The 57671-nt window shown below is 57.7% G+C and carries 43 protein-coding genes, 12 pseudogenes and 2 other annotated features (1 of these 57 only partly in view); of the genes and pseudogenes, 42 read left to right on the forward strand and 13 right to left on the reverse strand.

The window, feature by feature from the left end; all coding sequences use genetic code 11:
* Window positions 1-445: 445 nt before the first annotated feature.
* Window positions 446-955 (reverse strand): hypothetical protein, encoded by a 510-nt coding sequence (locus NMA58_RS29790; protein ID WP_416068592.1) that lies wholly within the window; start codon window positions 953-955, stop codon window positions 446-448.
* A gap of 1665 nt (window positions 956-2620) precedes the next feature.
* Here NMA58_RS29790 and NMA58_RS29795 point away from each other — a divergent pair.
* The 13 genes from NMA58_RS29795 (at window position 2621) to NMA58_RS29855 (ending at window position 13750) form a co-directional block, all read left to right on the forward strand.
* Window positions 2621-2941 (forward strand): iron-sulfur cluster assembly accessory protein, encoded by a 321-nt coding sequence (locus tag NMA58_RS29795; protein ID WP_416068590.1) that lies wholly within the window; start codon window positions 2621-2623, stop codon window positions 2939-2941.
* 112 nt (window positions 2942-3053) lie between these two features.
* Window positions 3054-4253, forward strand: a complete 1200-nt coding sequence (gene nifS / locus NMA58_RS29800; RefSeq protein WP_416068589.1) for a cysteine desulfurase NifS — start codon at window positions 3054-3056, stop codon at window positions 4251-4253.
* A gap of 101 nt (window positions 4254-4354) precedes the next feature.
* The gene (gene nifW, locus NMA58_RS29805; RefSeq protein ID WP_416068588.1) at window positions 4355-4717 is read left to right on the forward strand and encodes a nitrogenase stabilizing/protective protein NifW; all 363 of its coding nucleotides are present in this window, start codon (window positions 4355-4357) and stop codon (window positions 4715-4717) included.
* A 180-nt stretch (window positions 4718-4897) separates the two neighbouring features.
* Window positions 4898-5749 (forward strand): electron transfer flavoprotein subunit beta/FixA family protein, encoded by an 852-nt coding sequence (locus NMA58_RS29810; protein WP_416068587.1) that lies wholly within the window; start codon window positions 4898-4900, stop codon window positions 5747-5749.
* A gap of 17 nt (window positions 5750-5766) precedes the next feature.
* Window positions 5767-6879: an electron transfer flavoprotein subunit alpha/FixB family protein gene (locus NMA58_RS29815; RefSeq protein WP_416068586.1), complete on the forward strand. Its 1113-nt coding sequence runs from the start codon at window positions 5767-5769 to the stop codon at window positions 6877-6879.
* 11 nt (window positions 6880-6890) lie between these two features.
* Complete coding sequence (locus NMA58_RS29820; protein ID WP_416068585.1) at window positions 6891-8198, forward strand: FAD-dependent oxidoreductase; 1308 nt, start codon at window positions 6891-6893, stop codon at window positions 8196-8198.
* 13 nt (window positions 8199-8211) lie between these two features.
* On the forward strand, window positions 8212-8505 hold the full coding sequence (locus NMA58_RS29825; RefSeq protein ID WP_416068584.1) for a ferredoxin family protein: 294 nt from the start codon (window positions 8212-8214) through the stop codon (window positions 8503-8505).
* A gap of 195 nt (window positions 8506-8700) precedes the next feature.
* Entirely contained in the window at window positions 8701-10347 is a 1647-nt protein-coding gene (nifA, locus tag NMA58_RS29830; protein ID WP_416068583.1) for a nif-specific transcriptional activator NifA, read from the forward strand.
* Between the two features lie 223 nt (window positions 10348-10570).
* On the forward strand, window positions 10571-12052 hold the full coding sequence (gene nifB / locus NMA58_RS29835; RefSeq protein ID WP_416068582.1) for a nitrogenase cofactor biosynthesis protein NifB: 1482 nt from the start codon (window positions 10571-10573) through the stop codon (window positions 12050-12052).
* 34 nt (window positions 12053-12086) lie between these two features.
* On the forward strand, window positions 12087-12281 hold the full coding sequence (locus NMA58_RS29840; protein ID WP_069456679.1) for a 4Fe-4S binding protein: 195 nt from the start codon (window positions 12087-12089) through the stop codon (window positions 12279-12281).
* A gap of 82 nt (window positions 12282-12363) precedes the next feature.
* Window positions 12364-12690 (forward strand): nitrogen fixation protein NifZ, encoded by a 327-nt coding sequence (locus NMA58_RS29845; RefSeq protein WP_416068581.1) that lies wholly within the window; start codon window positions 12364-12366, stop codon window positions 12688-12690.
* Entirely contained in the window at window positions 12687-12929 is a 243-nt protein-coding gene (gene nifT, locus NMA58_RS29850; RefSeq protein ID WP_416068580.1) for a putative nitrogen fixation protein NifT, read from the forward strand. Before NMA58_RS29845 ends, nifT begins: the two co-directional genes overlap by 4 nt.
* Window positions 12930-13492: 563 nt before the next feature.
* Window positions 13493-13750: an AbrB family transcriptional regulator gene (locus NMA58_RS29855; protein WP_416068578.1), complete on the forward strand. Its 258-nt coding sequence runs from the start codon at window positions 13493-13495 to the stop codon at window positions 13748-13750.
* Between the two features lie 46 nt (window positions 13751-13796).
* Here NMA58_RS29855 and NMA58_RS29860 read toward each other — a convergent pair whose 3' ends face one another.
* Window positions 13797-14012, reverse strand: a complete 216-nt coding sequence (locus tag NMA58_RS29860) for a hypothetical protein (RefSeq protein WP_416068577.1) — start codon at window positions 14010-14012, stop codon at window positions 13797-13799.
* Between the two features lie 19 nt (window positions 14013-14031).
* A pseudogene (locus tag NMA58_RS29865) lies at window positions 14032-14136 on the reverse strand (transposase domain-containing protein); the annotation flags it as partial.
* Between the two features lie 115 nt (window positions 14137-14251).
* Between NMA58_RS29865 and istA (NMA58_RS29870) the strand changes: the two are divergent.
* Window positions 14252-15040, forward strand: a pseudogene (gene istA / locus NMA58_RS29870) (IS21 family transposase); the annotation flags it as partial.
* A gap of 149 nt (window positions 15041-15189) precedes the next feature.
* On the opposite strand, the gene istB (NMA58_RS29875) reads toward istA (NMA58_RS29870), so the two are convergent.
* A complete protein-coding gene (gene istB / locus NMA58_RS29875) occupies window positions 15190-15945 on the reverse strand; it encodes an IS21-like element helper ATPase IstB (RefSeq protein ID WP_416068576.1) in 756 nt (251 codons plus the stop codon).
* A gap of 12 nt (window positions 15946-15957) precedes the next feature.
* Window positions 15958-17469: an IS21 family transposase gene (gene istA, locus NMA58_RS29880; RefSeq protein ID WP_434714930.1), complete on the reverse strand. Its 1512-nt coding sequence runs from the start codon at window positions 17467-17469 to the stop codon at window positions 15958-15960.
* A 187-nt stretch (window positions 17470-17656) separates the two neighbouring features.
* Here istA (NMA58_RS29880) and NMA58_RS29885 point away from each other — a divergent pair.
* The 3 genes and pseudogenes from NMA58_RS29885 to NMA58_RS29895 all read left to right on the forward strand — a co-directional run.
* A pseudogene (locus NMA58_RS29885) lies at window positions 17657-17971 on the forward strand (Mu transposase domain-containing protein); the annotation flags it as partial.
* Entirely contained in the window at window positions 17928-18662 is a 735-nt protein-coding gene (istB, locus tag NMA58_RS29890) for an IS21-like element helper ATPase IstB (RefSeq protein ID WP_416068548.1), read from the forward strand. The pseudogene NMA58_RS29885 and the gene istB (NMA58_RS29890), both read left to right, overlap by 44 nt.
* A 142-nt stretch (window positions 18663-18804) precedes the next feature.
* Window positions 18805-19638: pseudogene (locus NMA58_RS29895) on the forward strand (Tn3 family transposase); the annotation flags it as partial.
* Window positions 19639-19892: 254 nt separating this feature from the next.
* On the opposite strand, the gene NMA58_RS29900 reads toward NMA58_RS29895, so the two are convergent.
* Window positions 19893-20915: an IS110 family transposase gene (locus NMA58_RS29900; protein ID WP_416068574.1), complete on the reverse strand. Its 1023-nt coding sequence runs from the start codon at window positions 20913-20915 to the stop codon at window positions 19893-19895.
* Between the two features lie 370 nt (window positions 20916-21285).
* A complete protein-coding gene (locus tag NMA58_RS29905) occupies window positions 21286-21825 on the reverse strand; it encodes a peroxiredoxin (protein WP_416068782.1) in 540 nt (179 codons plus the stop codon).
* Between the two features lie 553 nt (window positions 21826-22378).
* On the opposite strand from NMA58_RS29905, the gene NMA58_RS29910 reads away from it, so the two are divergent.
* The 17 genes and pseudogenes from NMA58_RS29910 (at window position 22379) to NMA58_RS29990 (ending at window position 43433) form a co-directional block, all read left to right on the forward strand.
* Window positions 22379-23053, forward strand: a complete 675-nt coding sequence (locus tag NMA58_RS29910) for a nitrogen fixation protein NifQ (protein WP_416068573.1) — start codon at window positions 22379-22381, stop codon at window positions 23051-23053.
* A gap of 109 nt (window positions 23054-23162) precedes the next feature.
* Window positions 23163-24491 (forward strand): dicarboxylate/amino acid:cation symporter, encoded by a 1329-nt coding sequence (locus tag NMA58_RS29915; RefSeq protein WP_416068572.1) that lies wholly within the window; start codon window positions 23163-23165, stop codon window positions 24489-24491.
* 244 nt (window positions 24492-24735) lie between these two features.
* Window positions 24736-25946, forward strand: a pseudogene (locus NMA58_RS29920) (cytochrome P450).
* Window positions 25947-26502: 556 nt separating this feature from the next.
* Entirely contained in the window at window positions 26503-27078 is a 576-nt protein-coding gene (locus NMA58_RS29925; RefSeq protein ID WP_416068571.1) for a nuclear transport factor 2 family protein, read from the forward strand.
* Window positions 27078-28709 carry an SDR family oxidoreductase gene (locus NMA58_RS29930; RefSeq protein WP_416068570.1) on the forward strand — a complete coding sequence of 544 codons (1632 nt, stop codon included), beginning with the start codon at window positions 27078-27080 and terminating at the stop codon, window positions 28707-28709. The genes NMA58_RS29925 and NMA58_RS29930 overlap by 1 nt, the downstream gene beginning before the upstream one ends.
* Window positions 28710-28880: 171 nt before the next feature.
* Complete coding sequence (locus NMA58_RS29935; RefSeq protein ID WP_416068569.1) at window positions 28881-29936, forward strand: LLM class flavin-dependent oxidoreductase; 1056 nt, start codon at window positions 28881-28883, stop codon at window positions 29934-29936.
* 401 nt (window positions 29937-30337) lie between these two features.
* Window positions 30338-31565: pseudogene (locus NMA58_RS29940) on the forward strand (IS3 family transposase).
* Window positions 30619-30735 (forward strand) — a sequence feature (AL1L pseudoknot). (Overlaps the previous pseudogene by 117 nt.)
* 276 nt (window positions 31566-31841) lie before the next feature.
* Window positions 31842-32735, forward strand: a complete 894-nt coding sequence (gene nifH / locus NMA58_RS29945; RefSeq protein WP_416068568.1) for a nitrogenase iron protein — start codon at window positions 31842-31844, stop codon at window positions 32733-32735.
* A gap of 99 nt (window positions 32736-32834) precedes the next feature.
* Window positions 32835-34337: a nitrogenase molybdenum-iron protein alpha chain gene (gene nifD, locus NMA58_RS29950; protein WP_416068567.1), complete on the forward strand. Its 1503-nt coding sequence runs from the start codon at window positions 32835-32837 to the stop codon at window positions 34335-34337.
* A 102-nt stretch (window positions 34338-34439) separates the two neighbouring features.
* On the forward strand, window positions 34440-35981 hold the full coding sequence (nifK, locus tag NMA58_RS29955; RefSeq protein WP_416068566.1) for a nitrogenase molybdenum-iron protein subunit beta: 1542 nt from the start codon (window positions 34440-34442) through the stop codon (window positions 35979-35981).
* A 59-nt stretch (window positions 35982-36040) separates the two neighbouring features.
* Window positions 36041-37531 carry a nitrogenase iron-molybdenum cofactor biosynthesis protein NifE gene (nifE, locus tag NMA58_RS29960; protein WP_416068565.1) on the forward strand — a complete coding sequence of 497 codons (1491 nt, stop codon included), beginning with the start codon at window positions 36041-36043 and terminating at the stop codon, window positions 37529-37531.
* Between the two features lie 10 nt (window positions 37532-37541).
* Window positions 37542-38948 carry a nitrogenase iron-molybdenum cofactor biosynthesis protein NifN gene (nifN, locus tag NMA58_RS29965; RefSeq protein ID WP_416068564.1) on the forward strand — a complete coding sequence of 469 codons (1407 nt, stop codon included), beginning with the start codon at window positions 37542-37544 and terminating at the stop codon, window positions 38946-38948.
* Window positions 38945-39427 (forward strand): nitrogen fixation protein NifX, encoded by a 483-nt coding sequence (gene nifX / locus NMA58_RS29970; protein WP_416068563.1) that lies wholly within the window; start codon window positions 38945-38947, stop codon window positions 39425-39427. Before nifN ends, nifX begins: the two co-directional genes overlap by 4 nt.
* 4 nt (window positions 39428-39431) lie before the next feature.
* Complete coding sequence (locus tag NMA58_RS29975; protein ID WP_416068562.1) at window positions 39432-39920, forward strand: NifX-associated nitrogen fixation protein; 489 nt, start codon at window positions 39432-39434, stop codon at window positions 39918-39920.
* A 1073-nt stretch (window positions 39921-40993) separates the two neighbouring features.
* Window positions 40994-41311, forward strand: coding sequence for a ferredoxin III, nif-specific (gene fdxB, locus NMA58_RS29980; RefSeq protein WP_416068561.1), 318 nt, complete (start codon window positions 40994-40996; stop codon window positions 41309-41311).
* 340 nt (window positions 41312-41651) lie between these two features.
* Window positions 41652-42117: pseudogene (locus NMA58_RS29985) on the forward strand (NifX-associated nitrogen fixation protein).
* 88 nt (window positions 42118-42205) lie between these two features.
* Window positions 42206-43433, forward strand: a pseudogene (locus NMA58_RS29990) (IS3 family transposase).
* Window positions 42487-42603: a sequence feature (AL1L pseudoknot), on the forward strand. (Overlaps the previous pseudogene by 117 nt.)
* Window positions 43434-43469: 36 nt before the next feature.
* Here the strand turns inward: NMA58_RS29990 and NMA58_RS29995 are convergent.
* Window positions 43470-44447: a nodulation protein NodZ gene (locus tag NMA58_RS29995; protein ID WP_416068781.1), complete on the reverse strand. Its 978-nt coding sequence runs from the start codon at window positions 44445-44447 to the stop codon at window positions 43470-43472.
* Window positions 44448-44888: 441 nt separating this feature from the next.
* Here NMA58_RS29995 and NMA58_RS30000 point away from each other — a divergent pair.
* Window positions 44889-45647 (forward strand): annotated as a pseudogene (locus tag NMA58_RS30000) (IS256 family transposase); the annotation flags it as partial.
* A gap of 19 nt (window positions 45648-45666) precedes the next feature.
* Here NMA58_RS30000 and NMA58_RS30005 read toward each other — a convergent pair.
* Window positions 45667-47061, reverse strand: a complete 1395-nt coding sequence (locus tag NMA58_RS30005; protein ID WP_416068560.1) for a transposase — start codon at window positions 47059-47061, stop codon at window positions 45667-45669.
* A 68-nt stretch (window positions 47062-47129) separates the two neighbouring features.
* Here NMA58_RS30005 and NMA58_RS30010 point away from each other — a divergent pair.
* Window positions 47130-47630: pseudogene (locus NMA58_RS30010) on the forward strand (transposase); the annotation flags it as partial.
* A 227-nt stretch (window positions 47631-47857) separates the two neighbouring features.
* Here the strand turns inward: NMA58_RS30010 and NMA58_RS30015 are convergent.
* Window positions 47858-48806, reverse strand: a protein-coding gene (locus tag NMA58_RS30015; protein WP_416068559.1) for an IS630-like element ISRel6 family transposase whose coding sequence is annotated in 2 segments (ribosomal slippage) — window positions 47858-48469 and window positions 48471-48806 — 948 coding nt in all. Because the reading frame shifts where the segments join, the coding sequence is not laid out codon by codon here.
* 134 nt (window positions 48807-48940) lie between these two features.
* Here NMA58_RS30015 and NMA58_RS30020 point away from each other — a divergent pair.
* Together NMA58_RS30020 and NMA58_RS30025 are read left to right on the forward strand one after the other, a co-directional pair.
* The gene (locus NMA58_RS30020; protein WP_416068558.1) at window positions 48941-49975 is read left to right on the forward strand and encodes an IS110 family transposase; all 1035 of its coding nucleotides are present in this window, start codon (window positions 48941-48943) and stop codon (window positions 49973-49975) included.
* Between the two features lie 594 nt (window positions 49976-50569).
* Window positions 50570-51565, forward strand: coding sequence for an IS30 family transposase (locus NMA58_RS30025; protein WP_210633345.1), 996 nt, complete (start codon window positions 50570-50572; stop codon window positions 51563-51565).
* Between the two features lie 99 nt (window positions 51566-51664).
* Here NMA58_RS30025 and NMA58_RS30030 read toward each other — a convergent pair whose 3' ends face one another.
* Entirely contained in the window at window positions 51665-52402 is a 738-nt protein-coding gene (locus NMA58_RS30030) for a hypothetical protein (protein WP_416068508.1), read from the reverse strand.
* Between the two features lie 293 nt (window positions 52403-52695).
* On the opposite strand from NMA58_RS30030, the pseudogene NMA58_RS30035 reads away from it, so the two are divergent.
* Window positions 52696-54069: pseudogene (locus NMA58_RS30035) on the forward strand (ISNCY family transposase).
* Window positions 54070-54086: 17 nt separating this feature from the next.
* Here NMA58_RS30035 and NMA58_RS30040 read toward each other — a convergent pair.
* Window positions 54087-54827: a hypothetical protein gene (locus NMA58_RS30040; protein WP_416068557.1), complete on the reverse strand. Its 741-nt coding sequence runs from the start codon at window positions 54825-54827 to the stop codon at window positions 54087-54089.
* A 311-nt stretch (window positions 54828-55138) separates the two neighbouring features.
* Here NMA58_RS30040 and NMA58_RS30045 point away from each other — a divergent pair, with 311 nt between their 5' ends.
* On the forward strand, window positions 55139-56140 hold the full coding sequence (locus NMA58_RS30045; protein ID WP_431324651.1) for an IS30 family transposase: 1002 nt from the start codon (window positions 55139-55141) through the stop codon (window positions 56138-56140).
* A 184-nt stretch (window positions 56141-56324) separates the two neighbouring features.
* The gene (locus NMA58_RS30050) at window positions 56325-56858 is read left to right on the forward strand and encodes a UPF0262 family protein (protein ID WP_416068556.1); all 534 of its coding nucleotides are present in this window, start codon (window positions 56325-56327) and stop codon (window positions 56856-56858) included.
* Window positions 56859-57291: 433 nt separating this feature from the next.
* Here the strand turns inward: NMA58_RS30050 and NMA58_RS30055 are convergent, their stop codons facing one another.
* On the reverse strand, window positions 57292-57510 hold the full coding sequence (locus NMA58_RS30055; protein WP_416068555.1) for a hypothetical protein: 219 nt from the start codon (window positions 57508-57510) through the stop codon (window positions 57292-57294).
* A 130-nt stretch (window positions 57511-57640) separates the two neighbouring features.
* Here NMA58_RS30055 and NMA58_RS30060 point away from each other — a divergent pair.
* Window positions 57641-57671 (forward strand): annotated as a pseudogene (locus tag NMA58_RS30060) (MFS transporter); it runs 789 nt beyond the window's last position.

Here is a 57671-nt window from a genome sequence, read left to right on the forward strand (position 1 = left end):
CGTCGATATCCACCGACGCACCGTGAATGGCCTGCGCCCACGAAACGCTGTCAGCGTAGGTAGACTTCGACGTTTCGATCGGGTCTGAGAGGCTAAGGCCCCATGCCTTCAAGTCGGACGCAAAAAGGCTTGCCAGCAGCAGATTGGGTTACGGACAATGATAGTGATCGTCCGCTGTTCGACAGCGGAAAGGCGAACGGATCTCGATTTCATGAAAAATCGATTCAAATACCGTCGCCTCTCTGCTTCTTGCGGCATAGAGCGTCGCCATGCAGTTTCCGCCGCCGTCGTTAACCGGTGCTAAACGCGTAGGTTGCCCCATGCAGAGATTGAATTGTGCTGTGCCAAACGAGGAAAGGTGGTGGGGATGAAGTTTGGTTCCACCTTGAGCGTCCACCTGTTGATGTTCGGAAAAGGCGAAGGTGGCTCGGCCTAACTCGGGATATCAACCGACGACCTCTTGCTGTTCACGGTCGGCCGCAGAAGCAATTTCTTCGGGATGATCCAGGATGTCGACCGGTGTCTTATCATCAAGCCAGCCGTTGGCAGATACGAACCAGAAGGCGCGTTGCCAGGCGGAGAAGGATTGCGGCAGCGGTGCAAGCACCGGATGCGGCCGACCATAATGGAACTGGAACGCTAGGAGATTTTCTGTGCCGCGACGCTGAACCGAAAAGCTGTCTAGCGCCTTTTTCCCGCGCGCCGCTGTTGCATAGGGATTTTTGGCGGAGGATCCTGCCAGGCTTGAGACTTCGGCACTGGTCAACTGCGCGACTTCTCGTATGAACCGGTCGCGAAGCTCGAGGTTGTCCTCGGCAAGAGCGCGTCGCGCCTCCCCAAGTTCATCAGGCAGGATGAGATCGACAAAATTGTTGATGGCCTCCTCCAACGAGGCCCTGGCCCGAATCAATGTCTTCAGAAATGTCTCGAGAGTGGTCCGATAGTTCTTGGGCATCGCCGGTCGCAATGTCGGTCATGGCACCGGCAAGCCCAGCAAGCTCGGCGTCGTCTTTACCACCTGGTACCGCATTGAGTTTGAAAAGCGTTCGCAGAAAGGCGTTCATGAACGTTTCATGAATTGCCGGCCGATCTCGCGAACGTCTGGCACGCCCCCAGCACGACGGCGTGGGACCGCAAGGCGCTCTTTTGCACACTCATCGGGGAGATCACCCTCCATGTCTCCCGAGACGAGGCGTTGGCACGTCTCGTCCTGCCCTGGAACGGCGGTAAGGCCGCGCTCGCGGCCGGCGACGGTTCGCACCGACGAGTATACGCTGGCGCTGCGGCGGCTGGCACCGCAGTACTCCGGTGCCGTCATCGCTTGCATTCTCAACCGCCAGACCGTCACATCAACGACGGCCTCATTAAGGGCGAACAGATCACCTCAGGTGCCACCTGGCGCATTCGCCTGACGGCGGAACTCAACGCCCGTTTCATCTCCACATGCGGTGACGGCTTCGAACCAACTGCGACGCCACGGAGACCCTCAGCCTGTCGCGCCAAAGTCTGTTGCAGTCGATCAAGTGCGGCGACCTGCAAGCCATCCACGGCGCCCTCGAACAAAGAAAAGGTCTACAGAACATCCGCCACGAGTTAGGGGGCATTATGGCATCGATCGAAAAATTTTTTCGACGTAGGGTTCCGCGCTCACAACGCAGCGAGGCAGCTGCTAAACGAACTGTAGAAGCTGCAGGCAGACGCATGGCACAAATGGGCGATCGTCGTTATTCGACGACCAGTTGTGTGTTCATCTTTTTCCGGTTCCAGGCGTCGGTGTTCGTAACTCAAGTATTCCAGTGCGAAACACATGCCTTGTCCCTTTCTGGGACAACCTCCTCCTTGGCACCCAGATTGTGAGGGACTCCGTTAGACGATCGCGGTCTCGCCCGGCCGAGGAGGTTTAAAGGAAACTTGCTCAAACGAACCGAATAGACACTGCACAGTTGAGCGGTCCTGCCACAAAAGCATTGCTCGTCTGTCACGGCTGCCGCTGTCACTCCCTCAGCGGCGACCTTGGTTCTTTCCTCGCCTGACGGGCGGTGGCGAGATCCGCCACATTCAAATGGGGCTCAGGCTTCGCGGCAAGTTTGACGATACGACCCAGAAAGCTTTTATTGGCGCGGTTCACTGTCCTCGTCGACTGGGATATCGACAAGCCTCCGGCGATCTTGATCATTGAGAAGCTTGCGCTTTGCCATCGCCCGACTCCATTCATGACCAATCTGCGTGAAGCGTTGTCGAGTCGGGCCGAACAGAGAAATCAAAACTGGCGCATGTCGATGGCAATCCACAGAGATCGGATGTTGCACATCCGAACTACGACATCGTTCCTGTTCCGTTCGGCCTTAGCGTACGATTTCGGACTGCTCTTGTTCTGACCCCCTTCTGCATCGCGGCGCTCATCTGATTGCGGGTGGCAGAGGATAGCCTCCTTTGCCCAGGCCCGGCAAAACCTAACTCGAACTCGGTGTGATCAACTCGGCAATGTCGGATTTTCAACGGTGTCATACATGCGACACCTCTGTGTTAAGATGGGGTGTTGTTTTCGAACAGTTTTTCTGTTGGCACGCCAAGTGCATCGCTTTTCGCAAGTGCAACTTGGAAACGGGGGAAACGGGTTATGATAACGCTCACCGACAGTGCCATTGCCGCAGTGAAATTTGCGCTTTCAAAGGCTCCCAAGCCGGCGACTGGATTACGCATCAAAGTGCAAGCGGGCGGCTGCTCTGGTTTCAAATACCACCTGGTTTTGGAAAGGGAGTCACGCAACGGCGATGCTGTCATTGAGGCGGGAGGGGTTAAAGTATTCGTAGACTCAGACTCTGAACCTCACGTCGGCGGCATGACAGTCGATTTCAAAACGGATGTGAATTCACCCGGATTCATCTTCGACAATCCCAACGCGAGCGAGAACTGCGCCTGCGGGAAGTCCTTTAGCTGACCGGGCAGAACGAGAATACAAGATCATCATGAAAAAGGATCAAGAATGCCGCATCAGTGCTGGTGTCCCAGCGTGCTCCTGGCGTCATTTAAGTAGGCGGAGGGCCACCTGGATGTCGATCTATCTCGATAACAACGCAACGACACGCGTCGATTCCGAAGTTCTCCAGGCAATGCTGCCGTTCTTTGCGGACCAATTTGGCAACCCCTCGTCGATGCACGACATTGGCGCCGCTGCCGGCGCAACGATGAAGACGGCGCGCCAGCAATTGCAAGCGCTGATCGGTGCCAAGTTCGATCATGAGATTATCTTTACGTCGGGCGGGACCGAAAGCAACAATACGGCGATTCTTTCGGCGCTGGACGTCATGCCCGAGCGATCAGAAATTGTCACTTCAGCGGTTGAACACCCGGCGGTTCTAACGCTCTGTGGTCACCTTGAAAAAACAAGAGGAATCAAGGTGCACCGGATCCCGGTCGATCAACATGGCCGACTCAATCTCGACGCCTATCGGGCCGCCCTCACCCATCGTGTAGCAATCGTCTCAATTATGTGGGCGAACAACGAGACCGGGACGATCTTCCCCGTGGCCAGGCTTTCTGAGATGGCCAAGAATGTCGGCGCAATTTTCCACACTGACGCAGTGCAGGCGATCGGTAAGCTTCCAGTGGACCTGAAATCGACCGCAATCGACATGCTGTCGCTCTCCGGTCACAAGTTCCATGGACCGAAAGGCGTCGGAGCACTCTACATAAAGAGCGGCGTGCCCTTTCATGCACTTATCATGGGTGGGCACCAGCAGCGCAACCGACGCGCGGGAACAGAGAACACGCCCGGGATTGTAGGTTTGGGCAAGGCAGGCGAACTTGCCTTGTGGCGCATGGACGAGGAAATCACATGGGTGAAATCGCTTCGCGATCGTTTGGAGGAAGGACTTCTCGAACGCATTCCCAAGACCTTCGTCACCGGCGACCCGCTTGCGCGGTTACCTAACACGACAAATGTGGTCTTCGAGGGCATCGGCAGTGAAGCCGTTCAGTTTCTCCTCAATCGCCACGGCATCACCTGCGCGTCTGGCTCCGCTTGCAGTTCTGGCTCCTCGCGAAAGAGCCATGTTCTCGAGGCGATGAACCCCGACGCTGCGGCACTCGGCGCAGTTCGCTTCTCCTTTTCACACTTCAGCCGCGAGGAGGATGTCGATCAGGTACTCGAGGTGATACCTGGAATTGTGATGAAACTTCGCGGTTCGTTTCCATTCTCTGCGGCAGGTGAAAGGCGGAGGATAGACAACTCCGCGGCCGCAGCACGCTGATCATTTTACGGGAACGGCTTGAAAGGTCCGCTGCCGGGTCGGCTTCAGCGTCTAGCAAGCAACTAGGACCAGAAAACTAATTCCACCTATAGGAGAATGCAATGACTTGTGATGGCGGGGCCGTTTCGAGTGACGCAATTTTCGCGCGGCTACTGAGCTTGTCGACTGCCGAGGAATTCTTTGAGGTCCTTGACGTTTCGTATGAGTCGAAGGTGCTCGACGTCTCACGGCTCCACATCATGAAACGCATGGGACAGTACCTGGCTGAGGAGAACTTTTCAGACCACCGCGCACGTGCGCGCGACGCGCTGGAACGCGCCTACGCGGATTTTGCGACTTCTTCGCCACTATCACATCGGGTGTTCAGGGTGCTTGAGCAACGCGATCCGACTAAAACTGCCGCGCCAGGACAGACGTTTGTACCGTTGGAAACCGTGCTGAAGTCTTTCGGAAGCGACAGGTGAGTTTGGTTTACGACATATTACGTCCCAAATCCGACAAGACTGTCAGCAATCCGATCGTACAGAAACGAACAATGCTTAAATTCCAGTCGGTTACTGACAAGTCATGTGGTTGGCATGATTGGTGCTTTGAAGACAGGCGAAACCTTCGGGCCCAAATGCGATCGGAGCTAAAGAAACCTCATGCACATTGTAGTCTGTATAAAGCAGGTACCGGACTCAGCGCAGATACGCGTCCATCCCGTGACAAACACGATTATGCGCCAAGGCGTGCCGACCATTATCAACCCTTACGACCTGTTTGCTCTCGAAGAAGCCCTCAAAGTGCGCGACCTCCATGGCGGCGAAGTCACGGTGCTCACCATGGGCCCGCCCATGGCAGAGGAAGCACTGCGCAAGGCACTCACTTATGGCGCAGACCGGGCGATACTCCTGACTGACCGTCACTTTGCCGGCTCTGACACGTTGGCGACTTCCTTCGCACTTTCTCAGGCAATATCGCAGATTGGCAACAGCTTTGACATGCCCGATATCGTCTTCACAGGCAAGCAGACAATCGACGGCGACACCGCCCAGGTCGGCCCTGGAATAGCAAAGCGCCTGAACCTCGTGCAGTTGACCTATGTTGCGAAGATTACCTCCATAGATCTCAGCGCGCGGGCGATTACGGTCGAGCGCCGCTCGGAAGGCGGAACGCACGCTCTGAAAAGCAAATTGCCTTGCCTCATCACCATGCTAGAGGGCACCACCGTCATTCGCCGCGGCTCACTTGATGACGCCTTGCGCGCAGCGCGCAGCGAGATCGTCAAGTGGAATGCGGGGGAAGCCGGCATTGAAGACATCGCCAAATGCGGGCTGCGGGGTTCACCGACGGTCGTCAAGCGGGTCTTCGCTCCAACCCCGCGAGAACAAAAAGCGGTGCAAATCGACACTACCGAAAAGAGAGTGCACGACATAGCTAAAGAGCTGGTCGCGTCCATCTTCACTCACCAGCCGGCGCTGCAACACGAGCTCTCCTCTGCTGATAGCGCGTGACGAGATAGGAGCAGATAATGGGAACTCGAAAAACTAAAGCACCGCCACCCGCTGCGCTCGGTCGAGCCGGCACCAAGAAGAACCTTCCTGACCACTTCAAGAACTACCAGCACGTCTGGGTTTTCATCGAGCTGGAGCGCGGTCAGGTCCACCCGGTCTCGTTCGAGCTTCTCGGCGAAGGACGCAGACTAGCTGACCAGCTGGGCGTGCAGCTCGCGGGTGTTGTTCTCGGGCCGCCCGGAGATTCTACCCAGCATGCTGTCGCTGAGGCCTTCGCCTATGATGCCGACCTGGTCTACCTCGTCGAAAAGCCGCTGCTCACCGATTATATAAACGAGTCTTTCACCAAAGCATTAACAGATCTCGTCAACACCTATAAACCCGAAATTCTGCTTCTCGGCGCGACGACGCTTGGTCGGGACCTCGCCGGTTCCGTAGCTACCACACTGCTGACGGGGCTCACAGCCGACTGCACTGGACTTGATGTGGATGCCGACGGTTCCCTCGCAGCCACCCGGCCCACATTCGGCGGCTCCTTGCTTTGCACGATCTACACGCTCAATTGCCGTCCTCAGATGGCAACTGTGCGACCAAGGGTCATGCGCATGCCACAGCGGTCAAACAAGCGAATCGGGCGGGTAATCCGGCATGATTTGCGGATGCTCGAGGATGAGATCGTCACGAAAGTCGTCGGTTTCCTTTCCGATGGCCAATCGGAAAACGCTAATCTCGCCTATGCGGATGTAGTAGTTGCCGGCGGGCTTGGACTCGGCGCTGCTGACAACCTGCAGCTCCTGAAGAATCTCGCGCAAACGATCGGCGGCGATTATGGCTGTTCTCGGCCGTTAGTGCAAAAGGGGTGGATGGCGGCTGATCGGCAGATCGGCCAAACTGGCAAAACGATCCGGCCGAAACTCTATATCGCGGCTGGGATATCGGGCGCGGTCCAGCATCGCGTTGGCGTCGAGGGAGCTGATCTCATAGTCGCTATCAACACTGATCCGAACGCGCCAATCTTCGATTTCGCCAATATCGGTGTTGTCGCCGACGCGGTCAGTTTTTTGCCGGCACTGACGGAAGTTTTCATCAGACGGTTGGCACCGGGCAATCATATCAGACTAGTGAACTGAGGTAGGACCCTATGACCAACGAGAAATTCGACGCTATCGTCGTCGGCGCCGGTATGTCTGGAAACGCGGCTGCTTACACGATGGCAAGACGCGGCCTAAAGGTGCTGCAGTTGGAACGCGGAGAGTACCCGGGCTCCAAGAACGTCCAAGGCGCCATACTGTACGCCAACATGCTGGAGACAATCATTCCGAATTTTCGGGATGACGCACCTCTTGAGCGGCATCTAATCGAGCAGCGTTTTTGGCTGATGGACGACACTTCGCACACCGGAGTGCACTACCGGTCGGACGATTTTAATGAGCCGACGCCGAACCGCTACACGATCATTCGCGCCCAGTTCGACAAGTGGTTTTCGCGCAAAGTGCGCGAGGCCGGTGCGACAGTTCTGTGCGAGACGACCGCGACGGAGCTGGTTGTCGATGGCGGGGGCAAGGTGATAGGCGTACGCACCGATCGTGCTGGCGATCCCATCCACGGGGAAGTGGTCGTCCTCGCAGAAGGTGTCAACGGCCTGCTCGGCACGAGAGCAGGATTTCGCAAGGTGCCGAAACCCGAGGCCGTGGCACTCGCTGTCAAGGAAATGCATTTCCTGCCGGAAGAGGTCATCCGCGAGCGCTTCGGCCTTACCGGCGATCAAGGCTGTGTTATTGAAGCGGCTGGGACAATCTCGCGCGGAATGGCCGGATTGGGATTTCTTTATACCAACAAGGAATCAGTCTCACTCGGTTTCGGCTGCCTTGTCTCCGATTTCGCAGCGACCATGGAAAGTCCGTATACCCTTCTTGACGGCTTCAAGGACCACCCATCAATCCGCCCACTACTTGCGGGTTCGGAGGTTAAGGAATATGCGGCGCACCTTATTCCGGAAGGTGGGTACAAGGCAATTCCGCAGCTCTTTGGAAACGGCTGGGTTGTGGTTGGTGACGCGGGGCAGCTTAACAATGCCGTGCATCGCGAGGGCTCTAATCTCGCCATGACGTCGGGCCGCATCGCCGGCGAGGCGATCTCCATAATCAAGAGCCAAGGATGCTCGATGGCCCAGGAAAACCTCTCCCTTTACAAGGCCATGCTGGACAAATCTTTTGTTGTGAAAGACCTAAAAAAATACAAGGACATGCCTGCCCTGCTCCACACGAACTCACGCAACTTTTTTCTTACGTACCCGCAGCTGCTGTCCAAGGCAGCGCAAAATTTCGTGCGCGTCGACGGCACACCCAAGATCGAGAAGGAAAAAGCGACTACGGCCGCCTTTGTCAAGGCACGTTCGCGATGGGGACTGTTCAGCGACGCGGTCCGCTTGGCACTTGCTTGGCGCTAAAGGGAGAAACGAGATGACAGCTCCATTCGTTCGCATCGAGGACAGGCTTTACCAGAATCGCTATCTGGTGGACGCGGGGCGGCCGCATATTAAAGTGCGACCGCATCTGTCTCCGAGCGCAAACTTGCTCGCACTGACGCGGATCTGCCCAGCCCAATGTTATGAGGTAAATGAAAACGGACAAGTCGAAGTTACTGCTGACGGGTGCATGGAGTGCGGTACATGTAGAGTATTGTGCGAAGCAAACGGTGATATCGATTGGAGCTACCCACGAGGTGGATTCGGTGTCCTCTTCAAATTCGGTTAATAGCAGCTAACTCTAGTCCTCATGAAACCCAAAAGCATCTCGCTTTTGTCGAGCAAGACGGCTACATTCGCGTACTCTCAAGTGCCGATGTAAGCACCTAATAATATTAGCATCGCGGTGGGTTTTCGTTGGGAGCATGAGCGGTCCAGACGGTGTCTCCAGGCTGAAATGCTGCACAATGGGCTCAATGAGGGTATGACTGAACGATCCGCTCAAACTATGCACAAACCGGATTTTTGGGCCAGCGGTATCTATCGGGTATCGAAAGTCTTGATTGGTCCAGCCAGTCTCGAGGCCAAGCTTGCCAATGTCATTAGCGCCCTCTCCGCAATGCTCCCAATGCGGCGCGGCGCAATCGTCGTTCTGAATGCTGGAGGAGCGCCCGAGATGGTTGCAGCGCTTGGCGTGGAGCAAGCATCTCAAGGCGCTCGCTGCATTCCGGCGAAGGCTGCAATAGACAGAATCGTCGCAAAAGGCGCGCCACTGGTCGTGCCGGACACTTGCAAGTCGGACCTGTTCCAGGCTGAGCTCCAAACCAGCTCGAATGCCACCGGCCCGACCACCTTCCTTGGCGTCCCGATGAAGGTGGATCAAGAAACGCTTGGAACGCTATGGCTCGACCGCATCAAGGATGGCGGCACCAGGATACAATTTGAGGAAGAGGTACGTTTCCTGTCCATGATTGCCAACCTTGCGGCCCGGGCCGTTCGGTTGGATCGCCACCAGAGCCGCGATGGTCAACCAACCTTGGGCGAGGAAGGAGCCCGCAAAACTAGTTCAGGCAAGAAGGAACTCCCCGAACCTGGCCAGCGCCTCACAAAAATCGATTGGATCGTTGGGGAAAGCCCTGCGCTCAAACAGGTGGTCGAAAGCGTGAAAGTTGTTGCAATAACCAATTCTGCAGTACTTCTCAGGGGCGAAAGCGGCACAGGCAAGGAGTTCTTTGCAAAGGCCATTCACGAGCTTTCACCTCGAAGAAAGAAGCCCTTCGTGAAGTTGAACTGCGCCGCACTGTCTGCAGGTGTGCTGGAATCGGAACTGTTTGGACATGAAAAGGGCGCCTTTACTGGGGCCATCTCCCAGCGCGCCGGTCGTTTCGAATTGGCGCACGGTGGAACCCTGCTGCTCGATGAGATCGGCGAGATTTCGCCGGTCTTTCAAGCGAAACTGTTGCGCGTCCTGCAGGAGGGTGAGCTTGAGCGAGTCGGCGGCACAAAAACACTCAAGGTGGACGTTCGACTCATATGCGCCACGAACAAGGATCTAGAGGCGGCAGTCGCGGATGGGGAGTTCAGGGCCGACCTCTACTACCGGATCAATGTGGTACCCATATTTTTGCCGCCTCTCAGGGAGCGAAATGGAGATATTTCACGCCTTGCGAGGGTTTTCCTCGACCGATTCAACCGAGAAAACAATCGGGATCTCACATTCACGCCGGCTGCGCTCGAGCTCTTGTCAAAATGCAACTTTCCCGGCAACGTCCGAGAGCTTGAAAATTGCGTCCGGAGGACCGCCACTCTCGCGCGTTCGGGGACGATCCTTCCATCAGATTTCTCCTGTCTGAAAGACCAATGCCTTTCTTCAATGCTCTGGAAAAGCGCTGACCGGCCACTTGCGGGCAATACACTCAATGGGACGGTCGAATCCCCGGTCAGCTTCGGTTACTCCACCGGACCGGCCGGCTTAACGGTGGCACCACATCTAACCGACCGCGAGTTGCTAATCAGTGCTATGGAGAAGGCCGGCTGGGTTCAGGCAAAGGCAGCTCGGATTCTAGGCCTCACACCGCGGCAAGTTGGCTATGCATTGCGTCGCCATCGTATACAGGTGAAGAAGATCTAAGTGGTGAGCCGACGTTATCTTGGGCGTGAGCAACCCCTCTTCCTCAGGCACGCGGGTCTATTGTCCAATTTGGCCGCTTATTGTCGCGACTTCGACAAAACGGCGTCGGAGCAATTGGCGCAAATCGAACACGAAACAACAACGTGTTGAAATTACGATCTGATTTGGTTGGCACAGCGCTTGCATATTTGACAACGACCTTACTCACCAGTGGAGCTGTTCGATGAGTGCACCGATTATTTCGCTTGAAAGCCTGGCCAAGACGACATCCTCTGGGCAGTTGCTGACAACCGCGAAATCCGGTGGCTGCGCATCCTCGTCCTGCGGCTTGTCCTCGAGGCCAACCCACATGGATTCGGCTACCTGGGAGAAGATCAAGGATCACCCATGCTTTTCAGAAGAAGCGCACCACTATTTTGCGCGTATGCACGTCGCAGTCGCACCAGCCTGCAATATCCAATGCAATTACTGCAATCGTAAATATGATTGCTCCAACGAAAGTCGGCCTGGCGTCGTTTCGGAAAAGCTGACACCGGACCAGGCGCTGCGTAAGGTGATTGCCGTCGCCAACGAATTGCCGCAGCTTTCCGTTCTCGGCATCGCGGGTCCGGGCGATGCCTGCTACGATTGGGAGAAGACGAGGGCGACTTTCGAACGCGTCGCTAGGGAGATCCCGGACGTCAAGCTATGCATTTCCACCAATGGACTTGCCCTGCCGGAGCGTGTCGATCAGTTGGCCGAATTGAACATCAGCCACGTGACGATCACCATCAACATGGTTGACCCCGCAGTCGGCGAGAAGATTTACCCGTGGATCTTTTATCGTCATCGCCGATACACCGGTATGGATGCTGCCAAAATTCTGCATGAGCGGCAGATGTTGGGGCTTGAGATGCTGAGCGAACGCGGCATCCTAACAAAAATTAATTCGGTGATGATCCCCGGCGTCAATGACCAGCACCTGATCGAAGTCAACAAATGGGTCAAAAAGCGCGGCGCATTTCTGCACAACGTCATGCCGCTGATCTCCGACCCGGCACACGGCACCTGTTTTGGCCTCACCGGACAGCGCGGCCCAAATGCGCTCGAACTGAAGGCGCTTCAGGATCGTCTCGAAGGTGGCGCCAAGCTGATGCGTCACTGCCGACAGTGCCGCGCCGATGCAGTCGGCCTTCTCGGCACTGATCGCGGCCAGGAGTTCACGCTCGACCACATTCCGCCCGAATTTGGCTACAACGGTGGCAAGCGTCGTGCCTACCGCGAGGTGGTTGCACGCATCCTCGATGACCATTTGGCAGCTAAGAACGAGGCTATGACGACGCTTGCATCAATGAGCACGCGCGGGTCGCTTCAAGTGGCTGTTGCGACGAAGGGGGGCGGACGCATCAACGAACACTTCGGCCATGCGAAGGAGTTCCAAGTTTATGAAGCCTCGAAGACAGGGATTAAATTTGTGGGGCATCGCAAGATCGAGCCGTATTGCCGTGGGGGCTGGGGCGAGGAGGGCACCCTCGGTGGTATCATTGCTGCACTCGAAGGCATAGACGTAGTGTTGTGTGCCAAGATTGGAAATTGTCCCAAGAAGCAGCTCATGGAAGCTGGGATCCGGGCAACGGAGGCATTTAGCTATGATTACATCGAAGCCGCGATTAGCGCTCTTTACGCCGCTGAGCATGGCATCGATCCATCGCAGGCAACAGCTTGAGCTTGCCTATCCAGACACAAACAGGAGTTGATCAATGGCCTTCAAAATCATCGCATCCCAATGCACCCAATGCGGTGCCTGCGAGTTCGAATGTCCTTCCGATGCCATCGAGTTGAAGGGCGAGAAGTACGTGATTGACCCTGACAAGTGCACCGAATGCGAGGGAGTTTACGAGGCCCAGCAATGCGCCTCGGTATGTCCGATGCCGAAGACCTGCGTGCCGGCTTAGACCCGGAATGCAATGGCCGAGCTTACGCGCGCGGCCGGCCATGAGTCTTCCCTGTGTAACCGCAACGATGAAAGAAATGGGGATGGGTGTTGGACGCGAAGAGGAGGTCGAAATCCATAATCCTCCGCGGTTTATGCCGGGTGAGCGGGTTTGTGCCACACGTCACATCAAGAATGACGGCACCTATCCCGGGAAAGAGATCGGAGCAAGCCTCGTCAGGAAAGGCGACGCGGGTTTTGTGCGCGATGTGGGGACTTTTCTCCAGCAGTTTTACATCTATGCCGTCGAATGGATTGATCGTGGCATCGTCGTAGGAATGCGTGCGCGTGAACTGATGAGCCTCGACGAGGTCCCAAGTCTGAAAACTGCTACTGAATGCACGCATCGGAGCGAAGGAAAAGGCAGATGAAAGTAACAATTCGCAGAACCGACAATGGCTTATCAGCATATGTTCCCAGGAAGGATCTCGAAGAGCCGATCGTCGAGATGGAGAACGAAAGCCTATGGGGTGGCGTTGTGGTGCTTGCAAACGGCTGGCGGCTCCTACTGCCCGAGCTTCCAAAGGACACCCGTCTACCGGCCACCGTCGAGGCAAGAAAGATCGTGAACGACGATGTTGGTATGATAGCCCAAAGAGAAACATCATGAAATCAACACTGACTTCCGGGCGTCGTCATTCGGAGCCCCGATCCGACGCAGCGTGACCCGGCGCGGATGAACCTGTGGCGTCGAATAGGTCAGGTCTGCTTGGTACGTACCCTCTGCTCTCGTGCGGTAGAGCAGCCGTTGTCCTTCACGCCGGCGGTGCATCACTCTCAAGCCCCACGACTTGCCGCAGTGCGCCTGCCAATGGAAGGGACCCCGTTGCTGCCGTGGGGAACTGAAGTCTAACGATCGCGGCGTGACGACGACGCGATTTGTGGAGCGCGAAGGTTTGGCCAGGATGATTAACGGTGTCACCGTCTTCGGCCGTAGCATCCCAATCCCCGTGCACAAGAGGAATTGCGAAGGTCGTGTGATGGTTCTCGGCGCCAAGCGATCCGACAAGTCGGCTGCATTCACTGCTAATTTGTCCCAACGGATGAGGCTTTGATCCGGCCAAAGGCGTCGCACCGCTTTATCTACCCGCTCGGCAATGCAAACGACGCGAGCTATATCGCACCGAAGGTCACCTATTACGCGACCGGGCGTCCTATGGCCGATGATGCGTGATGAGTAAGTACGGTGCGTCAGTTGCCAAATTTGCCCTCACTCTCTCGCTGAGAGCTCTTAGCGGTTGGGTGATATGGCACTTCGGTATGCCGCTCGCCTGGTTCGCCGGCGCAATCATCGCCACCGGCGTGGCTGCGCTGTTCAAGCTGCCGGTGGCGATGCCTCCCTTGGCTCGACTGCCAATGACCGCTGCAATTGGTGTAATGCTGGGAGGGTCGTTCTCGCCTGCGGTCTTCAAGCATGCCGATTCACTGTAGGCGCTGTTCTGACAGCACGGTATTCAACGCTTGACGTGTGTCATTGTCACTGCAGGGCCGCAAGGCGCTCCGCTTCAGCCATTGCTGCGACTTTTGTTTTGAATGGCCCGATATCATGTTCCACAGTATCGGGTAGCCATTTCGCCAGGAACCACCAACCGCCGGGGCGGTAGCTGACGTTGCTTCGCAACGATCCGACGTCCTTGGCGAAGAACCAACCGGAATCAATTCCGTCCTGTTCCCAAGTGTTTTTCTCGGTCATGACATACCCGCTCGTGGACTTATCCGAGCATTTTATCCGGGCGATATGACCATGGCAACAAGTCATCGATCTGGCTGTTCGGATGGCCATTGACGATCTTGGTGATGACGTCCGTGAGATAGGCTGTGATTAGGCATGGAATAAGGACCCCGCAAATGGGGTGATCGGCGTCCAAACGGGACCCCCATCTGCGATGGGGTTACAACAGCCTCCGGTTTCATCGGAGGCTTTTTATTTGGATGCTTGTTGTGGAGACAATTCTGAAGATACGGCGGCTTTCCCGTGTGCAGGGTAAGTCGATCAAGGCGATCTGCCGGGAGCTGGGCATATCGCGGAAAGTGGTGCGGAAGGTTCTGCGCACCGATGAGACGGAATTCAAATACGAGCGGACCCGTCAGCCTCAGCCGAAGCTCGGCCCTTGGCGCGATCAGCTCGATGGAATGCTGCTTGCCAATGAAGCCAAATCCTCCCGCGAACGGCTGACGCTGATCCGGATATTCGAGGATTTGCGCGATCTGGGCTACGAAGGCGGTTACGACACCGTCCGACGCTATGCCCGGACGTGGGCGAAGGAGCGCGGGTCCGTGACGGCGGAGGCCTATGTGCCACTCTATTACGCGCCGGGCGAGGCCTACCAGTTCGATTGGAGCCACGAGATCGTCGTGCTGAACGGTGTGACGACGACGGTGAAGGTGGCGCATGTCCGGCTCTGCCATAGCCGGATGATGTATGTGAGAGCCTACCCGCGCGAGACGCAGGAGATGGTCTTCGACGCCCATGACCGGGCATTCTCCTTCTTCGGCGGGGCCTGTACGCGCGGCATCTACGACAACATGAAGACCGCGGTGGAGACGGTCTTCGTCGGCAATGAACGGCAATACAATCGCCGCTTCCTGCAGATGTGCAGCCATTATCTGATCGAACCGGTGGCTTGCACGCCGGCGTCGGGGTGGGAGAAGGGCCAGGTCGAGAACCAGGTCAATCTGGTGCGGGAACGCTTCTTCACGCCGCGGCTGCGCTTCAAATCCTGCGTATTCCGACGAAGCCGGCCATCGATTCCGATTTGAAGCCGGCCAGTCATTCCGATTTCATTCCGGCCGGCGTTCCGATTTGAAGGCGGCCATTTCTCGGACTGATCCTGGGTCTGTCTGATGTTTGGATCTGGTTTCGTTTCAGGTCAAGCTTTGGTGTTTTCGGGTGCGACTGGCGAGCGCTGTTTTCGCATGCTTTCGCCGGTGAGATCGATGCGATAGGCGTTGTGAACGAGGCGATCCAGGATGGCATCGGCAAGCGTTGGGTTTGCGATGATTTCGTACCAGCGATCCAGGGGCACCTGACTGGTGATGATCGTCGAGCGCCGCTCGTAGCGGTCTTCGATGATCTCGAGGAGATCGCGCCGCTGATCATCGTTGAGTTTTTCCGGTCCCCAGTCATCAAGGATCAGCAGGTCGGTCTTGGCCAAGGATTTGAGGATCCTGCCGTATCGCCCGTCGCCTCTTGCAAGTGCGAGCGTGGCGAACAGCCGAGGAACCCGGTGATAGGCGACGGAGAAGTCTTCGCGGCATGCTTTGTGACCAAGCGCGCAGGCAAGCCAGCTTTTGCCGACGCCGGCTGGCCCAGTGACGAGGAGACTGTGATGCTTTCTGATCCAGTCGCAGCCGGCAAGCGCCATGAACAGGTTGCGATCGAGGCCGCGAGCGGCCCGAAAGTCGGCATTCTCGATCTGTGCATCATGGCGTAGTTTGGCGGCCCTGGCACGGGCTTCGAAGCGCTTCTGTCGGCGCATGGTGGCCTCCCGTTCGAGCAGTATGGAAAGCCATTCTCCATGCTCAAGACCGCGGGCTTCGGATTGTGCGTCAAGCTCCTGGAAGGCTGTTGCCATGCCGTAAAGGCCGAGTTCGCGCAGCATGTCGATGGTGGGATTGCTCAGCATTGGTTTGTCTCCTCAATGAAAGTAGTCGGGGCCACGCAGATTTGCGTGATCAACGATGGCCGTCGGTTCGGTGGAATGGCGCGCGGCCCTGTGGTTGGCCAGGAGCGAGGCGATGCTCTTGCAGTTCAGACCGCCGATCTCGACAGCGCGAGCTGACACCGCCTCGGCCCGATCTCGCGTGATATCGCGAAACAGGCGCAGAATGCCCAGGCATGTTCGAAAGCCCTGTTCAGGATGCGGACGACTGGCAAGAACAGCAGTGATCAAACCTTCGGTCTGCGGCCCAATGGATGCAGCCCAGCGCCGAAAGCGATCGGGTGTCCACTCGGCATATCGCCGATGGGAACTGGGCATATGATCCGGGTCGGTTCCATGCCGAGTGCCGCCATACCGCCGCTGATGAACGGCGACGCGCTTGCCGCGGTGGAAGATCTCGATGGTGCGTGCCGTCGCTCTCAAATCAACCTGCTGGCGAATGAGGCCATGCGGTACGGAATAGAGGAAGGTCTTGAACTCGACGTGATAATCGGTCGACACGCGGACCAAACGCCATTCGGCGAATTCGTAGTCTTCACCGGGAAGATTGGCGAGCGCGGCGCGCTCGACACTCTCAAACAGCTGCCGGCGACTGACGCCGAGCCGGCGCATGACATGATCATTGATGCGATCGAGTGCCTGGCCAATGGCAGCATTAGCCTCAGCAAGCGAGAAGAACGTGTGATTGCGCAGACGCCCTAAGATGCACGATTGGGCAAAACGGACCCCGTTCTCAACTTTAGATTTGTCCCTGGGCTTTCGTGGCCGTGCTGGAAGAACGCCGACGCCATAGTGAGAAGCCATCATGCCGTAGCTGCGGTTGATCTCGGGATCATAGAAACTGGCGCGACTGACGCCTGACTTCAGATTGTCGGGAACGATCAGCCGGGGAACGCCGTCAAAGAAGCGGAACATCCGGACATGTGAGCCGATCCAGTCCGGCAGTGTTTGCGTCCAGGTCGCCTCCGCATAGGTGAAGCTAGACGCGCCCAGCACCGCCACGAATATCTCCGCTTCGCGGATCTCGCCGGTCTTGCGATCAACGATCGGAATCTTCTTGCCGGAATAGTCGACGAAGACCTTGTCGCCGGCCGCATGCTCCTGGCGCATCGTCGGCGAAAGCCGTTGCTCAAAGCCACGGAAGAACTCACAAAAGCGACTGTAGCCGTAACCCTCTGGATGCGACCCACGATACTCCTCCCAGAGGATAAGCAGGGTGACGCCGGGCTTCTTGAGCTCGACGGCAAGCTCGGCCCAGTTGGGTTCGACGCGTCGTCTCGTGCCCTGTTTGACGCCATTGCGCGCAAAGAGCTTGTTCTCGAGCGCGTCATCGGTCAGTTCCCCCGGTAGGGGCCAGCTCAACCCAACTGCTGCTGCGCGCTGAAGATTATCCTGCACCGTACTGCGGGCTATTCCCAATACGACGGCGATCTCGCGGGAGCTCGTCCCGCTTCCGGCAAGCCGAAGCATTTGTCTTAATTGTCTCATGGTCAGCCTTCTCTTTGCCGGCATCAAAATGTCCTCGTTCATCGCGAGGTGATTGATGCCAAAGTTGCTGACCCAGGGGGTATCTTCAGTGTCGAAAACTGGCCGGATTTTGATTGGAATGGTGGCCGGCTTCAAATCGGAATGGTGGCCGGTCTTTGGTCGGATTGGCGGCCGGCTTCACGTCGGAATCCGCATCAAATCCTACGACGAGCTGAATGGCTGGCTGCTGGACAAGTGCATCAGCTACGCCCGTGCTCATAAGCATGTCGATCAGACGGAGCGCACGATCTGGGAGGTATTCGAAACGGAGAAGCCGCATCTGGTCAGCTATCCGGGTAAGTTCGACGGCTTCCATGCTGTGCAAGCCTCGATCGGCAAGACCTGCCTCGTGCGTTTCGACAACAACAAATACTCAGTGCTGTCGACCGCGGTCGGTCGCCCAGCCGAGATACATGCCTATGGAACGTTCGCAAATCCTCGACATGATGGGCACGCTGAAGCTGTTCGGCATGCGCAGCGCCTATGACGAGATCATGGCTTCCGGCATCAAGCGCCAGCACGAACCGCCGCGCATCGTCGGTGACCTGCTGAACTCGGAGATCGCCGAGAAGCAGGCGCGCTCCATCAAATACCAGATCACCGTTGCCAAGCTGCCGCTGGCCAAGGACATCGACGACTTCGACTTCACCGACACGCCGGTCAACGAAGGGCTGGTGCGCCAACTCGCGACCGGAGCCTTCCTCGCCGAGCAGCACAACATCGTTCTGGTCGGCGGGACCGGCACGGGAAAGTCCCACCTGTCCATCGCGCTTGCCCGTGCCCTGATCCGCAACGGCGCACGAGGCCGCTTCTTCAACGTCGTCGACCTCGTCAATCGGCTCGAGACAGAAGCACGTAGCGGCAAACAGGGGCGGCTTGCCGACTTCATCACCAGGCTCGACTTCGTCATCATGGACGAGCTCGGCTATCTCCCATTCGCCCAGGCCGGTGGACAGCTCCTCTTCCATCTGATCAGCAGGCTTTACGAGCGGACCTCGATCATCGTCACGACGAACCTGGCGTTCGGCGAGTGGCCGGCCGTGTTCGGCGACGCGAAGATGACCGCCGCTCTGCTCGACAGGCTCACCCACCATTGCGAAATCGTTGAGACCGGGAATGAATCCTGGCGCTTCAAAAACCGCTCTCAAAGCTAAAGCCGAAAAGACAAACAACCCGCGCCCGCAGGCCCCTGCGCTAAATGGACAGCTCCGGGCCTACGCGCGCTGACCCTATGCAACCAGAGGAAGGGGTCCCTTTTGGAAGCCGATATGGGGTCCCGTTACGAAGCCGATTGACATCTTCCGTGCGAGCGACCGGGCTGCAAAGCGCGGAGACATCAATTTGCATTACGGCAGCGAACCCGGATCGAAATTCTATAGCCATCTGTCTGATCAGTACGGCTATTTCAGCATTTTGCCCATCAGTCCGACCGAGAGCGAGGCGGCCTATGTGCTCGATGGGCTCTTCGATCAGGACACGGTCCTCGACATCCATGAATACTTTACCGACACAGGCGGGGCCAGTAATCATATCTTCGGGCTGTTCGCATTGATCGGAAAGCGGTTCTCACCGCGACTGCGCAATCTCAAAGACCGGAAGTTCCACACGTTCGAGAAGAGCGACGCATATCCGACCCTGTCGAACCATATCGGGGCGCCGATCAACACCACCCTGATTCTCGACCATTGGGACGATCTACTCCATCTCGCCGCGTCAATCACGACGCGGTCCGTGGTGCCGTCTACAATCCTCAAGAAACTGTCCGCATCTCCGAAGCAAAGCCATCTCGCGAGGGCGCTCCGCGAACTCGGGCGTATCGAAAGGTCGCTCTTCATGATCGAATGGTACTCAAGCCCGGCACTACGGCGGAGATGCGAAGCCGGTCTCAACAAGGGCGAGGCCGCCCATAAGCTGAAACGCGCTGTCTTTTTCCACGAGCGAGGCAAGATCCGCGACCGGTCGTTCGAAAGCCAGGCGTTCCGCGCCTCTGGTCTCAACCTCGTCGTCAGTGCGATCGTCCATTGGAATACCGTCTATCTCGACCGTGCAATCACACAGCTGAAACGAGCAGGTCAAGATATTCCTGATACTCTGTTGAAGCACATCTCGCCGCTCGGTTGGGAACATGTGTGGACGGCTCCTGCGGCACAGTGGTGATTCATGCGATATCTCTCGGTCGATTGCAATCATGTGTCCGGCCTACTCGTGCGACCTACGGGTCGCTGGCCATGATGAAGTCCGCAGACAAGGTCCCAAACACATCATCGGGCTTTACAAGCTCAATGCTCCCAGGGGCTTTCCTCGTCTCCGGTCCGACCGGCTTGATCATCACATTTCAGCACCTCTCCGCCATCTCGGACGTAAAGTTACGCCCGAAATCTCATTCAAGCCGCAACGGACTTCATATACTGCTGCTCGCGGACCAGGAGCGCCCAGATAATCCTCGCTGTTTTGTTCGCGAGCGCGACGGTTACGACCCTTGCTGGCTTTCGGTCCATCAGGCTCACAGCCCAATCGTGACTGGCGCTGCTTCCATCCTTTGCGAAACGGATTATTGCGGTTGCACCGACAACCAATAGCTTTCGAATATATCCGTCGCCCTGCTTGCTAATGCCGCTCATGCGTTCCTTTCCGCCGGAACTGTGCGGTCTTGGCGTCAATCCCAACCAGGAAGCGAAGCGCCGTCCGGAGGAAAAGTTTCTAATGTCCGACACCGCCGCGGTGATGGCGCTCGCTGTTATGGGTCCCACACCTGGTATCGAGAGAAGGCGTCGTGCTGCTGCGTCAGCTCTGACACTGTCTACGATCTTCTTTTCGATCTTTACGACTTCGGCGCCTAATCGCTGCAATTGATCAATAATCGTCCACAGCATTGCGCGCGCCAGCTCCGGCAAGCTGCCCTGGATCTCGTGAAAATGCTCGACAAGTTTGGGGACGTTCTTTGCCCCGCCAGCACCGATGACGCCGAATTCGCTCAAGTGCCCACGCAATGAATTGATCAGCATCGTTCTCTGGCGAACAAGAAGCTCACGAACCTTGTGCATCATCAGTACCGACTGTTGATCGGCAGACTTCGCAGCGACGAACCGCATCGTCGGCCGTGTTACGGCCTCACAAATAGCCTCAGCATCGGCTGCATCTGTCTTGCCTCTTTTCACGTAGGGCTTCACGTACCCAGCCGGCATGAGTTTGACGACATGCCCAAGCTTCTCGATTTCCCGAGCCCAGTAATGCGAGCTTCCGCAGGCTTCGATGCCCACAAGGCACGGTTGGATACCGCGGAAAAACCGTAGTACCTCGCCTCGCCGAAGCTGCCGCCGAACCATAACGTTCCCGAGGTTATCGATGCCATGTACCTGAAAGACATTCTTCGCCAGATCAAGGCCAATCGTCGTAATCTTTCTCATGAACTGCTCCTCTATCGTTTCTGACCGCATGCCACTATGGCACAGCGGTTGCGGAGCAGGAGCCGTCCATCTCAACACATCACATCAACCTTACCGGCATCTACACCTGGGATGCCGAACATCAGATGCCGAACGGATTTCGATCGCTCCGTCTGCCAGCCGGGCTACGGCGGGTCGCATAAGTTCTCATTCCGTTCGCCCTAAGCGTACGATTTCGGACTGCTCTTGTTCTGACCCCAGAAGGGCGAAGCGTAGAGGCTATAGCGGGCAGCGCGTCGGACGAAACGCGCTGACTGTGGGGAACTCCGTCTTTTGCCCTGCTCAGCGGCGGGGACATCCACAGAAGCATCAAAATCGTGTTGGGGACCGCTCAAGAGGCGGGAGCGGTCCTCAAGGTTTCGAGAATGTTCTGCGGAGAAGAGACCTCATAGGGATCGGACTCGCAGTTGTCAGAGAGACCTTCCTCTTCAAACCATTTTTCCACTACGCCATCATTGACCACGGCAGCGTAGCGCCAAGAGCGCATCCCGAAGCCAACATTGTGCTTTGCGACCAGCATGCCCATTTTGCGAGTGAATTCGCCGGAACCATCCGGAATGAGATTGACCTTTTCTACCCCTAAGGCCTTACCCCACGCATTCATGGCAAAGGCATCATTGACTGATAGGCAATAGACCGACTCAATCCCCGCATCCCGGAACTCGTCATATAGCTTCTCGAAATCGGGCAATTGCCGAGTCGAGCAAGTCGGGGTGAACGCACCGGGAAGCGCAAATAGAACGACGCGCTTGCCGCTGAAGTAATCCTCGGTTGTTCTGACTTCCCACCGGTAGAGATTCGGCCCCTTCACTGTCTCGTCGCGAACGCGCGTATGAAAGGCAACGAAGGGAATTTTTTTTGTCATTGGCATCTGCATTTCTCCTTCTTCATTGGCATCAGCATCCTTCGGAAGAGAACCGGCGTCTTCGCCGCGATTGGCAGCTTGGCGGCTACCGACGAGCAAGCAGCAAGAGCCGTGCCACTTGACATCCAAACTGCAGCAGCACTGCTTTGTGGCGCGCATGGCCATGTTGGTGTGCGCGTATTGCCTTTGGCCACAAACTCCAGCAGGCGCCTTTCAAGGCTCAGCCCGTCGGCGCGATGGGCCGGTAGCTGCTGGCGCGTACTATCGCCTGCGAGGCCGATTTGCCGCGTTACGGTTCGGCGTTTCCTGTTGAGTATCCGGCCGCTACTCTTGGCAGAGAACCGACATCTCATGTTATCCTTGTCGTCCTCCTGACACGGCCGCATCCCCCCGAGCTCCTGCCAGACTTTCGTTTAGTCCTTGAATAGCAACCACAAAATTACCTCTTCGGCTCGGCAGATTCGATTGGCACGACACTTGAACCGACTTGGCCAGAATTGCCTTGCGGCAAGCACCCGCGGGCGCTCGGTGTGGTGGAACGAAGAGGGAAGGAAGCAACATGTCAAATCTAGCTCAAGTCCGCGCTTTGTCGAAAGGGAGAACAGTCCTTGGAGCCGGAATCTCCGATCGGCCCGGTTGGCGACAATTGTCCAAACTTCTAGCCCCCGGAGTCTGGCCGTCCGTAGATCTCAAAATGGATTTCGATCAGTACGTGCTTACTTGTGTCCTTTCGCGTGCGCTTGAGGAGATCGATGCCGGCGAGGCAACTGCGACAGAGGCAACGGGCCTTTCGCAAGTCGAGCTTCGAGACATCGTGAACCGCAGTTTTCCCGCACCAACGATTCACGCTTTCTCCCTGGAAGACGTCAGCGATGCGGAGCCTGGCATGGAGGAGGAGCTTCTGCGCGGTCTGCTGCTCGCGCATGCTCGACCGGACGATCCCGCGAGCGTAAGTTTCGCCAAGATCATAGCCCGCCGTGCTTTACGCCACGACCATCTCTGGAGGGAGCTCGGCCTTTTCGATCGGGTCGAACTCAGCCGTTTGCTCTCAACCCATTTCCCCAGGCTTGCAGCCGGCAATACCGACAACATGAGGTGGAAGAAGTACTTTTACCGCAAGCTCTGCGAGGCTGAGGGATTTTCGCTGTGCACGGCGACCGCTTGCCAAGAATGCAAGGAAATGGAGAGCTGCTTTGCCCCTGAGGAAGGGGAAAGTGTTCGCGTGGAGCCCTAGTAGGAGCCAACATTGAGGTAGGCACCGCCGACTCCGGCTGCGGGCCGCTGCGCTTCGCCGATTCAGCGTGCCCGGTTTACGACACATGCATGCACCCGTGGAGGCTATCATGTCGATCGCAGAACATTACGCGGAGGTCCGCGGCAAGACACCCTTTTATCGTCACCTCTATGTCCAGGTGCTGGCAGCGATCGCCGCAGGCATCCTGCTCGGGCATTTCTATCCGGATATCGGCACTGAGCTCAAACCGCTCGGCGACGCCTTCATCAAGCTCGTCAAGATGATCATCGCGCCGGTCATCTTCCTGACGGTCGCGACCGGTATTGCCGGCATGACCGATCTCGCGAAGGTCGGCCGTGTCGCCGGCAAGACAATGCTCTACTTTCTAACGTTCTCCACTCTCGCGCTCGTCATCGGCCTGGTGGTCGCGAATGTGGTGCAGCCGGGCGCGGGTATGCATATCGACCCGGCCACGCTCGACGCCAAGGCGGTAGCCACCTATACGGCCAAGGCGCATGAGCAATCCGTCACCGGCTTCCTCATGAACATCATCCCGACGACGTTGGTCAGTGCTTTCGCCGAGGGCGACATTCTGCAGGTGCTCTTCATCTCGGTCCTCTTCGGCATTTCGCTCGGCATGGTCGGCAACAAGGCCGAGCCCGTCGTCCATTTCCTGCAGGCGCTGACGCTGCCGATCTTCCGGCTGGTCGCCATCCTCATGAAAGCCGCGCCGATCGGCGCCTTTGGCGCCATGGCCTTCACCATCGGCAAATACGGCATCGCCTCGATCGCCAACCTCGCCATGCTGATCGGCACCTTCTATCTGACGTCGTTCCTGTTCGTCTTCGTCGCGCTTGGCGCGGTCGCGTGCTACAACGGCTTCTCAATTTTCTCGCTCATCCGCTACATCAAGGAGGAGTTGCTGCTGGTGCTCGGCACCTCGTCCTCGGAAGCCGCGCTGCCGGGTCTGATGAACAAGATGGAGAAGGCGGGCTGCAAGCGCTCGGTGGTCGGCCTCGTCATCCCGACCGGCTATTCCTTCAACCTCGACGGCACCAACATCTACATGACGCTTGCGGCGCTCTTCATCGCCCAGGCAACGGACACGCCGCTCTCCATCGCCGACCAGGTCCTGCTCCTGCTCGTCGCCATGCTGAGCTCGAAGGGGGCCGCCGGCATCACCGGCGCCGGCTTCATCACGCTCGCTGCCACTCTGTCGGTCGTTCCATCCGTACCGATCGCCGGCATGGCGCTGATCCTCGGCATCGACCGCTTCATGTCGGAATGCCGGGCGCTAACCAACTTGGTCGGCAATGCGGTCGCGACCGTGGTAGTCGCGAAATGGGAAGGCGAGCTTGCCGGGGCGCATCTTGCAGCCGCCCTTGCAGGCAAGGCGCCGGTCCAGACCATGCCGGCGGTTGTCAAGCCAGCGGAGTAATGCCCTTGAGGCCGGATGATAAATGCTTTTTTTTCGCGACCTGTTTCGCAGATCGCGCCCACTTTCTTGCGGCGCGACCACGGGCTGCCTGTCTGTGCAGCAGGTATTTACCCCAACCTTCCCGCATTCTTGATTGTCGCCCAAGGGGCAAAGAGCGATTTTGACGGAATTCTCCCGATCGGTTCCGCTCAGATCCTCGACGGCCCACGCAGTTAATGAGTGATTGACAGAAGGGACAAAGCGCGTGAAGACCAACACCATTCCAGATCATGTACCGCGCGAACTGGTGCGGGACTTCAGTCTTTCAGTTCACCTGGCATGGCTCCGACGCCTAACGGCGATCCGCACGCTGCCGTGGCCTGTGTTCATGACGGGCCACCGATCTTTTACTCTCCGTCCAACACGCGTGATGGGCGAGGTACCTGGGTCATAACACGCGCGAGAGACCAGCGCCGGGTGCTGCAGGATACAAGGACCTTTTCCAGCCATCGTAGCATCTTCGCCTCCGCACTGGCCGAACATTGGCCGGTCATCCCGCTCGAACTGGATCCACCGACCCATGGTGTGTTTCGTGCACTGCTAGATCCTCTGTTCTCATCCGAGCGGGTGATTGCACTCGAGCCGACTATCCGCGAGAGAGAGCGCGCTGATCGACCGCATAGCGAGAGAGAGCCAGCTGTGACGTCATGAGGGATTTTGCCTTGCCCTTCACGGTCAGCGTCTTTCTTAGCTTTCTGGGGCTTTCGCAGAGGCGATCCGAAGTATTTGTTGGCTGGGTAAGCGATTTCCTCCACGGTAACGCAGACAAGCGAACGGCAGCAGGCCGGTCTATCGTGGGCTTCATTGACGAACTTGCAGCCAGGCGCCGCAGGACACCAGCTTTCGATTTCATGACTTTTGTCGTGCAGGCGGAGATTGATGGCCGCTCCTTAACAGAAGAGGAAGTCCGTGGCATCGGTGTGCTTTTCTTGGTCGCGGGACTCGACACGGTCGCGGCTGCGATAGGCTTTGACATGGCCTATCTCGCACGCAATCCAAAGGACCAGGAGTTGTTGCGGAACGAACCGGATCGGGTCATGCTCGCCGTTGAAGAATTGCTGCGCGCCTATTCAACCGTTCAGATGATCCGCGTGGCCGCAAGGGATATCGTGTTCGAAGGCGTGCCGATCCGTAAGGGATTATGTTTCCTGCGCCACTATGTTTGCCAATCGTGATCCATCGGAATTCGAGTGCCCTGAGAATATCGATCTGGCACGACGGGGGAACCACCACACCGCTTTTGGCTATGGTCCACACCTTTGCATCGGAGCGCACCTTGCACGGCGAGAAATCGTCGTTGGCGTACGCGAAAGGTTGGCGCGCATCCCGACTTTCCGCATCAAAGAAGGTGCGGCGCCGATTACCCATAACGGTCATGTATTCGGGATCAGGGATCTTATTCTGACTTGGACCTGATCGGGAACCGGCCGTACGCAGACGCGCACGGCTCAAAACGCCCAGCCGCTCAACGACCTCCTCAACAAGCAGCGGCTTTAAGGCCGTTAAGACGACTGTCGCCTTTGTCGGCCTGACGACACAGGCTCGTTTGAGCCCATTTCTCGTATATCGCGGCTAAGTAGCTGAAAAAGACACTATAAATGCATTCTTTGGGTGGTCAGCCAGATTGGCATGAACTTTGAACGTGTTCGATTGAGCGGCGGCGCCAAGTTGCTAGTGAGCACACCACCACGGATCTCAGGTTCGAGTGGCCGCGGTTTCAGGAACCATTACCGCACATTCGGTTGAGTTCTCGTGACGCGTCAACGTGGAAGCATAGACCGTCGTAAGCGAAAGGGAAGAACGAGGTGATGAAGACCGCAGAAAGGCCGGCCCTTTTGGGGAAATCTCGAAAACTCCGTTGTCCGGTCCAGGCGGGGCAGCGATGAGCTTCGCGCCGGAAACCGCGTATCTTCGCCGATAACGCGTGGTCCTGCGGACACGCTTCATAGAATTCTGAACCTCTATTGAGCCGATGCATCAGGCAACCATTACCCAACTCTTCGACCGGGAAGCAATCCGCGACTGTCTCCATCGTTACTGTCGAGGGATCGACCGGGCAGACGAGGCCGCTTTGCGCAGCTGTTATTGGCCCGATGCAACTGACAATCACGGAAGCTACTCCGGCTCTGCCCGGGGGTTCATTCAGCTTGCGCTTAGTGTCTTCAAAACCCAGCCGCGCAACGTCCACCAGCTTGCAAACATAATGGTCGAGTTCCTGGGCTCGGCAGAGGCCGCGGTAGAAAGCTATTTCATCGCGCTGCAGCGCGGACCCGACGAGGCAGGCGAGATGAGGCAGATGCTCCTGTGCGGACGATACTGTGATTTGTTTCAGAAAAGGGAAGGGGAGTGGCGCATCTTCGAACGCACCGTAGTCTATGATTGGGTCGAAGAGCAGAGGCCCCCGACGTCCACGGAAGCTGAGCTGTTCGGTCCTCGCCAGCCGATTGGGGCACCGCACCCGAATGATCCCGTCTACGAACTTTTGAAGCGGCGCGCTCCTCTGAAAACTCATCTAAAGAACCGGGTCGGCGGTGGAGAAGAAGAATAATGATTCGACTTCGCTACCCTCCTTTTCCCCCCGCCACCGCCTGCCCGGTGAAGACACGCCTGGACGATTGCCCGGTTCAGCCAGGGCGGGTCATCATCGTGACAGGTGCGGCAGGGGGTATCGGCCGTGCGCTGGTCGATATTTTTGCCACGAGTGGAGACATTGTAGTCGCGGTGGACCTTCCAGACAGCGGTGTGATCGAACTGGGCCGTTATCTCGGCCAGCCCAATCTCGGCCTTGAGTTCGACGTGTCGCGACACGACGATGTCCTCGCATTCTGTACCCTTCTGGAAAAACGATTCTCGCAGATTGGAGTGCTCGTCAATAATGCGGGGATAGGTCCGACGATGGCTGCGACCGTCGACACTCCCATCCAAGATTTTCAACGCGCTCTAGCAGTAAACCTCATCGGGCCGTACTCGATGGCGTGCGAAAGCGCCAAGCTGATGAAACCTGGCGCAGCCATCGTCAACGTCGCTTCGCTTGCTGGCCTCCTCGGCAACCCGAAGCGCAATGGCTACGCCGCTTCGAAAGCTGCGCTGATCTCAATCACGAAATCGCTGGCGTGCGCATGGGCTTCGCGCGGCATCCGCGTGACAGCGGTAGCCCCCGGTTACGTGCGTACGCCAATGGTCGCGGAATTAGAAACAGCTGGCAAGTTGGACGTCAGGGCAATAAGGCGCCGCGTGCCGATAGGCCGACTGGCTCGTCCCGACGAGATCGCGCGACCCGTGCACTTCCTGGCCAGTGAGCAGGCAGGTTTCATCACCGGATCGACGCTTGTAGTCGATGGTGGCTGGATGTCATTCAACCAACCAGGTGCAGCCCACCCAACTCAGGGTAGGACGCCCGGAGCAGAACTCTTACGCCCGGTCGAGGACACCGGTGCGCGAACGGTGGTCGTCATGGATGGTGCTAAAGGCATAGGCGCGGCTATCGCTCGCCGCTTTGCCGCGAGCGGCGATACGGTTGTGATCGCTGACGGAGACGGTGGTGCAGCGGTAAAGCTCGCTGACTTGCTCGGCGACAAGCACCTGTCAAGCCGCGTGGACAGGACAGTCGAGAGCGAGGTCGTCGCGCTCTTCGAAGATTTGCGGAAACGCTTCGGCCACATCGACGTCTTCGTCAACGGCCTTGGCGTGAATGGCACATTCGTCCCCGATCTTGAGCAGGCCACGGCAGGGCTCAAAAACACTCTGGGGATAAATCTTACTGGCGCCTTCACCTGCGTGCGCGAGGCCGCGATATCGATGCGACCTGGTAGTGTAATCCTGAATCTCGCAACTAGTTGCAGGCTCTTACCTCTCTCGATGAAGCATGCTTACGCCGCGTACAACGCTGGCCTGGATATGCTTACCCGATGCATGGCGGCCGAATTCGGGCCGCTTGGGATCCGCATAGCCACAGTCGCTCCAGGTCACATCCGCGCGTCTGGCGACCTCCAGTGCGAAACGGCTACAGGCACACGCCCGAGATCGCTCCGACAGGAGATCCCTTTAGGCAGGTTTGGGGAACCGGAGGAAGTCGCCGAAGCAGTCTACTTTCTGGCATCGTCTGATGCCTCCTACATCAACGGCTCGATCCTGCACGTGGACGGAGGCTGGAGCTCGTCCGGAGACGCGGGGAGCTGAGATTTCCCATGTTGGCTGTGGAGCTCTCACAATGACCCCTTCGACACAGTCGCTTCATCGATCATGGGAGCGTGCTCGTGAATCGAGGTCGTGCCAGGCACGCCTACATGCCCGTACTGACCGCCCGGTCATCACGAGCTGTGTCATCCCCTCCGCAAACAAGGAGACACCATGGAGTTCGCAACGTTCATTCTGGCTGCCCAGCGAGGCTATCATCAATCTTCCGATAGCGTCATCCGCAACTCAGTGGAGCAGGCCGTTCTTTCGGAGCAGGCTGGCTTCCGCACAGCTTGGTTCGCCGAGCACCACTTCAACAACTACAGCCTCGTCCCGTCGCCCTTGCTGATGGTCGCCCACTGTGCCGGATTGACGAGCACCATACGCCTCGGCACCGCGGTCTGCGTGCTGCCACTCTATCAGCCGCAGCGCCTGCTGGGGGAAATCGGCTTTGTCGATATCGTTGCGAACGGCCGACTCGAGCTCGGCGTTGGTTCAGGATACCAGCAGTTTGAATTCGACCGCTTCGGCGTCAATGTAGATGAGGCGCCGGCCGTCTTTTCGGAATACCTCGACATCTTGCTCAAGGGTCTCAAGCAAAAGATCTTTTCCCACAATGGTCACTACACGCAGATCCCTGCGACGGCAATTTCGGTGCGCACTCTTCAAAAGCCAACCCCGCCGATCTGGATTGCCACCGGGTCCTCCAAAACAATGCGCCGAGCCTATCGTGAGGGACACAACCTTTTCGTTACGGCCCTCCATGAGGGCTTGGAAACTCTGGGCCTGCTGCGAGACATCGTCCAGACGGCCGCTGTATCCGAGGGCAAAAAGGTCCGTGACGCCAAGCTGTCGCTTTTGCGCTGCTGCTATGCCAGCGATGATGGAGCGGAAATCAACTGCTATCTCGATAACGCCCGCTTTCAGCGCCGGCTGTCCGAGGCCCTGCATCAGCGTCGGCAACAGAGCAAGGACGGCTACATGTTGGAGGAGGTGCCGACTCATCAGGACTTCTCGTTCGATACTATGCGTAAGAACCTGCCCATCGGGAACATAAATTGCGTGATTGATCGCCTTCTGGAGGAGATCGAAGTCCTGAAGCCGGACCAGATTGCAATTCAGACGCAGTTGGGGGATTTGAACCAAAGAACGATGCTGCGCCAGATAGAGCTCTGGGGAGACAGGATCATCCCAGCAGTCCAGAAATCTCTCGGGCAGCCGGACACTTGAAGTTGTCTGCCTGACTTTCAGATCAGCTCACCTTCCTCACACGCTACCGCGGTACCCGGCAAGTGCAAGCCGGGCCTCCAGATGTAGGGCACGCATGGAGCTCTTCCGAAGGCACCAGCTGTGGATCGTCATAGGACGCATGCACATTCATACGACAGTACCCATTTGAGCTCCGATGGCCGAAGTCACGGTTAAATCCAGTGAGGGCCGGGAAGCAGCGTGAAGCACGCTTGAACGAACGTTTGGCACTTCGCGTTGATAAAGCCTCCACGAGAAGAGCGCTCCCATCCCCTCCTCAGCCCTGATCGGCAGCATCGTCTTGTCGGATCTTAACGTCTGATAGGCGACTGAACCGCGCCGGGTTTGCCGGAGGCTCCAACTTCTGAGAAAGTGGAGCCGATATGAGCAAGACAACAAACAAATTTTCACCTGAAGTCCGCGCCCGAGCAGTGCGGATGGTTTTGGATCACCAAGGGGAATATTCCTCGCGATGGGCGGCGGTTTCCTCGATCGCCGCCAAGATCGGCTGCATGGCGCAGACGCTCAATGAATGGGTGAAGAAGGCGGAAGTGGACGATGGTTCCCGGCCTGGACTCCCAAGCGAAGTCGCCGAGAAGATGAAGGCTCTGGAGCGGGAGAACCGCGAGCTTCGGCAGGCCAATGAGATACTGCGCAAAGCGTCCGCTTATTTCGCGATGGCGGAGCTCGACCGCCCATTGAAGCGATGATCTCCTTTATCGACGAACACCGCTCCGTATTCGGGGTCGAGCCGATCTGCAGGCTGCTGCCGATTGCCCCATCAACCTACTACGAGAACGTTGCCAAACGCCTGGACGTGGACCGGTTATCGGTCCGCGCCCGCAGCGACATTGCCTTGAAGATCGAGATACGCCGTGTGTTCGAGGCGAACTTCCGCGTCTACGGCGTGCGCAAGGTCTGGCGGCAATTGAAGCGGGAGGGCTTCGATATAGCCCGCTGCACCGTCGCCCGGCTCATGCGATCGATGGGACTTCAGGGTATCATCCGGGGCAAGCCGATCCGCACGACGATCCCGGACAAGACGGCTCCGAGCCCGCTCGATCGGGTGAACCGCCAGTTCAAGGCTCCTGCGCCGAACAGGCTCTGGGTTTCGGATTTCACCTATGTGGCCACCTGGCAAGGCTTCGTCTACGTGGCCTTCGTCATCGACGCCTTCGCGCGCCGGATTGTCGGCTGGCGGGTGAGCCGGACGGCGCATGCCGGGTTCGTCCTCGATGCTTTGGAACAGGCGCTTCATGAGCGGCGTCCCGTTCATGGTGGCGGCCTGATTCACCACTCGGACAGGGGCGTTCAATACGTGTCGATTAAGTATTCGGAGCGATTGGCGGAGGCAGGCATCGAGCCTTCCTCGGAAGCGTCGGCGACTCTTACGACAACGCCCTCGCCGAAACGATCAACGGCCTCTACAAGGCCGAGGTCATCCATCGGCGAGGACCGTGGCGCAGCTTCGAAGCGGTTGAATTCGCCACTCTGGAATGGGTCGACTGGTTCAACCATCGACGGCTTCTGGAGCCCATCGGCAACATTCCCCCCGCCGAAGCCGAGGAGCAGTATTACGCCATGCTGGACGAACCAGCCATGGCTGCATAACTTAAACCAAACAGCCTCCGGCAAACCCGGCGCGGTTCAGACGCTTACGACAATTGCTGGTTACAATTGTCGGTTCCGCGACAAGGATTTGATTTGTGATGCAGGTAGTCTCGTTTCCGCATAAGTAACTGGTAACGTACAACAATGTAACTCTATTCGGTCTACCCGCCGAGTTGGCACGGGTCTTGTAACCATCCTTACGCAGGCGGCAAAAGCTGCCGGCGACATTCATTCTGCGGGCAACCGCGATGGTTCGAACAAACGAAGGAAAGCAACATGGCAGGTCTGCGTCAAATCGCATTCTACGGCAAAGGTGGTATCGGCAAATCCACCACCTCTCAAAATACGCTCGCGGCCCTAGTCGATCTCGGGCAGAAAATCCTTATCGTGGGCTGCGATCCCAAGGCCGACTCCACCCGCCTCATCCTGAACTCGAAGGCGCAGGACACGGTCCTGCATCTCGCGGCAAAGGAAGGTTCGGTGGAAGACCTCGAGGTGGAGGACGTGCTGAAGGTCGGTTACAAAGGCATCAAATGCGTAGAGTCGGGCGGCCCCGAGCCGGGCGTCGGTTGCGCCGGGCGCGGCGTCATCACGTCGATCAACTTCCTGGAAGAAAACGGCGCCTACGATGATGTCGACTACGTCTCCTACGACGTGCTCGGCGACGTGGTGTGCGGCGGCTTCGCGATGCCCATCCGCGAAAACAAGGCCCAGGAAATCTACATCGTAATGTCCGGCGAGATGATGGCACTCTATGCCGCCAACAACATCGCTAAGGGGATCCTGAAATACGCCCACTCGGGCGGCGTGCGGCTCGGCGGGTTGATTTGCAATGAGCGACAGACAGACCGCGAACTCGATCTCGCCGAGGCACTCGCGGCCAAGCTCAATTCCAAGCTCATTCACTTCGTGCCACGCGACAACATTGTCCAGCACGCCGAGCTCAGGAAGATGACGGTTATCCAGTATGCACCGGACTCCAAGCAGGCGGCGGAATATCGCGCGCTGGCTGAAAAGATCCACGCCAATTCGGGCCAGGGCACCGTCCCGACCCCGATTACCATGGAGGAACTCGAGGACATGCTGCTCGACTTCGGCATCATGAAGACCGACGAGCAGATGCTTGCAGAACTCCAGACCAAAGAAGCGGCGGTAGCAGCTGCCCAGTGACTGCCTCGCAGACGAGGTCGGAACTTTACCCGGCGCAACATTCCACCAACGCTGCCTCCTCTTGGAGGCATCACCCGAACCGCGAAAAGGGGCAGGCGAATGAGCCTCGATTACGAGAATGACAGTGCTCTCCATGAGGAGCTTATCACGCAAGTGCTGTCGCATTACCCAAACAAAGCGGCGAAACGTCGCCAAAAGCACCTCAGTGTCGCATCGGATAGCGAGGAGGCCGGCGAGGAAGGCCAGGCCATCTCCGAATGTGACGTAAAGTCGAACATCAAGTCCATTCCAGGCGTGATGACGATCCGCGGCTGCGCCTACGCTGGCTCGAAAGGCGTGGTCTGGGGCCCGGTCAAGGACATGGTCCATGTCTCGCATGGGCCGGTCGGTTGCGGTCAATATTCATGGTCGCAGCGCCGCAATTACTATGTCGGCACGACAGGTGTCGATACATTCGTAACGATGCAGTTCACCTCCGATTTTCAGGAGAAGGACATCGTCTTCGGTGGCGACAAAAAGCTGGAAAGGATCATCGATGAGATCGGGGAACTGTTTCCCTTGAACAAGGGCCTCACCATCCAGTCCGAATGTCCGATCGGTCTCATTGGCGACGACATCGAGGCGGTTTCGCGCAAGAAGGCCAAGGAGTACGAAAAAATAATCGTGCCGGTACGCTGCGAAGGCTTCCGCGGCGTCTCGCAATCGCTCGGCCACCACATCGCCAACGACGCCATCCGCGACTGGGTGTTCGACAAGACGGACATCGAATTCGAACCCGGTCCCTACGATGTCAACGTGGTCGGCGACTACAACATCGGCGGCGACGCCTGGGCCTCGCGCATCCTGCTTGAAGAGATGGGCCTGCGCGTCGTCGGCAACTGGTCGGGGGACGCGACGCTTGCGGAAGTGGAGCGTGCCCCCAAGGCCAAGCTCAACCTCATCCACTGCTACCGCTCGATGAACTACATCTGCCGGCACATGGAAGAAAAATACGGCATTCCCTGGATGGAATATAACTTCTTCGGCCCCTCCCAGATCGAGGCCTCTCTGCGCAAGATTGCCAGGCATTTCGGCCCGACGATCGAAGAACGGGCCGAGAGGGTCATCGCCAAGTACCGGCCGCTGGTCGACGCCGTGATCGACAAGTACTGGCCGCGCCTCCAGGGCAAGAGAGTGATGCTCTATGTCGGCGGTTTGCGCCCCCGTCACGTCATCACCGCCTATGAAGACCTCGGCATGCAGATCGTCGGCACCGGCTACGAATTCGCCCACAACGACGACTATCAGCGCACCGGCCATTACGTGAAGAAAGGCACGCTGATCTATGACGACGCAACCAGTTACGAACTGGATAAGTTCATCGAGAGGATTCGTCCCGATCTTGTTGGCTCCGGCATCAAGGAAAAATACCCCGTGCAGAAGATGGGCATACCATTTCGCCAAATGCACTCATGGGATTATTCCGGCCCGTACCACGGCTATGACGGCTTCGCCATCTTCGCCCGCGACATGGACCTGGCCATCAACAATCCGGTCTGGGACCTCTACGACGCGCCCTGGAAGAAAGTGACCACGCCTGCGGCAGCGGTTGCAGCCGAATAGAAGCGTGGTCTTCCGCGGACCGGAACCCGCGGGAGACCCGACGTCTCAAAAAGTTTTCCTGTGCCGCCGTTTGACGAGGCCAGATGAAAAAGGGTGACCAGTATGCCGCAATCGGCCGAAAAGATTCTTGACCATGCTCCCTTGTTCCGCGAGCCGGAATACAGAAAGATGCTAGCGGAGAAGAAGCTGAATTTCGAATGTCCTCACTCCGATCAAATCGTCACTGACCAAGCTGAATACACCAAGACCTGGGAATATCGCGAAAAGAATCTTGCCCGCGAAGCGCTCGTGGTGAACCCAGCCAAAGCCTGCCAGCCGCTGGGCGCGGTATTCGCCGCCGCGGGATTCGAGCGGACCATGTCCTTTGTGCATGGCAGCCAGGGCTGCGTTGCTTATTACCGGTCGCACCTTTCGCGGCATTTCAAGGAGCCTTCATCGGCAGTCTCATCCTCGATGACTGAGGACGCGGCAGTGTTCGGCGGCCTGAAGAACATGGTCGATGGGCTCGCCAATACTTACGCGCTCTACGACCCGAAGATGATTGCTGTCTCTACCACCTGTATGGCGGAAGTCATTGGTGACGATCTGCATGGCTTCATTGAGAACGCCAAGAGCGAAGGCTCAGTCCCTCCCGAATTTGACGTACCCTTCGCCCATACGCCTGCCTTCGTCGGCAGCCACGTCGACGGCTATGACGCCATGGTCAAAGGCATCCTGGAGCACTTCTGGAAAGGCAAGGAGCGTACGGAGGCGGCTGGCACGATTAATATCATCCCGGGCTTCGATGGCTTCTGCGTCGGGAACAATCGCGAACTCAAGCGTCTGCTCAACCTTATGGGCGTGTCCTACACCTTCATCCAGGATGCCTCCGACCAATTCGATACGCCGTCCGACGGCGAATTCCGTATGTATGACGGAGGCACGAAAATCAAAGACGTAAGAGCGGCACTTAATGCGGAGGCGACGCTCTCGCTGCAGCACTACAATACCCGCAAGACGCTCGATTATTGCCAGGAGTTCGAGCAGGCTACCGCCTCCTTCCACTACCCGCTCGGGGTCAAGGCAACCGACGAGTTCTTGATGAAGGTGTCGGAGATTTCCGGCAAGGAAATCCCCGAGACAATACGCTTGGAACGCGGCCGACTGATCGACGCCATGGCAGACAGCCAATCCTGGTTGCACGGTAAAAAATATGCAATCTACGGCGATCCTGACTTCGTCTACGCCGCAGCCCGGTTCATCATGGAAACTGGCGGCGAACCCATCCATTGCCTCGCCACCAACGGCACGACCGCCTGGGAAGCCGAGATGAAGGAGCTGCTTGCATCTTCTCCCTTCGGCAAGGATGCCCAAGTCTGGCCTGGAAAGGATCTGTGGGCAATGCGATCGCTGCTCTTCACCGAGCCGGTAGACCTGCTGATCGGCAATTCCTATGGCAAGTACCTCGAGCGCGATACCGGCACGCCGCTCGTCCGGCTTATGTTTCCGATCTTCGACAGACACCATCACCATCGTTTTCCGCTCATGGGCTACCAGGGCGGACTCCGTGTCCTAACAACGATCCTCGACAAGATCTTCGACAAACTCGATCGCGAGTCGATGCTGCTTGGTGTGACGGATTATTCTTATGACCTCACGCGGTAAAAGGAGCGGTTGGCTGAGACGCGGCCAACCCTCTTCCGATGGACTGGGAGAATAGCGTAATGCAATCGCCCACTGCTAAAATCCAGGATGTTTTCGACGAGCCCGGCTGCGAGATAAATCGAGCCAAAGATGACAAGGCGCGCAAAAAGGGCTGTTCGAAACCGCTAACCCCCGGCGCGGCAGCCGGAGGCTGCGCCTTCGATGGCGCCAAGATTGTGCTGCAGCCAATCACCGACGTCGCGCATCTGGTTCATGCACCGCTCGCCTGCGAGGGCAATTCCTGGGACAACCGAGGTACGGCGTCGTCCGGTCCCACGCTGTGGCGCACCAGCTTCACCACTGATCTAACCGAACTCGACATCATCATTGGGCAGAGCGAGCGGAAGCTGTTCCACGCGCTGCGCCAGATCAAGGAAGCGTATGCGCCGCCAGCGATCTTTGTTTATGCGACCTGCGTAACCGAACTCATCGGTGACGACATCCAGGCCGTCTGCAAGCGCGCGGCGGAAAAATTCGGCTTACCGGTGGTGCCGATCAATGCGCCAGGCTTCGTTGGTTCAAAGAACCTCGGCAACAAGCTCGCCGGCGAGGCATTGCTCGATCACGTCATCGGCACCATGGAGCCTGATGACGTCGGTCCTTACGACATCAATATCCTTGGAGAGTTCAATCTGTCTGGCGAGTTCTGGTTGATAAGGCCACTTTTGGACCGGCTTGGCATCCGCGTTCGCGCCTGCATTCCCGGTGACGCGCGCTACCGAGATGTAGCCTGCTCGCACCGCGCACGCGCAGCCATGTTGGTGTGCTCGACGGCACTCATCAACCTTGCTCGGAAAATGGAAGAGCGTTGGCAAATCCCCTTCTTTGAGGGGTCCTTCTACGGCATCACCGCCACCTCGGAAGCTCTCCGACGGATTGCGGAGCTGCTCGTAAAGAGAGGTGCCGATGCACAGATCCTCGATCGCACCGATACACTCATTGCAGAGGAGGAGGCGATTGCGTGGAAAAGACTTGAATTATATCGCCCCCGGCTCCAAGGCAAGCGGGTGCTTATCAACAGCGGCGGCGTGAAGTCCTGGTCGCTTGTACATGCATTGATGGAGATCGGCATGGAGATCGTTGGCACCTCGGTCAAGAAATCGACGGCCGGAGATAAGGAGCGCATCAAGCAGGTGCTGAAGGACGAGCACCACATGTTCGAGTCGATGGCGTCTCGAGAGCTCTACACCATGCTCTCAGAGCACAAGGCCGACATCATGCTGTCAGGCGGGCGCACCCAGTTCATTGCGTTGAAGGCAAAGACACCTTGGCTTGATATCAACCAGGAGCGCCACCATCCCTATGCCGGCTATGACGGCATGGCGGAGCTCGTGCGCCAGATCGACCTGGCTATTCACAACCCTATCTGGTCCGAAGTACGGGAGCCCGCACCGTGGGAAATCGATTCTCATGCGGAGGAACAACCGAGCGCGCACACGCTCACCGAGGCTGCGGGTGTCGCGCCCTCAAAAACTCGCCGGCACGACGTCGGTGACTTGTCTGAGTGTTGAGGTAACGTAAATGGTTCACGTCTATCCCCAAACCAAATCAGCAACAGTCAATCCGCTCAAGTCGTCCCAGCCGCTGGGTGCCGCGTTAGCCTTTCTCGGCGTGGAGGGTGCGGTTCCGCTGTTCCACGGCAGCCAAGGCTGCACCAGCTTCGCGTTGGTTCAATGTGTACGCCATTTCAAGGAAACGGTCCCTTTGCAGACTACGGCAATGGACGAATTGGCAGTAGTCGTGGGCGGGGCAGGCCATCTGAAAGAAGCGATTCTCAACTTGAAGGAGCGCGCGAACCCGCGGCTGATCGGGATCTGCACGACGGCTCTAGCGGAAACCCGTTCTGAAGATTTCGCAACGCAAATCGCCAACATCAAAATGATGCGCGCGGATGAACCTGGCACGGAGATAGTGCTGGCAAATACGCCGGATTTCGATGGCGCCCTCGAGGAGGGATGGTCCAAGGCGGTCACCGCAATGATCGAACGGATTACCCGGCGGGGCCAGCAGCCGCGTCGCGCGAAAAAGGCACCAGTGATCGAGAGGATTAGAGAGCCTGGCGAGCAGCCGTTGAAACGGAAGAAACTCGCGATCTTGCCCGGCTGGCATCTCACGGTCGCTGACATAGAGCATTTGCGCGAGATCGCGGAAAGTTTCGGGCTTAAGCCGGCGATCCTTCCGGACGTATCCGGCTCGCTTGACGGAACGGTGCCCGACCGCTGGATACCTGTCACCTACGGCGGCACCAGCGTTGAGGATATCCAGGAGTTGGGCACGGCGGTGCAATGCATTGGAGTCGGAGAACATATGCGGCGGCCGGCTGAACTGCTGCAGAAGCTGACGGGTGTGCCATACACCTTATTCCAGTCGCTGACGGGATTGAGGAACGTCGACCGGTTCGTCTCGCTTCTTTCCGAGATTTCCGGCGTGCCGGCACCGGCAAAGATCCACCGTTGCCGCTCACAGCTGCAGGACGCGTTGCTCGACGGACACTTCCATTTCGCCGGCAAGAAGATCGCGATCGCCGCCGAACCGGACCAGCTTTACCAGTTCGCCACCTTCTTCACCGGGCTTGGCGCCGAGATAGTGGCGGCTGTTACCACTACCGGTGCATCACGAATTCTCGAGAAAGTGCCCGCCGAATCGATCCAGATCGGCGATCTTGGCGATTTCGAAAATCTGGCCGGCGGCGCTGATCTTCTCGTTACCCACTCGCACGGCCGCCAAGCGGCGGAGCGCCTAGGCATTCCTCTCCTGCGCGTCGGCTTCCCGGCATTTGACCGTCTCGGCAGCCAGCACAAGCTCACAATTCTCTATCGGGGCACGCGCGACATGATCTTCGAGGCGGCAAACATCTTCCAGGCCAACCAGCACACGCCATCGCCCGAGATGGTCTATGCACTGCGGAACCGGAGTAATGCCGGATGAATTCGGTTCGTCGCCTGTCGCTCGTCGCTGACGAGATTCACCCGCGGAATCACGGCGCATTGCGCATCGCGATTGCGACGCAGGATATGAAAGCGCTTAATGCCCATTTCGGATCGGCCAAGCACTTTGCAGTCTACGATGTGACGCGTAACGGCTGGGATTTCGTGGAAGCGGTGAGCTTCGATGACGTCTCCGACGAGACCGGGAAGCATCGGATCGAGGGCGATGACCGGATCACACCGAAGGTCAACGCGTTGAGCGGCTGTCACCTCCTCTTTTGTGTGGCTATCGGCGGACCTTCCGCAGCCAAGGTGGTATCGGCGAAAATCCACCCGATAAACGTGGGGCATCCTGAACCCATTCAAGACGTGCTTTCGCGAACCCAGAAAATGCTTAGCACGGCTCCGCCGCCGTGGCTGCGCAAGGCTCTGGCGCAAGCAGGTGTCGCCGAAAAGAAACCGTTCGAGGACGAGGACTGATGTCATGAAAGAAATGTCGGCCACTGCGGGCACGCCCGCTGCCAACGAGCACGAGGCGGCCCTTGCCACCCCTTTCGTCAGATGCCTCATACGACTGATCCGCGCTGAGGATGCTTATGGCTGGCAGGACGGCGCATCGGACGTGGAGCTGTTGGCCAAATTCATCGTCACCGAAGAGCAGCGCCGTCAAATCCCGATCATCTGCGATCCCGATCCGGATGTCATGTTGAGGCTCAATCTCTTTTACACCGCCGTCGGCCTTACAATCGAAGCGCGCACCGGTCTGGTGGCGTCGCCGACTATGATGATCAGCCATGAGGGCTTTGGGCGAGTGCTTCTCACGACGGGGCGGCTGGTCGTCTTTTCGAAAACAGTGCGCGACGTCCACCGGTTTCGCTTCGCGGCGCTTCGGAACCTCGCAGAGGCCGGGGCAAAACTCGTCGACGATGCGATCGCTCTTATCGAAACCTACCCCGAAGTGGCGCGAGCCTGACGGTTGAACCGTCAATAATTTAATCGCTGGCCCTCTCTGCGCTTGAGGACCGACGTGGGCAGCGGCGAGCTTTGCTGTCGACACCACCTGCCGGCGAGGAGCAATGTGTAGCGATCCGAACGGTGGCGTCGAGATTTGTCGGTTCAGCGACACAGGCTCGTTCACCAAACTTTTCTTTGCCTCTGAATAAAGGACTGAAAAGCAGCAACAAACTCCGTTTTTCGTCCAGCCGCCAACTGGCACAAGTCTTGAAGACATTCCATTGAGAGGCGCCGAAAACTGCCGATCGGTAGGGATCAACGAGGGAAGGTAAACATGGCAGGTCTGTGTCAGATCGCATGGAACTGCAAGGAGCGCATGGGCACGTGCGCCGCCACGAGGAAGTATGCTCGCCTCCCTTATCGATCTCGAACCAACATGCATATCGTCAGTGGCGACAGGAGGATCGATTTCAGCTCCCTTATTCTGAACTTCAAGGCGCGGGACTGCGCGGCAGCGCCCATACGTTTCAGATTGTCGGCGGTTCCGACCCTTTCCACATCACCGTCGCGCTTGCGACGCGCGCACCGGCCGCCGGTGGCTCCCCGGATTAAGACGAGAGGTCAACGAGGGCTTCTGGATGCCCGAACCTGGTCGTATTCACCGACGTGTGTCGGTTGGGCTTCGAGACGCTTGGAAAGCTCGCCGGCCGCCGGTGCGAAACTGGTGGGCAATGCGAGCATTGAGATCCATGGGTGTACCGAAGTGGCAGGATTGATGGTCCACCTTGGCAACGACGAACCTCGGCCATCCCGTTCTCCCCGCGGGGCCGACATCAGGCAGCGGGGCCACTCTCTCCACATGCCCCACAGTCCCGCTGCGGCGACCGTCTCAAAGGTCGAGGCTTGAAAAAGCCTCGGCACATTTTTGCAATGGCGGACCGATGATCAGCAGACCGCCACCGATAGGCTGAATAACAAAAAACGGGGATACGGACGGACGAAGACGGTTGTGACGGGATGAGATCGTGTCCGACTTGGAAGACATTCCACGTTCGGCAGCTGCCGAGAGCAGCCTGCGTTGGAGAACTTACGATGACCAATCATTTCTTTACCCGCGATGGCTCGACGTGGATTCCGCAATATCTGACGGCGATTGATGCCGTGACCTGCATTGGCTGCGGCCGCTGCGTCAAAGTCTGCTCGCGCGAAGTCATGCACCTGTACGGCGTCGACGAATCGGGTGAAATCCTCGGCGCCTGCGACGGCGAGGAGGAGGACTTCGATGGCGAGCTCAGTCGTACGATCATGGTTATCGACCACGCCGGCCGCTGCATCGGCTGTGGAGCCTGCGCCCGCGTCTGCCCGAAGAAGTGCCAAACCCATGTCGCGGCTGACCAAATTGTTGGTTGATCTGACGGAGAACCAGGAGAACTGGCGTTGCCTTTCAAGTCCTTATGTCGCGTCCTCGCACGCAAAGTAATCATTATAGCACTGGGTACTTCGGTGCTTCTTCAAGTTGCATATTTCGGAAGCGTTCGTTTTTTGGTTTGGCGGGAGAGGGAGAGGTGCACTCGGAGAACTATCGAAAGGACCGGGCAGAAAGGGCCGGCTCTCACCATTCCCAATGCGCATGGCTGCAAATGCATTTTGCATGGTGGGGAGCGGCTATCTCGCACTAGCATCGGACGGTGCCCGAAGAACGCGTAGTAGATATAAGACTAAGGTAGCATGAAGAATAAGGACTAAAACGATCGGCACATTACCGAATCCCGCTGTTATCCCGGATCTCGACCACGACAAGGTCGTTACCGCTCCTTTTATCAAGTGTCTTGTGCGATTGATCCGCGCGCAGGATGCCAACGGATCTTGGAAGGAAAAGTGCGACGTTGATGTGCTTGACCTCTTAAGTGCTATGCGCTTCCACCCATAGGCGATCCCAATCCGGACGTACTGTGGAGGCTCGACGTGTTTTACCAGGCCGTCGGGTTCGCTATCGAGGAGCGCTCCGGCCTCTTGGTGTCGCGGACTATGAAAATCAGCAATGAGGGCTTCGGGCGTATGCTTTTTACAACCAGACGGCTCGTCCTTCTGTCGAAAACCCTGCGCGATATTTACCGATTCGGCTTCAGGTCTCTTCGTAAACTAGGACGGGCGCTAAGCTGGTCAACGATGCGGCCCGAGTCACCGAAGCTGATCCGGACGTGGCACGGGCGTAGCGCCGCTGTTTTAGAGGAAAAGATCACGCCACAACTGAACCGCGCCGGGTTTGCCGGAGGCTCCAACTTCTGAGAAAGTGGAGCCGATATGAGCAAGACAACAAACAAATTTTCACCTGAAGTCCGCGCCCGAGCAGTGCGGATGGTTTTGGATCACCAAGGGGAATATTCCTCGCGATGGGCGGCGGTTTCCTCGATCGCCGCCAAGATCGGCTGCATGGCGCAGACGCTCAATGAATGGGTGAAGAAGGCGGAAGTGGACGATGGTTCCCGGCCTGGACTCCCAAGCGAAGTCGCCGAGAAGATGAAGGCTCTGGAGCGGGAGAACCGCGAGCTTCGGCAGGCCAATGAGATACTGCGCAAAGCGTCCGCTTATTTCGCGATGGCGGAGCTCGACCGCCCATTGAAGCGATGATCTCCTTTATCGACGAACACCGCTCCGTATTCGGGGTCGAGCCGATCTGCAGGCTGCTGCCGATTGCCCCATCAACCTACTACGAGAACGTTGCCAAACGCCTGGACGTGGACCGGTTATCGGTCCGCGCCCGCAGCGACATTGCCTTGAAGATCGAGATACGCCGTGTGTTCGAGGCGAACTTCCGCGTCTACGGCGTGCGCAAGGTCTGGCGGCAATTGAAGCGGGAGGGCTTCGATATAGCCCGCTGCACCGTCGCCCGGCTCATGCGATCGATGGGACTTCAGGGTATCATCCGGGGCAAGCCGATCCGCACGACGATCCCGGACAAGACGGCTCCGAGCCCGCTCGATCGGGTGAACCGCCAGTTCAAGGCTCCTGCGCCGAACAGGCTCTGGGTTTCGGATTTCACCTATGTGGCCACCTGGCAAGGCTTCGTCTACGTGGCCTTCGTCATCGACGCCTTCGCGCGCCGGATTGTCGGCTGGCGGGTGAGCCGGACGGCGCATGCCGGGTTCGTCCTCGATGCTTTGGAACAGGCGCTTCATGAGCGGCGTCCCGTTCATGGTGGCGGCCTGATTCACCACTCGGACAGGGGCGTTCAATACGTGTCGATTAAGTATTCGGAGCGATTGGCGGAGGCAGGCATCGAGCCTTCCTCGGAAGCGTCGGCGACTCTTACGACAACGCCCTCGCCGAAACGATCAACGGCCTCTACAAGGCCGAGGTCATCCATCGGCGAGGACCGTGGCGCAGCTTCGAAGCGGTTGAATTCGCCACTCTGGAATGGGTCGACTGGTTCAACCATCGACGGCTTCTGGAGCCCATCGGCAACATTCCCCCCGCCGAAGCCGAGGAGCAGTATTACGCCATGCTGGACGAACCAGCCATGGCTGCATAACTTAAACCAAACAGCCTCCGGCAAACCCGGCGCGGTTCAGGCCTTTGACACTCCTTCAATCAAGTTTAACCGACTCGGATCATTCACATCGAACTCAATTACCCGTGGTACAAAAAGGCGAGCATAGCGTGTAAAGGCGCTCGTCGGCGGGAAGCGAATTACAGTGTCGCATCGCCCTAGTAGATACATCTCAAGGATAGCCGAAATTCCGCCGTCAACCCCAAGCTCTGGAACGTGCAATGGGCCAGTCTGATGCGATCGGAAACGCTTAGGGATGGTGATAAGATCGGGGAACATGTCCGACAAGTAGGCCACCACCTGCGCGTTGTCCGTCGACAAGAATATCCGCACAGGTTTTGGGTGGCCTAAAGTTTTTGCCTTATCAATGGCAGTGCATACTCGGCGCATCGCCAGCTCCGGATCGGCCCAATAGGGTGCATGGTCCATAATGTCTTCGCCGTTGCCATGCCGAACATGAACACCAATGACACTGTGTCCCGCAAAGCTCTCCTGATAGATGGTCTCTATGCGGCTTTGAATCTCAGACCGAGGCTTGACACTCCGAAAAATCTGCCGTTCGGCTCTCTCATCGCAACGCCACATTAAGCACGCGTCGCACACCACAGTTTTAGCGCCCACATCACCTTGGGCCTGAAAAAGCTCGCTTAGTTCATCGCGTTCTCGGAAGACCTGCTCATCTGGTCGGTAAAGGCAATCGATTGACGGCTTATTCCACCAGTCTGGGTAGAATGGTCCCGGGAATGAGAATTCGTTGATCTGGTCGTCGCAAATAACCGACACGCCATCGATGTCTTTGACCGGTTCGAAGAACACCGGAAATGCGTTCGCGAAGGGTTGGTCAAGATAGCACGATCCACGCCAGTCAATGGCGAGCATTCGCCCCGTGCGCTGCGCGTACTGCCAAGCGGCCGCTAACGACCACAGACAGTCACCAAAACCGGTACGCCTCCGAGAGACAACGAACCGATTCTCGATCAACTGACCATCAAGCATTCGCGGCGGCCCCGTTTCCGAATGCAAGGGGGCGAGTTGGATCTGGCGCGGGCGCTCGGTCCATGATTGTTCGACCACGGCGCCGGCCAGTGTGGTGGCGGACCCTGCAGCACCGTGAGAACCTGATGTTTCCTCTTGAAGGCCCACTATTTTTTTGCGTCGCTTGCATTTGCCTGATGCACTCTCCTCCACTCAAACTCAGCGCTTTCTAGTGTGGCCAGTGGCATCGGCAAAATTTATTGTTTGGATAGCACCCATCCATGAGATCGATGCAATGCAGTCCGGTCGCGTCCCGGGGCGAGGTGTAATTCGACGGTAGCTAGGCCGCTCGCGAGCGCGCCCACAACAGCGCTGTAGGGAGTGAGCGGCGTAGCGGGTGATCATCAGTGTTTTCCGGTAGGGTCGGGTTGTTCAAGCTCAAACCTGATGGAAAGACCACTGATGACCGACGATATGATGAACTTGCGCTCGCTCGTTGAGAAGAGCGCCGATGCCGATTTGTTGCGTGAGATGATCGGCTTTGCCGCCGAGAAGCTGATGGAGCTGGAGGTCGGCGCCAAGACGGGCGCGCCCTATGGCGAGAAGAATGCACTTCGGCTTGCCCAGCGCAACGGCTACCGCGAGCGGGACTGGGAGACGCGGGCCGGAACCGTCGAGCTGCGTATCCCAAAGCTCAGGACGGGCAGCTATTTTCCGAGCTTCCTGGAGCCGCGCCGCATGGCCGAGAAGGCTCTGACGGCCGTGATCCAGGAAGCCTACATCCAGGGTGTCTCGACCCGCTCGGTCGATGATTTGTTCAAGGCGATGGGGATGAGCGGCATTTCCAAGAGCCAGGTTTCCCGCCTGTGCGAGGAGATCGACGACAAGGTCAAGGCTTTCCTTGCCCGGCCGATCGAAGGCGATTGGCCATACCTGTGGATCGATGCCACCTATCTCAAGGTCCGGCGCGGCGGGCGCATTGTCTCTGTGGCCGTCATCATCGCTGTCGGCGCCAACACCGACGGGCGGCGCGAGGTGCTGGGCATGGAGATCGGCACATCGGAAGCCGAACCGATCTGGACGGAGTTCCTGCGCAAGCTGACCAGACGCGGTCTCAGCGGCGTCAAGCTTGTGGTTTCCGATGCCCATGAAGGCATCAAAGCTGCCGTCTCCAAAGTTCTTTCCGCCACTTGGCAGCGTTGCCGGGTGGGGCTGTTGAAAAATCGAATGTTGGCGGCTGTTATGCGGAGGCCACCAGCAATCCAAATGCAAAGGCTTTTCCTTCTCGCAGCCGATCTCGAACTGAGTTGGGGGCTTCTCGGCAGCACACGAGCAGCAAAATGGCCAGAAATGCGCTCGCCAGGCGTTTCAAGTTGACTGCTGCGGCTGTCAGATAGGCTTGAATCTTCATATTTGTCAGGCCGCGCCGGATCGCTCTCGATAGCCCGTGCGAGGTCTTGGCTTCACCATGGTAGCCCTCTGAGCGCCAGCGGTGGCGCTGGTACAAAGCTCGGTCTTCATCCGACCAGCGTTCTCGACGGCGGCGAGCTCGCAGAAGTGCAGGATAGTCGTCGCCCAGCACCACAGCTTTGTTAACACGTCCCTTCGAAAGACAGAGTCGGGACATATCGCAATGCCGGCAATCGGCAGCTCGCGATGTGAAGAAGCGCCCATGTTTGACAGCGCGACCCGCCTTCAACATCTTGCCGCGCGGGCATTTGGTGTCGTGCTTGGCGTCGTAGCGGAACCGGTGCATAGGCACTGGGCTGCGGATCGGCTCTGCTTTTGCCGGAATAATCGCTTCGATCGCCCGCTTTTCCATGCCAGCAAATACCTTGGCGTAAGCATAGCCGGCGTCTGCTGTTGCAGTTTTGATTTCCGAACCTGTCAGCGCGGCGACCGTGTCGAGACGACCAAGTATGACCTGCCCCTCATTGATCTCGCCTGTAGTGACCTCGACATCTAAAACTACGCCGTAAGCATCGTCCACCACGGCATGCTGCTTGTATGCCGGCTCAAGCCTACGATTGCGCCCGTTCGTCGCCATCGACGCGTCGGGATCAGTGACACAGACCTTCTTGTATTTACCGGTTTTACGACTCTTGGGCTCTCCATCAGTGTCTTCGTTGGCGACGGCGACAGCATCCACATGGCGAACTGCGAGGCTCTCCCAGCTCACATCCGCACGGATGAGAGAAGCATCGACATGAACAATCTCTCCCTTGGCGATCTTGGCTGCCACGCAGACTTTTACCGTTCGCTCAAAAATCTTCCGGAAGCGCTCGGCACCCCAACGTTGACGGATGCGTGTCAGCGATGAATGGTCGGGAAGAACTTCATGCAAACCGAAACCGACAAACCAGCGGATCGCAATATTAACCTGCGCCTCACGCATCAGGCGACGGTCGTGGACAATTCCGAGCAGGAAGCCCGCCAGCATCAAGCGAACTGCGACATCTGGGTCAATGCCGGGTCGACCGACACCGGCAGCATAAAGTTCGGCAACCTCCTCGTGCAGCCAGGAGAGGTCTAAAACCGCATTTACTTTAACCAGTATGTGATCGTCCGGGATCAACTCCCGCAGCGAGCCGCACATGTACAGTTCGAGCTGATCGCGTTCTTTACGGCCGAGCATCGTGAACCCTCCAGAGAATCAACGATTGCCCAATTGAATCAGACGCATGAGACTTCTTCAACAGCCCCCGGGTGCACTTCATGAGAAACGCGTTGGCGCATGCCGGAAAGAGTGGCCGACGGGTCGTCTCAGCCTTCATCGCCACAGCCTTTGCCCAGGACACGCCGGAAGCAGCAAGCACACAGTGGCGCAGCGTTGCCGATCAGATCAGGCCGAAAGTGCCAAAGCTCGCAAACCTCATGGACAATGCCGAGCAAGATGTGCTGGCTTACATGACCTTCCCAAAGCAGCATTGGACCAAGCTGCACAGCACCAACCCCATTGAGCGTCTCAATGGCGAGATCAAGCGACGCACTGACGTCGTCGGCATCTTCCCCAACGGTGAGAGTGAAGAGCAATCGATCCAGTGAATCGATTGCCGCTCGAACGCCATCGTCAGGCTCGTCGGTGCACTGTTGCTCGAACAGAATGACGAATGGGCCGTTCAGCGATCCCGTTACATGACCCTTGAGACCATCGCACAAATGAGCGATGATCCCCTCATCAGCCCGCCTGCTGCGGCTCGCTGACCCTTTCCCGGCTCAGCCGGAAAGCACGGCGATCACCAAGCCGAGCTACACCACTCCAAAAGACGCGATCTGCAGTCCCAAGGAGGACCTCGCTGGCGCTTCACGATCCGTGCGCCAATAATATCCGGCAAGCAAAGGCTACCATTCGCCGAGTTCAACGACACATCATGAGCTGCATATTGAGACCACGTACAACAACGCGCCGACAGTCCCCGCACTAGAGCCTTTCATGTTTTGACGGAAGCGTAGCCAGCATTTGAGAAATAGTTGGCGCATTCCTCTGGCTTGATGGTGTCGGCGAGTATGCCCAGATGGCGCCAGGTTTCCTCGATGGTTCGCTTTTGGGCTTGGCGCATCCAGTGCTTGATCTTGGCGAAGGCCTGCTCGATCGGGTTAAGGTCGGGGGAATATTTCGGCAGGAACCAGAGCCTGGCGCCGACGGCCCTGATGGCATCACGGATGGCCTTGGCTTTGTGAGAGCCGAGATTATCGAGGATGACGATGTCGCCAGGTTTGAGGGTCGGGATCAACTGCTGGCGGACATAGGCGTGAAAGCATTCGCCATTGATGGGACCGTCGAAGACGCAGGGCGCAGTGAGCTTGTCGCAGCGTAGGGCGCCGAGGAAGGTGAGGGTGCGCCAGCGGCCATGCGGGGCAAAGCCGCGTAATCTTTTGCCCCTCGGCCCCCAGCCGCGTAACGGCGCCATGTTGGTGCGGATCCAGGTCTCGTCGATAAAGACGAGCCGCTTCGGATCGAAGCGGTCTTGCCAGGCTTTCCAGCGAGCTCTGCGGCGGGCAATGTCGGCGCGGCCCTGCTCAAGGGCGAACAGCGTTTTTTTTAAAGCTCAAGCCCTCGCGGCGCATGAACTGCCAGATGGCATTGTGGGAGACGCTCACACCGCGGGCGGCTAACTCATCCTTCAGCCGATGTAGCGTCAGATGTGATGTCTGCTCGATCTGCTCGACGATGAAGGCGCGGTGCGGCTCCAGCACACGTCGGCGATGGCCGCCCATCTGACCGGGCGACACACTACCGGTGGCCCGATAACGCTGCGACCACTTCACCACGGATGAGACAGCTATGTCGAACCGCTCCGCCACCACCCGGCAGCTCTGACCGTCCACAACCGCTGCAATGACTCGCTCGCGAAGATCATTCGAATAGGGTCGCGTCATGGATGCTGGCCTCCATTCCAGCATCCATCATGAATCACAAATCTGCTGATTTGATGTTGTGGAACGGCTCTGCTCCCACCCTATCCTGAAAAGAGGCCGAGCATCCTGTTCGGTAAACAGCTTGGAGCGTTCTTATGACTTTGATCACGACAATCGGTCTCGACACGGCCAAACAAGTCTTTCAGTTGCATGGAGTAGACAACGAAGGGACGACAATCCTTCGTAGGCAGCTTCGACGCTCTGAGGTTTTGAAGTTCTTCAGGAAGATCCCGTCGTGTGTCGTTGGATTGGAGGCATGCGGAGGCGCTCATTACTGGGCACGAGAGATCAAGGCTCTCGGACATGAAGTTCGGTTGATCCCACCTGCTTACGTGAAGCCCTATGTCAAAAGAGGCAAGAATGACGCGGCAGACGCTGAGGCGATATGCGAAGCTGTAGGCCGACCGTCAATGCGTTTCGTGCCGCTCAAGACCGTCGGCCAGCAAGCGACGGCTATGCTCTTGAAGGCAAGGGACCTGCTGGTTCGGCAGCGCACCCAAACGATCAACGCTTTGCGCGGTCATCTTACCGAACTGGGCATTACCACATCCAGAGGTGTGGGCAAGGTCGACGACCTTGCCGCAATCGTCCGTGACGAGGATGATGCCCGCTTGCCACCCTTGGCCCGCATCGCCCTCTTGCCCCTGACCCATCAGATAGAGGCCTACACGTCGGAGATCGTTAAGTTGGAGAAGCACATGATCCGCGAAAGCCGACAGGATGCGACATTGAGCCGGCTGACCTCAATTCCAGGTGTGGGTCCAATCACTGCCAGCTCCATCGCGGCATTTGTACCCGACCCAAAGGCCTTCAAGTCTGGGCGTCATTTTGCGGCTTGGATAGGCCTGACCCCGAAATCAAATTCCACAGGCGGGAAAACCAGATTGGGAAGAATCTCAAAAATGGGAAACCCGGTCTTACGATCTCTGTTGGTTGTGGGGGCGTCCGCCGTTATCCAGCACGCACGTCGAGGCGCAAAGGCATCAGCATGGCTCACGGAGTTGATCAAGCGCAGGCCATATAAGGTCGCCGCCATTGCGCTTGCCAACAAGATGGCCCGCATTGTTTGGGCTCTTCTAGTGAGAGGTGGTCAATTCCATAGCACGGCGAACGAAACGATGGCGGCCTAGGACCGAATGCAGATCGCTTGTCGTGGCTGACAAGCTGAGGCCCAAGGTGCAAGATCAATGATGACCCCGAGGAAAGACATCCGGATTGGATCAAGACCGTGATTCCCAACGTGCTTCGAGCTCGCTGATTTGTTTAGGTCACTCCAGTCGCGAACGTCATCAAGGCCAGTAGCCCAATTGCTGCGCGAAAAGGCCGGACATATGGGCGCACCAGCCCCCGGAATATCAACGATTGAACACCTTGACCGCAGAGCCGTTCCACATATGGGAATCCCGCACCGATTCCGATAAGTAATGATCCGCTCTAGCGCGTCTGAAGGCGCAGACGAGCGCCCCCAAAGCCGAATCACTTGGCTCATGATGCAGAGGCGGCCCACGCTCGAGCGCTTAAATCCGGTCGACCTTAGTCGCATACTTCTACACTTCGACGTAGCGCGAGAACGCAACAGGCGGTTTGGTCGCAAAAAGCAACAGAGCGAAAACCGCTCTGCTGTTCCATAAATTAGGTTACGCCACATTTACATGTAGCGGGGGCACATTCTATCTCGAACTGCAACAAAGGCGCTAAGCTGCCTGCTTTTCGGGAGCCATGGTTTGATCCGTACCTTTTCGCATTTGAGTTTTGACGAACGCCGATCGATTTCCAGGATGTTGGATCAGAAGTTTAGCCAGTCTGAGATCGCCAGACGCCTCGGCCGGGACCGCGCGACCATCTCCCGGGAGATCAAACGCAACTACTGGCACGATCAGGAATTCCCCGATGCCGAGGGCTACTGGGCGATGACCGCCAACGACATGGCGCGCGACAGGCGCCGGCGGATCGGCAAGCTCTTTCGTCGCGAGGATCTGCGGAACGAAGTGATCGGAAAGTTGGAATCCGGCTGGTCGCCGGAACAGATTGCTGGACGACTGAAGATCGAACCAGCGGCCAAGGCAAGCGTCTGTCACGAGACGATCTACCGATATGTCTATTCACCGGAAGGACAACGGCAGCAACTGGCGCGGCTTCTTCCGGAACGGCGGAGAAAGCGCCGGCCGAGATATGCTCGCAAACCGCAGAACCCGGTCTTTCCAGATGAGCGTTCGATCAAACATCGGCCGGAAGCCATCAACGATCGCAAGGAATTCGGTCACTGGGAAGCCGATCTGATGATCTTCGAAAGGGTTCAGGGCAATGCCAATGTGGCAACGGTTGTCGAGCGGATGAGCCGGTTCACCATGCTGTTCAAGAACAACGACCGGCAGTCCAAGCCGATCATGGAGCGGCTCATCAACGTGCTCAGCCCCCTGCCCAGGCATGCCCGGCAAAGTTTGACGTTTGATCGCGGATTTGAATTCGTCTCCTGGCGGCGACTGAAGCAAGGAATGGGAACCGATGCATGGTTCTGCGATCCGTCTGCGCCCTGGCAAAAAGGCTCCGTTGAGAACATGAATCGGCGGATTCGGCGTTACCTGCCGAGGGATACTGCTGTCCTGTCCGTTCCTGATGAATCGATACGATCACTGATCGATCGGTTGAACAGTACGCCGAGAAAATGCCTTGGGTTCCGCACCCCAGCTGAAGTGTTCAGGCGTGAAGTGAACAAATGACGGCAAGCCGGGGCGGAGGACGGATTTCATGAATGATCCTGCGGTGATTGCGCGGCGAGAGAAAGTGTTATTAGGCAGCCAGCGGCAGAATAGAGATCGTCAATGCACGCCGATATCGCTTTGCGTATCCGATTCCAACTGCAGGCAAGCTGCCCAAAGTGGCGTCTTGTGGAAGGATCCATCCTGCAGAAGAGTGAGCCCCTCTCGTGCCTCGTAGAGCAAGCCGAGCCAGCATAAGCGTTGGAAGACGCCATACTGAAGATCGGATTTCAACTCCCAGGCTCCTATGGTCATTTCGGTGTCCGACAAAGGCGCCAGGTCTGGATAGAGGATTTTCACAACGTCCATTGGCGTGCAACCTTCTCTGGCCTTGATATTGAGAAGATTGAGGAACATGCGCCACCAGCGTAACCGCGCTCGGACCTCCTCTTCCCGCTCGGTGGCGTGGACATAGGAATAGAGATAATCCGTGGCGACCAGATCGAAGAAGGCTTGCGGGTTCACCAAAAACTCCCGGCCGCGTCTGGTTGGCAGCAGCACATCCTTTTTCCCGCGAAGAAGCTTCAGATGACGGGCCATGTCGCGCACGACCCAAAGCGGCGGCATGTCGCTTTCATTGAGCACCTTGTTCATGCTGTAGAGGTCCTCGGCTGTGAATCCTGGCCAGAGGAAGTGCACAGCGGCCCAATGCACGAACTTGCGGTTCATGGCGCCGGTCGCCGTCAATCCTATGCCACCCTCACCGTCAGCATAGGCAACCGAAAGAAGCATGCCGCGAAGAAGTGGTGACAGCGCGGCGATGTCGACGTCACCTTGCAGGTTGATTTCCGGAAGCATCGTGCGGCTTTGATCCCCAACTGCGCCATGCAAGTCCCAGCGAGTATCGAGCGGTAAAAGAACAATTGCTAGTGAGAAAGCTAAAGCCGAAGGGGTGCGTCATCACCCGCCCCCGCTCCGCCCTTTCAACCCGGCCCAGCCGGTCGGATCGGGGGCTGATCTCCCTGCCCTGTAGTAGCCTTTAAGCCCTTGTTGCATTTACATTAGAAGTCACACCGCAAAGTTAAAGTGTCCTGTTTCTGCAAAGTTGGAATGTCACTCTCCCCGCGTTTTGATGACCTGGGAGATTGCGGATGGGACTGATAGCGATGAGCGAGCGCGACCTGCAGCGGATCGAGGTTTTGTCGAAGGTAATCGCGGGCCGCGAGACGCTGGTGTCGGCGGCACATGTGCTTGAGCTGAGCACGCGCCAGGTGCGTCGGCTGCTGGATCGGATCAAAACTGACGGCGCAGCGTCGATAAGGCATAAGGCGATCGGCCGGCCTTCGAACAACCGGATCGGTGATGGTGTTCGCGATTATGCGGTGACGCTGGTTCGCGAACGCTATGCAGATTTCGGGCCGACGCTGGCCGCCGAGAAGCTTGCCGAGCGAGATGGATTGCGGGTGTCGCGCGAGACTGTGCGCAACTGGATGGTTGATGCCGGCCTGTGGCTATCGCGCAAGTAGCGTCGGACGTTTCATCAGCCGCGACTACGACGCGAGGCTTATGGCGAGTTGGTGCAAATCGACGGCTCCGAGCATCGCTGGTTCGAAGATCGCGGAGATCCGTGCTCGCTGCTGGTCTTTGTTGATGATGCGACCGGCCGGTTGATGCAGTTGCGCTTTGTACGTTCCGAAAGCGCCTTCACCTACTTCGAGGCGCTGGAGCTCTATCTGAAGCGTCACGGCGCGCCTGTGGCCTTCTACTCGGATAAGCATTCGGTGTTTCGGGTGGCGAAGAAGGATGCCAAGGGCGGCCAGGGCATGACCCAATTCGGGCGCGCTCTTTGCGAGCTAAACATCGAGATCCTTTGTGCAAATTCGAGCCAGGCCAAGGGCCGCGTCGAACGGATGAACCGGACGCTGCAGGACCGATTAGTCAAGGAGCTGCGGCTGGCCGGGATCGACACGATGGAGGCAGGCAATGCGTTTTTGCCGGACTTCATGGAGAACTACAATCAGCGCTTTGCGATCGCCCCTGCGCGGTCTGAGGACCTGCATCGACCGATGAATCTGGCGGCGGATCGACTGGCTGAGATCCTGTGCAAGCGCGAGCAGCGCTATGTCGGATCGCAGCTGACGTTTTCGTTTGAACGCAAGCGGATCATGCTGCAGGAGACCGAGGTGACGCGTGGTCTGGTCGGTCGTTATGTCGAGACCTATGCCTATGCTGACGGGCGGCTGGATGTGCGTTGGAAAGGTTATTCTCTGCCCTACTCGGTGTTCGACAAGGACCAGCGGGTGACGCATGCGGCGATTACCGAGAACAAGCGGCTCGGTGAACTCTTAGCCTATATCAAGGAGCGTCAGGACCAGCAGGAAAAGCCGGTCGTGAGGAGCAACAGCGACAAAAATGGCTATAAGCCGCGTGGGCGCAAGCCGGGACGGCGGACGGATTTCATGAACGATCCGGCAGTGATTGCGCGGCGGGAGAAGGCACTCTCGCGGCTCGATGCTGCCGAGTAAGAGCTTTCAAGGGTTGATCAATGGACACCGATTTGGGCTTGCGTGTCGGATTCCAGCTGCAGGCAAGCTGGCCATAGTGGCGTTTTATGGTAAGCGCCCTCCTCCCACATGGCCAGCCCCTGGCGATCTTCATACAGCAAACCCAGCCAGCATAAGGGGCGAATGACGCTGGAACGAAACTCTGATCTCAGCGCCCAATCTTCCACGGTCATCTGCTCTTCGATCAAAGGATAGGATTCGCTTGGGAATAATTCGTTCGCCAGTTCATTCAATGAGCATCCCGATGTCGACATGATATTAATAAGATTAAGGAAGACGTCCCACCAGCGCATCCGGTTGCGCATCTCCCCCTGCCTTTGGCCGTCGTGGATGTATGCATAGAGATAATCCGTAGCGACCAGATCGAAGTAGGCTTTCGGTCTTGCCTGGAAGTCCCGTCCACGTTTGGTCGGCAGCAGCATGTCTTTTTTTCGGCGAAGAAGTTTAAAGTGCTGAAGCATGTCCCGCACTGCCCAAAGCGGAGGCATGTCCGCTTCGTTGAGGACCTTGTTCATGCTGTAGAGGTCTTCGGATGTATAGCCGGGCCAATGGAAGTGAACGGCGGCCCAGTGCACGAACTTGCGGTTCATGGCGCCTGTGGCTGTCAAGCCGATGCCTCCTTGAGTGTCCGCATAGGATAGGGCCAGGATCATTCCGCGCATTAGCGGCGAGAGGGCGGCGACATCGACGTCGCCCAGCAATTTGATTTGCGGAAGCATGGCGCAGTCCTGATTCTAACCTCGCGGCATGTAGATGCCGTCAACCATCTACCAGGAAAAGACGAATTGATAGTGAGGAAGCTAAAGCCGGAAGGGTGGTCCCTCACCCGCCCCGATCTGATCTTGCAACCGGATCAGCCGGTCAGATCGGGGCTGGTCGGTCGTGGCGTACGAAAGATCAAAGTGACATTTCTACTTTGCGGCAAAACGGACATTCCAACTTCTTCGCCACATTTTGTGTAGGGGGGTGGGTTCAAGGATGAAGTGCGACATGCCAATGATTTCAACGGCTTCACTTTGGAGATTTTAGCATGTCCCGATGCTACACGCAGCTTGCTCTCGCCGACCGACGACGCCTACATCAGCTGGTGGCGGCAAAAGTTCCCGTCACCGAAATGGCCCGCCAGCTCGGCCGTCACCGCTCGACCATTTACCGCGAGATCAAGCGCAACACGTTTCACGATCGCGAACTGCCGGACTACGACGGCTACTACAGCACGGTAGCGCACGATATCTCTAAGGAGCGGCGACGCCGGCTGAGAAAGCTGCGGCGGCACCCGGATTTACGCACGGAGATCATCAACCAGCTGGAGGCACGCTGGTCTCCGGAGCAGATTGCCGGGCGCCTGTTGTTGGAGGGGCACAGCCTCGTCCGCGTCTGTAAAGAGACAATCTACCGCTTCATTTACAGCAAGGAAGACTATGGGCTTGGCCTCTATCAGTATCTCCCGGAAGCGCGTCGCAAACGTCGTCCACTGCGCTCCAGGAAGCCGCGCGACGGTGTGTTTCCAGCCTCGCACCGTATATCCCAACGTCCTGATTTTATTGGAGATCGATCGCAGTTCGGGCATTGGGAGGGCGACCTCCTCATCTTTGAGCGTCCACTCGGCCACGCCAATCTCACGTCCCTCGTGGAGCGCAAGAGCCGCTACACCGTTCTCATCAAGAATCCAAGCCGGCATTCACGCCCGATCATGGACAAGATCATTAGAGCGTTTTCTCCTTTGCCGGCCTTTGCACGTCAAAGCTTCACCTTTGATCGCGGTACCGAGTTTGCCGGATTCAGGGCTTTGGAAGAAGGGATCGGCGCGCGTAGCTGGTTCTGCGACCCGAGTGCACCGTGGCAAAAGGGAACTGTCGAAAACGCCAACAAACGTATTCGCCGCTTCATGCCAGGAGCTACAGATCTGGCCGCCGTGTCACAGCGCGACCTCATCCAACTCGCACGACATCTCAACGACCAACCCCGTAAATGCCTTGGCTACAAGACGCCGGCCGAGGTGTTCATGGCGCATTTGCAGGATCAGGTGTGATCCCCTACCCTGCAAAACGGGCGTGATGCACTTGGGTTAGCTCCTCCAAATCTGCCGTGACCTCGGAGGGAACCGTGACGCCGGTCCCCCGGGGTAATTCGGCTGCCGTTGGCTCGCGAGGCCGACGGCAGTCTCCTCTATCCCGACCGTGTACGATGCTGGTCCCGCCAAGCGGAGGCCTGACATGAAAGCGGCCGCGGGCTCCAACGCCTCACCGTCCGGCGCACGGCTCTGCGCCGTCTCGCTCGATGGCTCGTTTCGCGTTCAGGACGATCCGCATCTCAAGCGGGAACAGGCGATTGCGATCTTCGATCTCTTGAACGAGAACAGTTTCGCTCCCGTCTGCCATGACGGCGGCCCCTACCGCCTCCAGCTTGCACTGGTCGACCGCCGCCTGGTGATGACAATTTCGCTGGATGGCGGCGAGCATGTGGTCAGCCACCATCTGTCGCTGACGCCGTTTCGCCGGCATCTCAAGGACTATGCCCTCATCTGCGACAGCTTCAACGACGCCGCCGGCCGCGCCAGTCCGGAGAAGATCGAGGCGATCGACATGGGGCGCCGCGGCATCCACAACGAAGCGGCCGAACTGTTGCAGGCGCGTCTCGCCTCCAAGGTCACCGTCGACATCGACACCGCGCGGCGGCTGTTCACCCTGATCCACGTGCTGCTGATCAGCAACCAGCAGCATCGCGGACACTTGCGGAGGCTGGCATGACGCTGGCGAACGCTTCCGTCCGCAGTCCCGTCCTGCGGTGGCAGTCTCATGATCTGAAGACAAAAAGCAGCGGAGGTGGGCAAAAACTGCGGCAACTGATGACAACATCCGAGGACCACTGGCACCACTGAAGCATCCGCTGTTACTAGGGCTTCCCCGCGTCGATGATCTCAAACCTCTGCAGCTCGAAGCCGCGCTATAACCAGCCGGGCGTCTCACCGATGAGACTTTTTCTCGCTTTCGATACATGAACAACAGGATCTGGAAGCACAGCTTTTGCGGAACCGACTGATTTTCAGGCTCTACCGTAGGGCGAGTTAGTTGGCCTGGTTTTTGCTCCATCTCCCGCCCAAGCTGTCCTTTCCTTGGTGGGATGGGAACAGGCGCATTTTCAGGTATCGGCGCCAAAAGGTTCAACGTGATGTGTTCTAACTCACTGCCCAAGGACTTTTAATTGCGACACTTGCTGGACAAGATGACCGACCTCACCGCAATTGCGGGGAGCGAAGAGAGCCTCAAGGCGGGCCTTGCGAATATCACCGAGCATGCCGTCTACACGGCCCATGCCTACATCTATATTCGCACCGGCTACATTAAAGTCATCTCCAACGACAATGGCGGATGGCAAAGCACCTATTTCAAGAGGAAGCATACGCCCATTCATCCGGCGGCGTTCATGCTGATGTCGGCCGGCTACAAAACGGGGCGCTTTGACGGTGCGGCGCTGGGCGGCTTCATCGTCGTCGGCGCCTTCGGCGGGCCCGGTCGCCGGTGGCCTTCTGATGGCCGGCTTCGGCACTGGTGCACTTGTCG

The sequence above is a fragment of the Rhizobium sp. YTUHZ045 genome (genome assembly GCF_051124255.1).
Taxonomy (GTDB): Bacteria; Pseudomonadota; Alphaproteobacteria; order Rhizobiales; family Rhizobiaceae; genus Rhizobium.

What these genes read in the sequence shown, in the direction of transcription:
- nifD (WP_416068567.1), top strand. Translation starts at nt 32,835, where the DNA reads ATGAGCCTCGATTACGAGAATGACAGTGCTCTCCATGAGGAGCTTATC.
- NMA58_RS29815 (WP_416068586.1), top strand. Translation starts at nt 5,767, where the DNA reads ATGGGAACTCGAAAAACTAAAGCACCGCCACCCGCTGCGCTCGGTCGA.
- fdxB (WP_416068561.1), top strand. Translation starts at nt 40,994, where the DNA reads ATGACCAATCATTTCTTTACCCGCGATGGCTCGACGTGGATTCCGCAA.
- NMA58_RS30030 (WP_416068508.1), bottom strand. Translation starts at nt 52,402, where the DNA reads ATGCTTCCGGAAATCAACCTGCAAGGTGACGTCGACATCGCCGCGCTG.
- NMA58_RS29825 (WP_416068584.1), top strand. Translation starts at nt 8,212, where the DNA reads ATGACAGCTCCATTCGTTCGCATCGAGGACAGGCTTTACCAGAATCGC.
- NMA58_RS30055 (WP_416068555.1), bottom strand. Translation starts at nt 57,510, where the DNA reads ATGCTTCCTCTTGAAATAGGTGCTTTGCCATCCGCCATTGTCGTTGGA.
- NMA58_RS29900 (WP_416068574.1), bottom strand. Translation starts at nt 20,915, where the DNA reads ATGAGAAAGATTACGACGATTGGCCTTGATCTGGCGAAGAATGTCTTT.
- istA (WP_434714930.1), bottom strand. Translation starts at nt 17,469, where the DNA reads ATGAGACAATTAAGACAAATGCTTCGGCTTGCCGGAAGCGGGACGAGC.
- nifK (WP_416068566.1), top strand. Translation starts at nt 34,440, where the DNA reads ATGCCGCAATCGGCCGAAAAGATTCTTGACCATGCTCCCTTGTTCCGC.
- NMA58_RS29840 (WP_069456679.1), top strand. Translation starts at nt 12,087, where the DNA reads ATGGCCTTCAAAATCATCGCATCCCAATGCACCCAATGCGGTGCCTGC.
- nifX (WP_416068563.1), top strand. Translation starts at nt 38,945, where the DNA reads ATGAATTCGGTTCGTCGCCTGTCGCTCGTCGCTGACGAGATTCACCCG.
- NMA58_RS29860 (WP_416068577.1), bottom strand. Translation starts at nt 14,012, where the DNA reads ATGACCGAGAAAAACACTTGGGAACAGGACGGAATTGATTCCGGTTGG.
- NMA58_RS30040 (WP_416068557.1), bottom strand. Translation starts at nt 54,827, where the DNA reads ATGCTTCCGCAAATCAAATTGCTGGGCGACGTCGATGTCGCCGCCCTC.
- NMA58_RS29910 (WP_416068573.1), top strand. Translation starts at nt 22,379, where the DNA reads ATGTCAAATCTAGCTCAAGTCCGCGCTTTGTCGAAAGGGAGAACAGTC.
- NMA58_RS29845 (WP_416068581.1), top strand. Translation starts at nt 12,364, where the DNA reads ATGGGTGTTGGACGCGAAGAGGAGGTCGAAATCCATAATCCTCCGCGG.
- NMA58_RS29935 (WP_416068569.1), top strand. Translation starts at nt 28,881, where the DNA reads ATGGAGTTCGCAACGTTCATTCTGGCTGCCCAGCGAGGCTATCATCAA.
- NMA58_RS29930 (WP_416068570.1), top strand. Translation starts at nt 27,078, where the DNA reads ATGATTCGACTTCGCTACCCTCCTTTTCCCCCCGCCACCGCCTGCCCG.
- nifE (WP_416068565.1), top strand. Translation starts at nt 36,041, where the DNA reads ATGCAATCGCCCACTGCTAAAATCCAGGATGTTTTCGACGAGCCCGGC.
- NMA58_RS30020 (WP_416068558.1), top strand. Translation starts at nt 48,941, where the DNA reads ATGACTTTGATCACGACAATCGGTCTCGACACGGCCAAACAAGTCTTT.
- nifB (WP_416068582.1), top strand. Translation starts at nt 10,571, where the DNA reads ATGAGTGCACCGATTATTTCGCTTGAAAGCCTGGCCAAGACGACATCC.
- NMA58_RS29855 (WP_416068578.1), top strand. Translation starts at nt 13,493, where the DNA reads ATGAGTAAGTACGGTGCGTCAGTTGCCAAATTTGCCCTCACTCTCTCG.
- NMA58_RS29995 (WP_416068781.1), bottom strand. Translation starts at nt 44,447, where the DNA reads ATGCTTGATGGTCAGTTGATCGAGAATCGGTTCGTTGTCTCTCGGAGG.
- NMA58_RS29810 (WP_416068587.1), top strand. Translation starts at nt 4,898, where the DNA reads ATGCACATTGTAGTCTGTATAAAGCAGGTACCGGACTCAGCGCAGATA.
- istB (WP_416068576.1), bottom strand. Translation starts at nt 15,945, where the DNA reads ATGCTGAGCAATCCCACCATCGACATGCTGCGCGAACTCGGCCTTTAC.
- nifH (WP_416068568.1), top strand. Translation starts at nt 31,842, where the DNA reads ATGGCAGGTCTGCGTCAAATCGCATTCTACGGCAAAGGTGGTATCGGC.
- NMA58_RS29915 (WP_416068572.1), top strand. Translation starts at nt 23,163, where the DNA reads ATGTCGATCGCAGAACATTACGCGGAGGTCCGCGGCAAGACACCCTTT.
- NMA58_RS29975 (WP_416068562.1), top strand. Translation starts at nt 39,432, where the DNA reads ATGAAAGAAATGTCGGCCACTGCGGGCACGCCCGCTGCCAACGAGCAC.
- NMA58_RS29795 (WP_416068590.1), top strand. Translation starts at nt 2,621, where the DNA reads ATGATAACGCTCACCGACAGTGCCATTGCCGCAGTGAAATTTGCGCTT.
- nifA (WP_416068583.1), top strand. Translation starts at nt 8,701, where the DNA reads ATGACTGAACGATCCGCTCAAACTATGCACAAACCGGATTTTTGGGCC.
- NMA58_RS29925 (WP_416068571.1), top strand. Translation starts at nt 26,503, where the DNA reads ATGCATCAGGCAACCATTACCCAACTCTTCGACCGGGAAGCAATCCGC.
- NMA58_RS29790 (WP_416068592.1), bottom strand. Translation starts at nt 955, where the DNA reads ATGCCCAAGAACTATCGGACCACTCTCGAGACATTTCTGAAGACATTG.
- NMA58_RS29905 (WP_416068782.1), bottom strand. Translation starts at nt 21,825, where the DNA reads ATGCCAATGACAAAAAAAATTCCCTTCGTTGCCTTTCATACGCGCGTT.
- nifN (WP_416068564.1), top strand. Translation starts at nt 37,542, where the DNA reads ATGGTTCACGTCTATCCCCAAACCAAATCAGCAACAGTCAATCCGCTC.
- NMA58_RS30005 (WP_416068560.1), bottom strand. Translation starts at nt 47,061, where the DNA reads ATGCTCGGCCGTAAAGAACGCGATCAGCTCGAACTGTACATGTGCGGC.
- istB (WP_416068548.1), top strand. Translation starts at nt 17,928, where the DNA reads ATGGAACGTTCGCAAATCCTCGACATGATGGGCACGCTGAAGCTGTTC.
- NMA58_RS29820 (WP_416068585.1), top strand. Translation starts at nt 6,891, where the DNA reads ATGACCAACGAGAAATTCGACGCTATCGTCGTCGGCGCCGGTATGTCT.
- NMA58_RS30045 (WP_431324651.1), top strand. Translation starts at nt 55,139, where the DNA reads ATGTCCCGATGCTACACGCAGCTTGCTCTCGCCGACCGACGACGCCTA.
- NMA58_RS30050 (WP_416068556.1), top strand. Translation starts at nt 56,325, where the DNA reads ATGAAAGCGGCCGCGGGCTCCAACGCCTCACCGTCCGGCGCACGGCTC.
- nifW (WP_416068588.1), top strand. Translation starts at nt 4,355, where the DNA reads ATGACTTGTGATGGCGGGGCCGTTTCGAGTGACGCAATTTTCGCGCGG.
- nifT (WP_416068580.1), top strand. Translation starts at nt 12,687, where the DNA reads ATGAAAGTAACAATTCGCAGAACCGACAATGGCTTATCAGCATATGTT.
- nifS (WP_416068589.1), top strand. Translation starts at nt 3,054, where the DNA reads ATGTCGATCTATCTCGATAACAACGCAACGACACGCGTCGATTCCGAA.